The organism is Microbulbifer discodermiae, assembly GCF_040742695.1.
Taxonomy (GTDB): Bacteria; Pseudomonadota; Gammaproteobacteria; order Pseudomonadales; family Cellvibrionaceae; genus Microbulbifer.
In genome coordinates this window covers 1-57,671 of record NZ_JBFLAB010000006.1, presented here as the reverse complement: position 1 = coordinate 57,671, position 57,671 = coordinate 1, and the positions used below count along the sequence as shown (strand labels likewise).

44 protein-coding genes (1 of these 44 running past the window's edge) are annotated in these 57,671 nt (G+C 59.3%); 29 read left to right on the top strand and 15 right to left on the bottom strand.

Annotation, left to right across the window (positions count from 1 at the left end; genetic code table 11):
• The 6 genes from AB1S50_RS03655 to accA all read left to right on the top strand — a co-directional run.
• Positions 1-373 carry the 3' portion of an efflux RND transporter permease subunit gene (locus tag AB1S50_RS03655; protein ID WP_367149077.1) on the top strand. It extends 2,798 nt beyond the left edge of the window, so only the last 373 of its 3,171 coding nucleotides appear in the window; its start codon lies beyond the left edge, outside the window; its stop codon occupies positions 371-373.
• Positions 374-654: 281 nt separating this feature from the next.
• A complete protein-coding gene (locus AB1S50_RS03650; RefSeq protein ID WP_367149076.1) occupies positions 655-1,266 on the top strand; it encodes an NUDIX hydrolase in 612 nt (203 codons plus the stop codon).
• Positions 1,267-1,533: 267 nt separating this feature from the next.
• On the top strand, positions 1,534-3,330 hold the full coding sequence (locus AB1S50_RS03645) for an ABCB family ABC transporter ATP-binding protein/permease (RefSeq protein ID WP_367149075.1): 1,797 nt from the start codon (positions 1,534-1,536) through the stop codon (positions 3,328-3,330).
• A 73-nt stretch (positions 3,331-3,403) separates the two neighbouring features.
• On the top strand, positions 3,404-5,110 hold the full coding sequence (locus AB1S50_RS03640; protein WP_367149074.1) for a dipeptidyl-peptidase 3 family protein: 1,707 nt from the start codon (positions 3,404-3,406) through the stop codon (positions 5,108-5,110).
• 480 nt (positions 5,111-5,590) lie between these two features.
• Positions 5,591-9,118 carry a DNA polymerase III subunit alpha gene (gene dnaE, locus AB1S50_RS03635; protein WP_367149073.1) on the top strand — a complete coding sequence of 1,176 codons (3,528 nt, stop codon included), beginning with the start codon at positions 5,591-5,593 and terminating at the stop codon, positions 9,116-9,118.
• A 237-nt stretch (positions 9,119-9,355) separates the two neighbouring features.
• Positions 9,356-10,312: an acetyl-CoA carboxylase carboxyl transferase subunit alpha gene (accA, locus tag AB1S50_RS03630; RefSeq protein ID WP_367149071.1), complete on the top strand. Its 957-nt coding sequence runs from the start codon at positions 9,356-9,358 to the stop codon at positions 10,310-10,312.
• Between the two features lie 96 nt (positions 10,313-10,408).
• On the opposite strand, the gene AB1S50_RS03625 is transcribed toward accA, so the two are convergent.
• Positions 10,409-11,317 carry a DegV family protein gene (locus tag AB1S50_RS03625; protein ID WP_367149070.1) on the bottom strand — a complete coding sequence of 303 codons (909 nt, stop codon included), beginning with the start codon at positions 11,315-11,317 and terminating at the stop codon, positions 10,409-10,411.
• A 503-nt stretch (positions 11,318-11,820) separates the two neighbouring features.
• On the opposite strand from AB1S50_RS03625, the gene tilS reads away from it, so the two are divergent.
• The 13 genes from tilS to AB1S50_RS03560 all read left to right on the top strand — a co-directional run bounded on the left by tilS (position 11,821) and on the right by AB1S50_RS03560 (position 24,190).
• Entirely contained in the window at positions 11,821-13,122 is a 1,302-nt protein-coding gene (tilS, locus tag AB1S50_RS03620) for a tRNA lysidine(34) synthetase TilS (protein WP_367149069.1), read from the top strand.
• 122 nt (positions 13,123-13,244) lie between these two features.
• Positions 13,245-14,873, top strand: a complete 1,629-nt coding sequence (locus tag AB1S50_RS03615; RefSeq protein WP_367149068.1) for a CTP synthase — start codon at positions 13,245-13,247, stop codon at positions 14,871-14,873.
• Positions 14,874-15,111: 238 nt separating this feature from the next.
• Positions 15,112-15,972 carry a 3-deoxy-8-phosphooctulonate synthase gene (gene kdsA, locus AB1S50_RS03610; RefSeq protein WP_367149067.1) on the top strand — a complete coding sequence of 287 codons (861 nt, stop codon included), beginning with the start codon at positions 15,112-15,114 and terminating at the stop codon, positions 15,970-15,972.
• Positions 15,973-16,088: 116 nt separating this feature from the next.
• Positions 16,089-17,375, top strand: a complete 1,287-nt coding sequence (gene eno, locus AB1S50_RS03605; RefSeq protein ID WP_367149066.1) for a phosphopyruvate hydratase — start codon at positions 16,089-16,091, stop codon at positions 17,373-17,375.
• 65 nt (positions 17,376-17,440) lie between these two features.
• Positions 17,441-17,737 (top strand): septum formation initiator family protein, encoded by a 297-nt coding sequence (locus AB1S50_RS03600; protein WP_367149065.1) that lies wholly within the window; start codon positions 17,441-17,443, stop codon positions 17,735-17,737.
• Positions 17,727-18,449 (top strand): 2-C-methyl-D-erythritol 4-phosphate cytidylyltransferase, encoded by a 723-nt coding sequence (ispD, locus tag AB1S50_RS03595; protein ID WP_367149064.1) that lies wholly within the window; start codon positions 17,727-17,729, stop codon positions 18,447-18,449. The genes AB1S50_RS03600 and ispD overlap by 11 nt, the downstream gene beginning before the upstream one ends.
• Positions 18,446-18,949 carry a 2-C-methyl-D-erythritol 2,4-cyclodiphosphate synthase gene (gene ispF, locus AB1S50_RS03590; protein ID WP_367149063.1) on the top strand — a complete coding sequence of 168 codons (504 nt, stop codon included), beginning with the start codon at positions 18,446-18,448 and terminating at the stop codon, positions 18,947-18,949. The genes ispD and ispF overlap by 4 nt, the downstream gene beginning before the upstream one ends.
• A complete protein-coding gene (gene truD / locus AB1S50_RS03585) occupies positions 18,942-19,907 on the top strand; it encodes a tRNA pseudouridine(13) synthase TruD (RefSeq protein ID WP_367149062.1) in 966 nt (321 codons plus the stop codon). Before ispF ends, truD begins: the two co-directional genes overlap by 8 nt.
• Positions 19,908-20,014: 107 nt before the next feature.
• On the top strand, positions 20,015-20,656 hold the full coding sequence (locus tag AB1S50_RS03580; RefSeq protein WP_367149142.1) for a protein-L-isoaspartate(D-aspartate) O-methyltransferase: 642 nt from the start codon (positions 20,015-20,017) through the stop codon (positions 20,654-20,656).
• Positions 20,653-21,603: a DUF368 domain-containing protein gene (locus AB1S50_RS03575; RefSeq protein ID WP_367149061.1), complete on the top strand. Its 951-nt coding sequence runs from the start codon at positions 20,653-20,655 to the stop codon at positions 21,601-21,603. Before AB1S50_RS03580 ends, AB1S50_RS03575 begins: the two co-directional genes overlap by 4 nt.
• Positions 21,604-21,826: 223 nt before the next feature.
• Complete coding sequence (locus AB1S50_RS03570; RefSeq protein WP_367149060.1) at positions 21,827-22,600, top strand: peptidoglycan DD-metalloendopeptidase family protein; 774 nt, start codon at positions 21,827-21,829, stop codon at positions 22,598-22,600.
• Between the two features lie 179 nt (positions 22,601-22,779).
• Positions 22,780-23,820, top strand: a complete 1,041-nt coding sequence (rpoS, locus tag AB1S50_RS03565) for an RNA polymerase sigma factor RpoS (protein WP_367149058.1) — start codon at positions 22,780-22,782, stop codon at positions 23,818-23,820.
• Positions 23,821-23,899: 79 nt separating this feature from the next.
• Entirely contained in the window at positions 23,900-24,190 is a 291-nt protein-coding gene (locus tag AB1S50_RS03560) for a hypothetical protein (protein ID WP_367149057.1), read from the top strand.
• A 171-nt stretch (positions 24,191-24,361) separates the two neighbouring features.
• Here AB1S50_RS03560 and AB1S50_RS03555 read toward each other — a convergent pair whose 3' ends face one another.
• The 3 genes from AB1S50_RS03555 to AB1S50_RS03545 form a co-directional block, all read right to left on the bottom strand.
• Positions 24,362-24,688: a YdbL family protein gene (locus AB1S50_RS03555; protein ID WP_367149055.1), complete on the bottom strand. Its 327-nt coding sequence runs from the start codon at positions 24,686-24,688 to the stop codon at positions 24,362-24,364.
• 11 nt (positions 24,689-24,699) lie between these two features.
• Complete coding sequence (locus AB1S50_RS03550; RefSeq protein ID WP_367149053.1) at positions 24,700-24,894, bottom strand: YnbE family lipoprotein; 195 nt, start codon at positions 24,892-24,894, stop codon at positions 24,700-24,702.
• 176 nt (positions 24,895-25,070) lie between these two features.
• Entirely contained in the window at positions 25,071-28,178 is a 3,108-nt protein-coding gene (locus AB1S50_RS03545) for an intermembrane phospholipid transport protein YdbH family protein (RefSeq protein ID WP_367149052.1), read from the bottom strand.
• Between the two features lie 109 nt (positions 28,179-28,287).
• Between AB1S50_RS03545 and ggt the strand changes: the two genes are divergently transcribed.
• Together ggt and pepN are read left to right on the top strand one after the other, a co-directional pair.
• Positions 28,288-30,000, top strand: coding sequence for a gamma-glutamyltransferase (gene ggt, locus AB1S50_RS03540; RefSeq protein ID WP_367149050.1), 1,713 nt, complete (start codon positions 28,288-28,290; stop codon positions 29,998-30,000).
• Positions 30,001-30,269: 269 nt separating this feature from the next.
• The gene (gene pepN, locus AB1S50_RS03535; RefSeq protein ID WP_367149049.1) at positions 30,270-32,897 is read left to right on the top strand and encodes an aminopeptidase N; all 2,628 of its coding nucleotides are present in this window, start codon (positions 30,270-30,272) and stop codon (positions 32,895-32,897) included.
• Positions 32,898-32,976: 79 nt separating this feature from the next.
• On the opposite strand, the gene AB1S50_RS03530 is transcribed toward pepN, so the two are convergent.
• Positions 32,977-33,525 carry a histidine phosphatase family protein gene (locus AB1S50_RS03530; protein WP_367149048.1) on the bottom strand — a complete coding sequence of 183 codons (549 nt, stop codon included), beginning with the start codon at positions 33,523-33,525 and terminating at the stop codon, positions 32,977-32,979.
• A gap of 599 nt (positions 33,526-34,124) precedes the next feature.
• Between AB1S50_RS03530 and AB1S50_RS03525 the strand changes: the two genes are divergently transcribed.
• On the top strand, positions 34,125-35,378 hold the full coding sequence (locus tag AB1S50_RS03525; RefSeq protein ID WP_367149047.1) for an MFS transporter: 1,254 nt from the start codon (positions 34,125-34,127) through the stop codon (positions 35,376-35,378).
• Between the two features lie 92 nt (positions 35,379-35,470).
• Here AB1S50_RS03525 and AB1S50_RS03520 read toward each other — a convergent pair whose 3' ends face one another.
• A complete protein-coding gene (locus AB1S50_RS03520) occupies positions 35,471-37,492 on the bottom strand; it encodes an oxidoreductase (RefSeq protein WP_367149045.1) in 2,022 nt (673 codons plus the stop codon).
• A 200-nt stretch (positions 37,493-37,692) separates the two neighbouring features.
• On the opposite strand from AB1S50_RS03520, the gene AB1S50_RS03515 reads away from it, so the two are divergent.
• The 5 genes from AB1S50_RS03515 to AB1S50_RS03495 all read left to right on the top strand — a co-directional run bounded on the left by AB1S50_RS03515 (position 37,693) and on the right by AB1S50_RS03495 (position 41,855).
• Positions 37,693-37,845, top strand: a complete 153-nt coding sequence (locus AB1S50_RS03515; protein ID WP_367149044.1) for a hypothetical protein — start codon at positions 37,693-37,695, stop codon at positions 37,843-37,845.
• Between the two features lie 91 nt (positions 37,846-37,936).
• Positions 37,937-39,151: an acyl-CoA dehydrogenase family protein gene (locus AB1S50_RS03510; RefSeq protein ID WP_367149043.1), complete on the top strand. Its 1,215-nt coding sequence runs from the start codon at positions 37,937-37,939 to the stop codon at positions 39,149-39,151.
• Between the two features lie 10 nt (positions 39,152-39,161).
• The gene (locus AB1S50_RS03505; protein WP_367149042.1) at positions 39,162-40,220 is read left to right on the top strand and encodes a phosphotransferase family protein; all 1,059 of its coding nucleotides are present in this window, start codon (positions 39,162-39,164) and stop codon (positions 40,218-40,220) included.
• A 75-nt stretch (positions 40,221-40,295) separates the two neighbouring features.
• Complete coding sequence (locus tag AB1S50_RS03500; RefSeq protein WP_367149041.1) at positions 40,296-41,072, top strand: SDR family oxidoreductase; 777 nt, start codon at positions 40,296-40,298, stop codon at positions 41,070-41,072.
• Positions 41,073-41,855: an SDR family NAD(P)-dependent oxidoreductase gene (locus tag AB1S50_RS03495; protein WP_367149040.1), complete on the top strand. Its 783-nt coding sequence runs from the start codon at positions 41,073-41,075 to the stop codon at positions 41,853-41,855.
• 81 nt (positions 41,856-41,936) lie between these two features.
• On the opposite strand, the gene AB1S50_RS03490 is transcribed toward AB1S50_RS03495, so the two are convergent.
• Positions 41,937-42,443, bottom strand: coding sequence for a cytochrome b (locus tag AB1S50_RS03490; protein WP_367149038.1), 507 nt, complete (start codon positions 42,441-42,443; stop codon positions 41,937-41,939).
• A gap of 207 nt (positions 42,444-42,650) precedes the next feature.
• On the bottom strand, positions 42,651-43,010 hold the full coding sequence (locus AB1S50_RS03485) for a hypothetical protein (RefSeq protein ID WP_367149037.1): 360 nt from the start codon (positions 43,008-43,010) through the stop codon (positions 42,651-42,653).
• A gap of 179 nt (positions 43,011-43,189) precedes the next feature.
• Here AB1S50_RS03485 and AB1S50_RS03480 point away from each other — a divergent pair, with 179 nt between their 5' ends.
• Positions 43,190-44,170 carry an NADPH:quinone oxidoreductase family protein gene (locus tag AB1S50_RS03480; RefSeq protein ID WP_455363730.1) on the top strand — a complete coding sequence of 327 codons (981 nt, stop codon included), beginning with the start codon at positions 43,190-43,192 and terminating at the stop codon, positions 44,168-44,170.
• A 503-nt stretch (positions 44,171-44,673) separates the two neighbouring features.
• Here AB1S50_RS03480 and AB1S50_RS03475 read toward each other — a convergent pair.
• Positions 44,674-45,189, bottom strand: a complete 516-nt coding sequence (locus AB1S50_RS03475) for an RNA polymerase sigma factor (protein ID WP_367149036.1) — start codon at positions 45,187-45,189, stop codon at positions 44,674-44,676.
• A 252-nt stretch (positions 45,190-45,441) separates the two neighbouring features.
• Positions 45,442-46,533, bottom strand: coding sequence for a DNA polymerase IV (gene dinB, locus AB1S50_RS03470; RefSeq protein WP_367149035.1), 1,092 nt, complete (start codon positions 46,531-46,533; stop codon positions 45,442-45,444).
• A gap of 86 nt (positions 46,534-46,619) precedes the next feature.
• On the opposite strand from dinB, the gene AB1S50_RS03465 reads away from it, so the two are divergent.
• Positions 46,620-47,147, top strand: a complete 528-nt coding sequence (locus tag AB1S50_RS03465; protein WP_367149034.1) for a carboxymuconolactone decarboxylase family protein — start codon at positions 46,620-46,622, stop codon at positions 47,145-47,147.
• Between the two features lie 513 nt (positions 47,148-47,660).
• On the opposite strand, the gene AB1S50_RS03460 is transcribed toward AB1S50_RS03465, so the two are convergent.
• The 5 genes from AB1S50_RS03460 to mutS all read right to left on the bottom strand — a co-directional run bounded on the left by AB1S50_RS03460 (position 47,661) and on the right by mutS (position 56,981).
• Positions 47,661-49,121 carry a S41 family peptidase gene (locus AB1S50_RS03460; RefSeq protein WP_367149032.1) on the bottom strand — a complete coding sequence of 487 codons (1,461 nt, stop codon included), beginning with the start codon at positions 49,119-49,121 and terminating at the stop codon, positions 47,661-47,663.
• Positions 49,122-49,333: 212 nt separating this feature from the next.
• Complete coding sequence (locus AB1S50_RS03455; RefSeq protein WP_367149031.1) at positions 49,334-52,474, bottom strand: efflux RND transporter permease subunit; 3,141 nt, start codon at positions 52,472-52,474, stop codon at positions 49,334-49,336.
• A 15-nt stretch (positions 52,475-52,489) separates the two neighbouring features.
• Positions 52,490-53,665, bottom strand: a complete 1,176-nt coding sequence (locus AB1S50_RS03450; RefSeq protein WP_367149029.1) for an efflux RND transporter periplasmic adaptor subunit — start codon at positions 53,663-53,665, stop codon at positions 52,490-52,492.
• 289 nt (positions 53,666-53,954) lie between these two features.
• Complete coding sequence (gene fdxA / locus AB1S50_RS03445) at positions 53,955-54,278, bottom strand: ferredoxin FdxA (RefSeq protein ID WP_367149028.1); 324 nt, start codon at positions 54,276-54,278, stop codon at positions 53,955-53,957.
• Positions 54,279-54,401: 123 nt separating this feature from the next.
• Positions 54,402-56,981 (bottom strand): DNA mismatch repair protein MutS, encoded by a 2,580-nt coding sequence (gene mutS, locus AB1S50_RS03440; RefSeq protein WP_367149026.1) that lies wholly within the window; start codon positions 56,979-56,981, stop codon positions 54,402-54,404.
• Between the last annotated feature and the right edge of the window lie 690 nt (positions 56,982-57,671).

Here is a 57,671-nt window from a genome sequence, read left to right as displayed (position 1 = left end):
TGGGCTGGTATTGCTGATCGGCATGTCGGCCAAGAGTGCCATTCTGATTGTGGAATTCGCCTGTTTGGAACGCGACCAGGGCAAGTCGGTGGTAGAGTCTGCTGTGAGCGCCACGCAATTGCGCTTTCGCGCGGTATTGATGACCGCCCTGTCGTTTGTGTTGGGTGTCTTCCCGCTGGTGGTTGCCAGCGGTGCCGGCGCCGCCAGTCGGGTTTCCCTGGGGTTGGCAGTATTCGGCGGTATGATAGCCTCGGCAGTTTTGGCGACCTTATTGGTGCCGGTCTACTATGCCCTGGTGCAGTCGCTGCGGGAGAAAATCAAAGGCGGACACAGTCCCGCGGCGCTGTCGGATAGTGCCGCAGCGGAGATTTAATTCGGCGGCGACCGGCATCCGCGATAGTAACGGCCGGTGGATCCGGCTCGCAGTGGTTTTGGGTCCCACAAGGGCATCCGACATGCATCCAACCAATGCCCGGTGCTCATAATTATCAATCGGGAAACTAAATAAGTTGCCGGGTTGATCATTGCAAGCTGGCCGGCTTGGTGTGCGATTGTGCTAACGGGGGTTGGTCGCGCTTCTCTCGCTACAGCGTCATTTGCCTGCGGGCGCAATCCTGTGCATGATGTGGTCCAGGGCCATCACTTGGGGTTTCAATGCTGAAAGTCATAGAGCGCAAACTGGGGGAACTGAAGCCGGACCTATTAACGACAGTTCCCCGGGGCGATGACCTGCATGGCCATGCGGCGGTGTTGCTGGCCCTGACGGACAAGTCCGACCCTGAAGTCATTCTCACCCTGCGTTCACAACACCTGTCTACGCACTCCGGGGAGGTGGCTCTGCCCGGTGGCCGCTGGGAGCCGGGCGACGCCTCCCTGGAGGATACGGCTCTGCGGGAGGCGGAGGAAGAGATTGGCGTGCCGGCCGAGTCGGTCAGGGTACTGGGCCCCCTGTGGACCCGAACCACCCGCTGGCAGGTGCGTGTAACCCCATGGCTTGGCATTGTGTCGCCCGATGTGGAGCTGTCCCCCAATCCCGGAGAACTGGATGCTGTTTTCCGGGTGCCACTGTCTTTCTTCCTGGCGGACCCGCGCATTCGCACCGACCGCGTCACCATCGACCAGCGCGCCATCGATCTGCCCGCCTATCAGTTTCAGGAATATGAGATCTGGGGCTTCACCGCCGGCGTACTGTGTGAATTTCTTACCCGGATACTTGACGTCGCAATGGAGCACCGGGAAGACCTGCCTTTGCGGGCTCTGAATTAATCAGAGGTCCCCCTAGCAGGTTGTTGGAAAAGGCATCCTGCCTTTTCCAACACACGAAAAGCGAAAAATGTGATTTTCACTTTTCTCCCAAAATCAACGACTTAGGCGTCATCGATTTTGCCGGAACATCCATATTCCGGTAGCAGGCATCGAAATTCTTCGAATTTCAACAGGCCCTAGCATTGTCTGGTGTCAGCCACTATTAACCGGGCAACTTGTTGCGTTGTCGGGTTAATATAATACCCGCCACAACCAGTTGAGTTTTACATGCCGAGATCCAAATCCACGGTCGCCCTGGAGGATGTGCACTGGGGTGCGCTCAAAACCCTGTTTCCCTATCTGCTGGAATTCCGCCAGGCGGTTCTGCTGGCGCTCCTGTGCCTGATTGGCGCCAAGCTCGCCAGTGTGGGCCTTCCCTTCATCCTCAAGCACATTGTCGATAGCCTCGACGCGGCGGGCGGGGCCGCTGCCATAATAGCCCTGCCGCTGGGTCTGCTGCTGGCCTATGGTGCGGTGCGTTTTTGCAGTGTTCTGTTCGGGGAGCTGCGGGATACGATTTTCGGTCGGGTGACGGAGCGCGCCCAGCGCCGCATCGGTCTGGAGGTTTTTCGCCATCTGCATTCGCTGGACATGGACTTCCACCTGAATCGCCGCACCGGTGGCTTGTCGCGCGATATTGAGCGCGGCAATGCCGGCATCGGGTTTCTGATGCGCTTTATGGTGTTCAATATAGTGCCGACACTGGTGGAGATTGTCCTGGTGGCGGGGCTGCTGTGGTGGAACTACAGCGCAGTCCTGGCTTTGCTGGTGCTGGGTGCAGTACTGGTCTATATCGGCTTTTCAGTAATGGCGACAGAGTGGCGCACACGTTTTGTGCGCGAACTGAACGAAGCGGAATCCAAGAGCAGTGGCCATGCGGTGGACAGTCTGCTCAATTATGAAACCGTCAAGTATTTTGGCAATGAGCAGCACGAGGCGGACCACTACGACAGGGCACTGGCCGTGTGGGAGAGGGCGCGGCGCAAAAACCGCTTGTCGCTGTTCGCGCTGAACGCCGGTCAGGCGTCGATCATCGCCGGGGCCATGACCGGCGCCATGGTTCTGGCCGCTGTGAGCGTCACCCGTGGAAATATGACCATCGGTGATTTTGTGCTGATCAATGCCTTTATGATGCAGATTTTTATTCCCCTGAATTTTCTCGGTTTCGTCTACCGGGAGATGAAAGGCGCCCTGGCCAATATCGAGAAGATGTTTGGGCTGTTAACGGTGGAGCCGGCGGTAAAGGATAGCGACGACGAGCCGGAGCTGCTGGTGCCGTCCGGACGTGTGGAATTTGCGGGGGTGCATTTCTCCTATCGCCCGGAGCGGGAGATTCTCCAGGGGATCAGTTTTGCGGTGGAGGCGCGACAAAAGGTGGCTATTGTCGGCGCAAGCGGTGCCGGCAAATCGACCCTGTTCAAACTGCTGTTCCGTTTCTACGACCCCAAGGCGGGGCGCATCCTGGTGGATGGGAGGGATATTCGCGCCGTCAGCCAGGCCTCTCTGCGGCGCGCCATCGGCGTGGTGCCACAGGATGCGGTACTGTTCAACCAGTCGATTCTGGAAAATGTCCGCTACGGCCGCGTCGGTGCGACCGATGCGGAAGTCATGGAGGCCATACGCCATGCCCAGCTCTACGATTTTGTGCAGCAGCTTCCCGACGGGGTTCACACGCAGGTGGGTGAGCGGGGCCTCAAGCTGTCCGGTGGCGAAAAACAGCGGGTGGCCATTGCGCGAGCCCTACTGAAAAAGCCGCCTATCATGGTGTTCGACGAGGCCACCTCCTCCCTGGACAGTCACTCGGAGCGGGGCATCCTCACCGCCCTGCGGGAAGTGGCCAGCGAACAGACCACCCTGGTAATAGCGCACCGCCTTTCGACGGTGGTGGATGCGGATGTGATTGTGGTGCTGGATCAGGGCCGGATTGTGGAGCGGGGCAGCCACAGTGCACTGCTCGCCGGCGATGGCCACTACGCAGCCCTGTGGCGGCTGCAACAGCAGCAGCGGGATGCCAGTCTGGTGTGACAGCCAGCCTTGATAAATTGGCCGGGCCGGACTAATGTGGCGCCGGACTTAAAATAAGACAGGCAGATCGCTTATGAACACTGCAAAGTTAAGTGCCGTGCTGCTGGCCCTGGCCCTGGCCCTGGCGGCCGGCTGCTCCCCGCGCGACGCGCGGCAACAGACCGACACCAATTCCGAACCGGTCGCCAAAGAGGAGGCCGGGTCCACTGCCGCCGAGCCGGCGGCGCTGGAACCCAGCGACCGTTTTGAAATTTATGTGCCGGTGGAGTTGAACGCGGATCTCTCCGATTTGTCCGACGACCAGCGCCAGATGATCGGCTTGCTGATCGACGCCAGTCAGATTATGGACCGGCTGTTCTGGCTGCAGTCCTATGGCCCGGCAGAGGAGCTGCTGCCTGACATAGAGGACAATCGCAAGCGGGAATTTGCGCGTATCAACTACGGTCCCTGGGACCGGCTGAACAACAACGAGCCTTTTATCGAGGGATACGGCCGCAAGCCCTTGGGGGCCCGTTTCTACCCTGCGGATATGACCAAGGCGGAGTTCGAAGCCTGGAACCAACCGGGCAAGGAAGGCCTCTACTCCCTGGTGCGGCGCGATGAAGATGGGAATCTGGAGCTGGTTCCCTATCACGTCGCCTACCGGGAGGAGCTGCATCGCGCGGCGGATATTTTGCGCAAGGCGGCTGCACTGGCGCAGGACCGGGAATTCGGCGGCTATCTGAAACTGCGCGCCGACGCACTGGTGTCGGATGACTTCCGCCCCAGTGATATGGCGTGGATGGATATGAAGGACAATCGCATCGATGTGGTGATAGGCCCCATCGAAAACTATGAGGATCAGTTGTTCGCCTATCGCACCGCCTATGAATCCTATGTGCTGCTGAAGGACATGGAGTGGAGCGAGAAACTGGCGCGGTTTGCCGCTTTTCTGCCGGAGCTGCAGCGGGGCCTGCCGGTGGAGGACAGGTACAAGGCCGAAGAGCCCGGCACCGATTCAGACCTGAACGCCTACGATGTCCTCTATTACGCGGGGCACAGCAATGCCGGCTCAAAAACCATCGCCATCAATCTGCCCAACGACGAGGAGGTGCAGTTGGCGAAGGGCACCCGCCGCCTGCAACTGAAGAACGCCATGCGCGCCAAGTTCGACAAGATACTGGTGCCGATCAGTGAACAACTGATCGCCGAGGATCAGCGTCAGCACATCACCTTCCCGGCATTTTTCGCCAATACCATGTTCCATGAAGTGGCCCATGGTCTGGGAATTAAAAAGACCGTCACCGATGGCAGTAATGTGCGTCAAGCACTGAAGGAAACCTCCTCGGCACTGGAAGAGGGCAAGGCGGATATCTTGGGTCTCTACATGGTTACCCGCCTGCACGAAAAGGGTGAGATTGAAGATGGGGAGTTGATGGACAACTATGTCACCTTTCTCGCCAGTATCTTCCGCAGTGTGCGTTTCGGTGCCGCCAGTGCCCACGGCAAGGCCAATATGATGCGTTTCAACTTCTTCAAAGAGGAGGGGGCCTTTAGCCGCGACCCGGATTCAGGTCAGTATCGGGTCGACTTCGACAAGATGCAGGCGGCCATGACCAAGCTGTCCAACCTGATACTCACCATCCAGGGAGACGGGGACTATGCGCAGGCCAAGGCACTCCTGGAGGACAAGGGTGTCGTCGGTACCCAATTGCAGGCGGACCTGGACCGGCTGGCGGCAGCCAAGATCCCGGTGGATGTCACCTTTATTCAAGGCAAGCAGGTGCTGGGACTGCAGTAGGCCCCCTTCATCACCCCCGCACCCGTTCAATCCGGCGAGTCCGGAGCTGGCGGTCCGGGTTGCGGTCAGGGCCTTTGCCATTGGTGAAGCCCCCCTCGTTGGGGGCGCCACCAGCCATTAATCAGAGGTTTCGTAGCGGCGATTCCCCATAACCTCGCGGAAATCACCGGTGGCAGTCGGATATCCAAATGGATGCGGGGGCATCTATTGGCGTGCCGGTTGGATAAGTCCCCTGTCACCTATCCCTCCCCCTTTCCAAAAAGTCTCTGGTTGTCCCTGAGTCGGCTGGCCAGGGCGGCGGCTGATACGGATAATGGCAGGCCTGGGCCGGGGGATTCTCTGCGCCCCGTTGGGCAATCAAGCCCCTGGCCTCCGAACTGAATTCGGTTGGAGTCCCGCTGCCGGGCAGCGGCGCCCAATTGCTGCGGCCACCGCGGCCCCGGTACCCTTTGTAAAATCAAAATACTGCACAAGAAATTTATGACCCAGACTTTTGTCCATCTCAGAACCCACTCGGAATTTTCCCTGATCGACGGACTGGTGCGGATCAAGCCGCTGGTGGCGCGGGCGGCGGAGCTGGAAATGCCGGCACTGGCGCTTACGGACCAGACTAATTTCTACGGTCAGATCAAATTCTACCGGGCCTGTCTCGGGGCCGGCATCAAGCCCCTGACCGGCGCCGATTTCTGGCTCAGTGAGGGCGGTTCGGACAAGCCCACCCTGTTTACCCTGTTTGCGATGAATGGCGACGGCTATCGCAATATCACTGAGCTGATGTCGCGGGCCTGGATGGAGGGCCAGTACCACGGCAATGCCTATGTGCGTCGCGAGTGGTTGCCTGCCTACAGCCAGGGTGTGCTGATGCTGTCGGGCGCCAGATACGGGGATGTGGGGCACGCCCTGGTGGCGCACCGCACAGCCCAGGCGGAGGAGCTGGCAAGGGACTGGGCAGGGATTTTCCCCGGGCGCTATTACCTGGAACTGCAGCGTACCGGCCGCGCGGGGGATGAGGAGTACCTGCACGCTGCAGTGGACCTGGCCACCAAACTGGGGCTGCCGGTGGTGGCCACCAACGATGTGCGGTTTCTCGAACAGAGCGAGTTTGAGGCCCACGAGGTACGCGTCTGTATCCACGAGGGCCGCGCCCTGGATGATCCACGCCGCGAACGCCGCTATTCAGCGCAGCAGTATTTCCGCACCGCCGGCGAAATGTGGGAGCTGTTCAGCGATATTCCCGAAGCGTTGCAGAACACGGTCGAGATCGCCAGGCGCTGCTCGACACCGATTCAACTGGGCAAGTATTTCCTGCCCGAGTATCCGATCCCCGGGGGAATGACGGAAGACCAGTTTTTCCAGCAGGTCTCGCAGGAGGGTCTGGAGCGCCGTTTGGCGAAAATACTCGACAGGTCGGCGCCCGACTATGGGGAAAGGCGCGCGGAGTATGAGCAGCGGCTGCGCTTTGAACTGGACATCATCATCCAGATGGGATTTCCCGGCTACTTTCTGATCGTGATGGACTTTATCCGCTGGGCCAAGGAACACGATGTTCCGGTGGGGCCGGGGCGGGGCTCCGGTGCCGGCTCGCTGGTGGCCTATGCACTGGACATCACCGATCTCGATCCGCTGCAGTACGACCTGCTGTTCGAGCGCTTTCTGAATCCCGAGCGGGTCTCCATGCCGGATTTCGATATCGACTTCTGCATGGAAAAGCGCGACAGCGTGATCGGCTATGTGGCCGACAACTACGGTCGCCAGGCGGTGAGCCAGATCATTACCTTCGGCACCATGGCAGCCAAGGCCGTGGTGCGGGATGTGGCCAGGGTGCAGGGCAAGTCCTACGGCCTCGCCGACAAGCTGTCGAAAATGATTCCGCCGGACGTGGGCATGACACTGGCCAAGGCCCGCGAGCAGGAAGAGGTATTGCGGGATTTCCTGCACACCGACGAAGAGGCGCAGGAAATCTGGGAGATGGCTCTGCAGCTGGAGGGGGTGGCGCGCAATGTGGGCAAGCATGCCGGCGGCGTGGTGATAGCCCCGACGAAACTGACTGATTTTGCGCCCCTGTACTGCGATGAAACCGGCGGCGGCCTGGTGACCCAGTTTGACAAGAACGATGTGGAAGACGCGGGTCTGGTCAAGTTCGACTTCCTCGGTTTGCGCACCCTCACCATTATCGACTGGGCCAAGCGCATGGTGGACCAGAAGCGCGCCCGGGACGGGTTGCAGCCCCTGGATATCGCAGCGCTGCCGCTGGACGATGAAACCACTTTCAAAATGCTGAAGAAAGGGGAAACCACGGCGGTGTTCCAGTTGGAATCCCGCGGTATGAAGGACCTGATCAAGCGCCTGCAGCCGGACAACCTCGAGGATATGATCGCACTGGTGGCGCTGTTCCGGCCGGGTCCGCTGCAGTCCGGCATGGTGGATGATTTTATCAACCGCAAACACGGCCGCGCCCAGGTGGCCTATCCGGATGCCAAATACCAGCACGACAAGCTCAAGCCCATTCTGGAGCCCACCTACGGGGTCATCGTATACCAGGAACAGGTAATGCAGATTGCCCAGGAACTGGCGGGCTATACCCTCGGCGGGGCTGACCTGCTGCGCCGCGCCATGGGCAAGAAAAAGCCGGAAGAGATGGCCAAGCAGCGCTTTACCTTTGAAGAGGGGGCCAAGGAGCAGGGCGTCGATCCGCAATTGGCTATCAAGATCTTCGATCTGGTGGAGAAATTTGCCGGCTACGGCTTCAACAAGTCCCACTCCGCCGCCTACGCCCTGGTTTCCTATCAGACTGCGTGGCTGAAGGCCCATTACCCGGCGCAGTTCATGGCTGCCACCATGTCTTCCGACATGGACAAAACCGATAAGGTGGTGACCTTTATCGAGGAATGCCGCGCGATGCAGCTGGTGCTGGTGCCGCCGGACGTGAACCTGGGGGGCTATCAGTTTTCGGTGGATGAAGACAACCGGGTTATCTATGGTCTGGGGGCTATCAAGGGACTGGGAGAGGGGCCGGTCGAGAATATTATCGCCGCCCGCAAAGAGGCCGGTCCTTTCACCGATTTGTTCGATTTCTGCTCCCGTATCGATCCGCGCAGGGTGAACAAGCGGGCATTGGAGGCATTGGTGCGCTCTGGCGCCCTGGACAGTATCGGCCCGCGGGCAGACGGGCCGGATGGACTGAATTACGCCCGGGCGGTACTGTTCAACGCTCTGGATGAGGCGGTGAAGGCGGCGGAGCAGCAGGCCAAAAATGCCAGCGCCGGTATGATGGACCTGTTCGGTGAAGTGGTGCCCTCGGCTTCCAGTGGTGATGTGTATGCGGACTTTCGCCGCACCCGCAGCTGGAATATTCGCGAGCGCCTGGAGGGGGAGAAAGGCACCCTGGGCCTCTACCTCACCGGTCATCCCATCGATGAATACGAAGGCGAACTCAAGTATCTGGTGAAAGCGCGCATTGCCGATCTCAAGCCGGGCAAGGAGAGCCAGAAGGTGGCCGGCCTGGTGGTGGCCATGCGGGTGATGAAAACCAAGCGCGGTGAATCCATGGCGCTGGTTACGCTGGATGACCGTAGCGGGCGCCTGGAAGCGGCTGTGTTCAGCGAGTCGTTTGCCGAGCACCGCGAAAAGCTGGTGAAGGATTCCCTGTTGGTACTGGATGGCCAGGTGGCCCCGGACGACTACAGTGGCGGCCTGAAAATGACTGTGAACAGTGTGGCGACGCTCAATGAGCTGCGCCGGGAGCGCGTGTCCGGGCTGCGCCTGTGCCTGCAGGGCGCCACAGCGCAGTCCGGGCTGGCCAAGCGCCTGTCTGCCTGCCTGCAACCCTATACAGCGGGCCCCGCCAGCGCCTGCCCGGTGAACCTGGTGGTTGAACTAAACGACGCCCGTGGCAGCTTCCGCCTTCCGCAGCAATGGCTGGTGGAACCCAGCGACCAGCTTGTTCAGTCTCTGCGCGAACTGTTGGGGCGCGAGCGCGTTTTTCTGGACTATGGTAAATGCGACTAGCGGTGGCCGGGGAGATAACGGACGCGGCAGCCGGCATAATGGCAAGATTCCTCGACTGCCCGGTTTCATGGGGGTAAGCTATGCCGCCATTATGGCCGGGAGTCATCCCGCTGCTGCCAGGTATAGGGCGGGGTTGACAGGACAGGCGGCACCGGACGGTTCATCGGTGAGTCGTAAACAGATTGTGGTAGACCCGGCCGCGGACCGGGTCAATAGAAAGTTGAAGGCGCGGATTGCATGAATTTCAATTTCCTCGAGTTTGAACAGCCGATAGCCGAGCTGGAAAGCAAGATCAAGGAATTACAGCATGTCGGTGATGACAACGAGTTGAATATCGCCGACGAAGTGGCCCGCCTGCGGGAGAAGAGCCACAGTCTGACGGAATCCATTTACGCCGACCTGACCCCTTGGCAAATCGTTCAGGTGGCCCGCCACCCCCAGAGACCCTATGCCCAGGACTATATCCAGCGCATTTTCACCGATTGGGATGAACTGCACGGAGACCGCCATTTTGGCGACGACAAGGCGGTCATTTCCGGTATAGCGCGCCTCGACGGCAGGCCGGTGGCAGTAATCGGTGAAGAAAAGGGGCGCAGTGTCAACGACAAGGTGGTGCGCAACTTTGGTATGCCCAAACCCGAGGGCTACCGCAAGGCGCTGCGGATTATGGAGATGGCGGAGCGCTTTAAATTGCCGGTACTGACGCTGATCGATACCCCCGGCGCCTATCCCGGTATCGACAGTGAAGAGCGTGGTATCAGCGAGGCCATAGCGCAGAATCTGGCGGTCATGTCCCGTCTGCGCACGCCGATTATCTGCACGGTCATCGGCGAGGGCTCCTCGGGGGGCGCATTGGCCATAGGCGTGGGCGATCAGCTGAACATGCTGCAGTACTCAACCTACTTTGTGATTTCTCCGGAAGGGTGCGCCAACATTATCTGGAAAACAGTGGAAAAGGCACCGCTGGCCGCCGAGGCCATGGGGGTGACTTCCAGCGTGCTCGAAGAGCTGGGTATTGTGGATGAAACCATCGCCGAGCCATTGGGGGGTGCCCACCGGGATCCCGATGCCATGGCCGCGCGACTTCAGGAGCGGCTGGCGGTACAACTGGATCATCTGTGCGGCCTACCTATCGATGAGCTGTTGGAAAAGCGCTACCAGCGCCTGATGAGTTACGGCAACCTGGCTTCTTAGTGGGCGGTCGGACCCTTTCCGGGTAATTTTTGGCAATTGGCGCCAAAATGCGGCAGCTGTTGAGCCGCGGAAATTTATTCACCGGAGCCCGATAGTTCAGGGGTTTTCCGCAGCCAGGGCCAGAGAAACGGTGTTGGGCCCCAGGTTGATACCGCCGGAAAGGCTCATCACGGATCTGTAGATCTGGATTTTGCGCGCCTCGGCCACTTCCTGCAGCGCTTTGAAGCCGCGGACCCGATCCAGATCCTCCAGCTTGCCGGCGATGCTCACCACTATTGTGGGTACCAGTAGTTCACCGTCCAGGATCTTGTCGATAGCCAGTTGGAACAGGGTCTCGGTGCAGTTGCCGTAGCCGCGCACGGTGTTGGTAACGGTACTTCCCTCGTGGTGGATGGACAGGATCGGGTGCAGTTTGAACAGCTTGGCGGCCACGGCCTTAAACCAGCTGATACTCTTCTCGTTCTTGCTGCGCGCGCGCTGGCGCACATAGTAGACATCCTTGATTGCCGCATAGCCGTGTATTTTGCGGCGAAATTTTTCCGCTTGCGCCTTCACCTGCTCGCCGGTGCGGCCGCGCTGAATTTGCGCAAGTGTATAGAGTGCCAGTAGCCCCTGGCCGCTGAACAGAGTATGCGAATCGATGGTGTGTATTCGCACCGCGTCATTCGCCGGAGATTCCCCCAGCCTGTCTGCGGCTGTAACCGCATTGGTATAGGTGGGGCTGTTAATGCTATTGATGGTCTGTACCACTATGTCGCGATATCCCTTTTGCACCAGGGATTCCAGGACCGTCTCTATCTCTTCCACCGGCGCCGGTCCGGTAACAATCTGGTGGGCTCGATCCACCAGCGACAATGAATAGAAGTGGGACATTTGTGCTGGGTTGCGCTGGTCGCCAAAGGTGTCGTTGCCTACGCTTACAATGTGAGGCAGTACTGGAATGGAAAATTTGCGCAAAAAATCATCCGGTAGGTCACAGCCGGAATCAACAACCAACTGAATCATAAGACACTCTGCGGGATAGTGATTGACAAACTTTTTTATGCCAGCCAACTGTATCACCACTCGGCCATTGGTGATAGAAAAAATCGCTGTGGTACCGCACTTTGTTTGTTCCACCGCTGCACGAGTGATGGGGATCGGGTAATTGCTGGCAGTGGATTTTTGGCTAGAAGGATTTCACTGTGGCTGGCCCGTTCGCCCCTGCCCTGATAAGTGCAACAATTTTGTTTTGGGCCCAGTTTGGTTAGGTTTTTTTCCCGATTTTGCAGGCCGGTAATTCGAATTTATTTTTGATCAATAATGTTGGGCAGTTTGTACAATCAATTGTAAACAACAGGGTGGCAATCAGCCTGGATCCACCCGCCCGAATTGGCCAAACAGTTCATAGGTATTGACCTCAGCGTTGGCTTTTGGGGATTTCCTGTTCGATAGTGCAAAAACATGTGTGGATGCAAACAAATAATGAGGATGGTGGACGCCCTGAGGGCCAGTCTGGAGCGGTTTTTATGAGGGACCTAGAATCTATCGTTGAGGATTTTCTCGCGGACCATCCCTGTTCGGCTCACCGCTGGCTGGCATATTCCGGCGGTCTGGACTCCACTGTCCTTTTGCACCTGCTGAGCCGCCAGGGGCAGCCGCTGCAGGCGGTCCATGTGCACCACGGCCTGTCGGACAACGCCGATGCCTGGTCGACCCACTGCGCCGCCACGACCGGGGCCTGGGGAGTGCCATTGCGCGAAATCCGCGTGTGCGTGGACGCAGCGGATGGCGGTGTCGAGCAGGGTGCCCGCAATGCCCGCTACAACGCCTTTGCCCAGTTGCTGGAGTCCGGTGACCAGCTATTGATGGGGCATCATGCCGATGATCAGGCCGAGACTTTCCTTCTGCGGCTGATGCGCGGCGCCGGGGTCGAGGGTCTGTCGGCGATGCCGTATAGCCGTGCACTGGGTGCGGGACTGCTGCTGCGACCACTGTTGCAGGTGCCGCGGAGCCAACTGCTGAGCTATGCGCGCAGGCACCGCTTGCAGTGGATTGAGGATGAAAGCAATACAGAGCTGCGGTTTGAGCGCAATTATCTTCGCCATCGGGTACTGCCGGCACTGAATGCGCGCTGGCCGGCCACGCAGCGGATCTCCGTCGCGGCGTCACATCTGCGGGAGTCCGCGCAGTTGCTGAGGGAAGTGGCGGATGCGGACCTAGAGGTGTGCGGCCGCCGCGCTGAGCGTCTGGGGGAGAGTGTCGCGCTGGCGGAACTGGCTGCCCTGATTGCCGGCCGGCGCAATAACCTGATCAGGGGCTGGCTGCATCTGGCCGGCGCTGCCCCACTCACTGCGGACCAGTTGGCGGAGCTGTGGCGTCAGCTGGTGGAGGCCGCTGCGGACCGCTCGCCGGTGCTGGAACATGGGCCAGTTGTGTTTCGCCGCTACCGTCAGCGTCTGTATCTGACTCCGCAATTGCCGATAGCGGCCCCGGCCGGCACGCAACAGTTGTGGAATGGCCGGGATGCCCTGTTGTTGCCGGGCGGGGGGTGTCTGTCGCCTTCGCCGGGTTGGCCGCCGGGGGATTATATGGTCCGCTACCGCAGGGGAGGGGAGCGCGCCAAACCCCTGGGCCGCCAGCACTCGCAGGCGCTGAAAAAGCTGCTGCAGGAGCGGGGGCTGGAGCCGTGGCTTCGGGACCGGGTACCGCTGGTCTTTGCAGAAGAGAGGCTGCTGGCGGTGGGCGACTTGTTTCTGTGTCAGATCCCGTCCTGTGCCCAGCCGCCTTCCGCTCCTCCCAGATGGCGTTGGGAAGCGTTTTTCGATTGAGCGAAAAAGGCGTTTCTGTTACTCTGGTTTCCCATCCCGAGGCAGTGGCGGGCGCACAAGCGTCTGTCCGCGCCAGTCCCGAAACCCGAATTCGTCGGGCACCCAACTGACCAAGGTTTTGCATGACACGCTATATATTTGTCACTGGTGGCGTGGTTTCCTCATTGGGGAAAGGTATCGCCTCTGCCTCCCTGGCGGCCATTCTCGAGGCCCGCGGCCTCAAGGTGACCATCCTCAAGCTGGATCCCTACATCAATGTCGACCCGGGCACCATGAGCCCCTTCCAGCACGGTGAGGTTTTCGTCACCGAGGACGGTGCCGAGACCGACCTGGATCTGGGGCACTATGAGCGGTTTATCCGCACGCGCATGTCAAAGCGCAACAATTTCACCACCGGCCGGGTTTACGAGACGGTGCTGCGCAAAGAGCGCCGCGGCGATTACCTGGGCGGCACTGTGCAGGTGATTCCCCATATCACTGACGAGATCAAACGGCGGGTGATCGAGGGTGGCCGCGACATGGACGTGGCCATAGTCGAAATTGGCGGCACCGTGGGCGACATAGAATCGCAGCCGTTTCTGGAATCCGTGCGCCAGCTGAGGGTAGAACTGGGGGCTCACGGAGCCCTGCTGATCCACCTCAGTTATGTACCCTATATCGCCACCGCCGGTGAAACCAAAACCAAGCCCACCCAGCATTCGGTCAAAGAGCTGCGTTCTATCGGCCTGCAGCCGGACGTTCTGCTGTGTCGGTCCGAGCGCGAGATAGATGCGGACTCCCGCCGCAAGATAGCGCTGTTTACCAATGTGGAGGAGCGCGCTGTGGTGCCGCTGCCGGATGTCAAAACCATCTACGGCGTGCCCCGCCTGCTGCACGATTTCGGTCTTGACGATATCGTGGTTGAAAAGCTGCAACTGGAGTGCGCGGCTCCGGACCTGTCCGAGTGGGACTCGGTGGTGGATGGCAAACTGCATCCGCAGCGGGAGGTGAATATCGCCATGGTCGGTAAATACATGGAGTTGCTGGACGCTTACAAGTCGCTGATCGAAGCATTGACCCATGCGGGTATCAAGCATCGCTGCAAGGTGAATATCGAGTTTATCAACGCCGAAGACGTGGAAGCGAAGGGCGGCCTGGACCTTATCAAGGGGGCCGACGCCGTGCTGGTGCCCGGCGGCTTTGGCGAGCGCGGTCTCGAGGGCAAACTGGAGTCGGTGCGCTATGCGCGTGAAAACGGCGTTCCCTACCTGGGTATCTGTCTCGGCCTGCAGTCAGTGGTCATTGAGTATGCGCGCAATGTGTTGGGCCTTAGGGATGCCAACAGCACAGAGTTCGATGTGGAGACCTCCAATCCGGTTATCGGCCTGATTACTGAGTGGATCGACAGTGAGGGTAAAGTCGAAACCCGCGATGAGCAGTCGGATCTCGGCGGTACCATGCGTCTCGGCGGGCAGGAGTGTCGCCTGACCAGAGGCAGCAAGGCCCGGGAGATTTACGGTGCCGATGTAATAGTGGAGCGCCACCGCCACCGCTATGAAGTGAACAACAACTTTGTCGACCGGCTGCAACAGGCCGGCCTGCAAATCGGTGGCTGGTCCGCCGACGACACACTGGTGGAAATGGTGGAGCTGCCGGAGCACCCCTGGTTCGTCGCCTGCCAGTTTCACCCGGAATTCACCTCCACCCCGCGGGACGGGCATCCCCTGTTCGAGAGCTTTATTGCCGCCGCGATGGAGCACAACGGCAACTGACTACTATGCAGGTTGCGGAAAAGCCTTCCCCGGCTTTCCTCAACCCGGGGTCGCGGTATTTGTCCGCAATCCCTCCACGAGAAATCGAGCAGTTGCAGACTTGATTTGCGACCCGAACATCCGTGTTCGGGACAACGCCTGTTAGGTTGCCGGTGGGGCAAGCGGGTTGCAGTGCGACAATCCAACCGATGAAGGGTCATCCACTGGATGCCCGGGTAAATAACTGGGAATTAGGATTATGAAGACAGTACAGGTGGGAAGTCTGTCGGTGGCCAACCAGCGGCCCTTTACCCTGTTTGGGGGGATGAATGTGCTGGAGTCGCGCGACCTCGCCATGCGGGTGGCGGAGCACTGCGTTGAAGTGACAGGAAAACTGGGTATTCCCTACGTTTTCAAGGCGTCTTTCGACAAGGCAAACCGGTCGTCAATTCACTCCTACCGCGGACCTGGAATGGACCAGGGGTTGCGCATTTTTGAGGAAATCAAGGCGACCTTCGGGGTACCGCTGATTACCGATGTGCACGAGCCCTGCCAGGCTGCACCGGTGGCGGAAGTGGTTGACGTCATCCAGTTGCCGGCCTTTCTGGCACGCCAGACTGATCTTGTCGCGGCCATGGCCGCGACCGGGGCAGTGATCAACATCAAAAAACCCCAGTTTATGAGCCCGCCACAGGTAAAAAATATCGTGGAGAAATTTGCCGAAGGCGGCAATGAAAAAATTATTTTATGCGAGCGCGGCGCCTGCTTTGGCTACGACAATTTGGTGGTGGATATGCTCGGCTTTCGCACCATGATCGAGTCTACCGGAGGCGCCCCGCTGATTTTCGATGTGACCCACTCCCTGCAGATGCGCGACCCCTCCGGCGCCGCCTCGGGCGGCCGCCGGGCGCAGGTGACCGAGTTGGCGAGAGCCGGTCTGGCGATCGGCATTGCCGGTCTGTTCCTGGAGGCACACCCGGATCCCGACCGGGCGCTCTGCGATGGGCCCAGTGCCCTGCCGCTGGACAAGCTGGAGCCTTTCCTGGCGCAAATGAAAGCCGTGGATGATTTGGTCAAGGGCTTCCCGGAGTTGGATACCCTCGCTGCGGGCACCCAGTAGTTTTTGCCGGGGTCTGCCCGCTGTTGTACCGGCGCGGCACCCCGTATCTCCTGTGCCCGGCAGGCCGCCGGGTAAACAGAATTCTTTAGCCAACCGCCAATATGGAGCCCTTGTTGATGAGCAAGATTATTGCAGTAAAGGCCTACGAAGTACTGGATTCCCGCGGCAATCCCACAGTGGAAGCCGATGTGGTACTGGAGGATGGCTCCGTCGGTTCTGCCTGTGCGCCGTCCGGAGCCTCCACCGGTTCCCGCGAAGCGCTGGAACTGCGCGACGGAGATCGGGGCCGCTACCTGGGCAAGGGTGTGCTGACCGCAGTGGAAAATATCAATACCACCATTGCCGACCTGTTGCGGGGGATGGACGCCAGCGATCAGGGTGCGCTGGACAGGGCCATGATTGACGCCGATGGCACCGAGAACAAATCCAACCTGGGCGCCAACGCCATACTGGCGGTCTCACTGGCGGCGGCCAAGGCGGCGGCGGCCTCCAAAAAGGTTCCGCTCTACCGGCATATCGCCGAAATAAATGGCAGTGATGGCGAGTACACTATGCCGGTGCCGATGATGAATATTCTCAATGGCGGCGAGCACGCCGACAACAATGTGGATATTCAGGAGTTTATGATCCAGCCGGTAAAGGCCACCAGTTTCGCAGAAGCGCTGCGCCAGGGTGCGGAGATATTCCACTGCCTGAAAAAAGTGCTGTCCGGCAATGGCCTCAGCACCGCGGTAGGTGACGAGGGCGGCTTCGCCCCCAACCTGCCGTCCAACGAGGCGGCGCTGGAGGTAATCGCCGAGGCCGTGGAACTGGCGGGCTACCGGCTGGGCGAGGACATCACTCTGGCGCTGGACTGTGCCTCTTCGGAGTTCTATAACGATGGTGGTTATGACCTGGCGGGTGAGGGCAAGCAGTTCAACAGCGAAGGGTTTGCGGATTACCTGGCCACGCTGGCTTCCAACTACCCCATTTTGTCCATTGAAGACGGAATGGATGAAAGCGACTGGAAGGGCTGGAAGATCCTCACTGACAAGATTGGTGACAAGGTTCAGCTGGTTGGAGACGACCTGTTCGTCACCAACACCAAGATCCTGAAAGAAGGTATTGAAAAAGGCGTGGGCAATTCCATTTTGATCAAATTCAACCAGATCGGCTCCCTGTCCGAAACTCTGGATGCAATCAAAATGGCGAAGGACGCCGGTTACACCGCGGTTATTTCCCATCGCTCCGGTGAGACCGAGGACACTACCATCGCCGATCTGGCAGTGGCCACCGCTGCCGGCCAGATCAAGACCGGCTCCCTGTGCCGCTCCGACCGGGTCGCCAAGTACAATCGCCTGCTGCGCATCGAAGCAGAACTGAATGGCGCTGCGCCCTATCGCGGCCGCGCCGAATTTAAATAAGCCCCGGGCTGGCGGCGGCAACGGATATCCGGTTCCCGCCGCTTCCCCACTGAGGGATGGAAGCCATGAGATGGCTGTTGGTGACACTGATCGCACTGCTGTTAATGACCCAATACCGCCTCTGGATCGGTGACGGCAGTCTGGCCGAGGTCAGCCGCCTAAAGCGGGAGCTGGAGCAGCAACAGCACAAAAATGCCGCCCTTGCGCTTGCCAACCGGCAGCTGGCGCGAGAGGTGCGCAGCCTGAAGGAGGGCACCGACGGCGTCGAAGCCAAGGCCCGCTATGACCTGGGCCTGATCAAGGAAGGCGAGACGCTGTTTATTTTTCTGGATCCCGAGGAGGCTTCCGGCAGTGAGCAGTAGTTTCTGGGTCGTGGTGCCGGCCGCCGGGGTTGGCAAACGCATGGGTGCCGACAAGCCAAAGCAATACCTGCCGATACTGGGCCGGCCGCTCCTGGCGGTCACCCTGCGCAATATTCTGAGCTGGCCCGGCCTCGCCGGTGTGGTCGTCGCTGTATCGGCGGAGGATTCCTATTTCTCCCACCTGGGCGAAGCGCGACACCCACTGGTGCACAGGGTTACCGGCGGGGCCGAGCGGGTGGACTCGGTGCTCGCTGCGCTGGAGTTCCTGAGCCGGCACGAAGCCCCCGGGACCACTGTGTTGGTGCACGATGCCGCCAGGCCCTGTGTCGCACAGGGGGATGTCGCGGCACTCCTGGAGCCGGGGGTCTCCAGCATTGCCCTGCTGGCGCAACCCGTCTGTGACACGGTAAAACTGAGTGGTGCCGAGTCGCCGGGGGCCACTAGAGTCGCGCAAACTCTGGACCGGGACCTTATCTGGCTGGCCCAAACCCCGCAAAAAGCACCGCTGGGGTTGCTGCTTTCCTGTCTGCGCCAGGGCCTGGCGCAGGGGGCGGCGATTACCGACGAGGCCAGTGCGCTGGAATTGGGTGGGCATGCCCCGCAACTGATTGCCGGGCACAGGGACAATGTGAAAATCACACACCCCGCCGACATCCTGTGGGCGGAAACCATTTTGCGTTTGCGCCACGCAGCTACAGAGGACAAGCAGTGAACTTCCGCATCGGCCAGGGCTTCGATGTCCATGCCTTCCGCTCCCCCGCCGAAGGAGACTGCGGTGATCACCTGGTCATCGGTGGAGTGAGGATTCCCCATGAGCGGGGGCTCAAAGCGCACTCTGATGGCGACGTGCTTCTGCACGCGCTGGCCGACGCCATACTGGGCGCGCTGGCACTGGGGGATATCGGGCATCACTTCCCAGATTCGGACAGCCGCTATGCGGGCGCGGATAGCCGCGCATTGCTGCGACAGGTAATGGAGCTGGCCCAGCAGCGCGGCTATCGGCTGGTCAATGCGGATACCACAGTGATCGCTCAGGCACCCAAGATGGCACCGCACATCGACGTCATGCGCGGCAATATCGCCGCCGACTGTGCGGTGGCTGTCAGCGCGGTGAGCGTCAAGGCAACCACCACCGAAGGGCTCGGCTTCACCGGGCGCAAAGAGGGCATCGCCGCTCAGGCCGCAGTGCTGCTTGAGGGCACCCATGTCTGAGTGGGATCTGAACTGGCCCCGCGGCCTGGGAGGGCCGGCGATCCGGGCCGATTTTCGCACTTTGCCCGAAGATTTCGCCGTGGATGAATTGGTCACGCCGGACCGCGCCGACTCCGGGGAACATGTTTATCTGCAGCTGTGCAAGCGGTGCGCCAACACCCACTGGGCGGCGCAACAGATAGCCCGATTGGCGGGCGTGCGCAGTCAGGATATTGGTTTTTGTGGTCTCAAGGACCGGCATGCGGCAGCCACCCAGTGGTTTAGTGTCTACCTCCCCCGCAAGCCTGAGCCGGACTGGACGCAACTGCAGAGCGACCAGATCCGTGTGCTGCAAAAGTGGCGCGGGCCGCGCAAGTTGCGCCGTGGAGAACACCATGGCAACCGGTTTCGCATCCGGCTGCGCCGGGTAAGCGGCGATCGCGATGGCGCCAGGGAGTTGCTGGCCGCACTGTCGGCCGGTGTGCCCAATTACTTTGGCGAGCAGCGGTTTGGCCGCCGCGGCGCCAACCTGGATCTGGCCCGGAGCCTGGCGGAGGAGGGTATCCGCTGCTCCAGGCGAGAAAAGGCATTTGCCATGTCCGCCGCCCGCAGCTGGCTGTTCAACCAGGTGCTGGGGGAGCGGGTGCGCGCCGGGAACTGGCGGGCGCAGCTGGCGGGTGATCCGGACACCGGGCCCAGCGGTCCCCTCTGGGGGCGGGGGCGCAATCCGGCCACCGCCGAACAGGGGGAACTGGAAGCTGCCCTTCTGGCGCCCTGGCGGCAGTGGTGCGACTGGCTGGAGCACTGCGGACTGCGGCAGGAACGGCGGCGGTTGATATTGGAACCTGCAGATTTGGCGCACAGTTGGGAGGAAGACAGTCTCGAGCTGTCTTTCACCCTGCCCGTCGGGGCATTTGCCACAACGGTACTGGGCGAGCTGGCCGAACTGGTCAATTCATCCGCCGCCAACATAGAATAACCAAGCAATAATAAACGGTGTCAGCACCGTGGCGCCGGCGGCACTGGCCGGCAGATGTGGAAAGGGGCAAGTCATTGGTGGATCGCTTAAAACGTGAGGGCCTGGGTATGACCTCCCAGCGCACACGCAACCGTTTGATTCAGCGTTTGAGGGAAGAGGGGATATCCAGCGAGCAAGTGCTGGATGTCATGGCATCGACACCGCGCCATTTGTTTTTGGACGAGGCGCTGGCCGTCCGGGCCTATGAGGACACATCTCTGCCCATCGGTTACGGCCAGACGATTTCGCAACCCTATGTGGTCGCGCGAATGACAGAGTTGTTGCTCAGTCGGGCCAGGTCGCTGCAGCGGGTGCTGGAGATAGGTACCGGATCCGGCTACCAGACGGCGATCCTGGCGCGCCTGGTGGAGCACCTCTATTCGGTGGAGCGTATTGCGCCGCTGCTGGAGCAGGCCCGACGGCGCCTGCGGGAGCTGAACATTCACAATGTGGAAGCCGCTCTCAGCCAGGGCGGTTTCGGCTGGCCGGAGAAGGGACCCTTTGATGCCATCCTTTCCGCTGCCGCGCCGTCCGCTATTCCCGCGGAACTCAAACAGCAGTTGTCGCCGGACGGTGTGCTGGTCATGCCGGTGGGCGCGGAGCGGCAGCATCTGGTGGTGGTCTCCCGCCGCGGGGACAGTGACCAGTTCGATGTGGAAAAACTGGAGCCGGTGCGCTTTGTGCCTTTGTTGAGTGGAGTAGTGCGGTGAAAGTGGCGGAATTTTGCAGCAATCGCTACTGGGGTATCGCTCTGCGCGGTATGGCCATGGGTGCGGCGGATGTGGTACCGGGTGTTTCGGGGGGAACCATTGCCTTTATCACCGGCATCTACCGCGAACTGCTGGAATCCCTCAGCCGCATCGGCCCGCACTGTGTCACTGTCCTGCGCCGCCAGGGGCCGCTGGTAGCCTGGCAATATATCAACGGCAGTTTCCTGCTCGCGCTTTTCGCCGGTGTGCTTGTCAGTATTTTTAGTTTGGCGCGCTTGATCGGCCACTGGCTGGCAACCTATCCCATTTTGGTCTGGGCTTTTTTCTTCGGTCTGGTGCTGGCTTCCACAGTGCCCATTGTACGGCGCATTCCGCGCTGGTCGGTATCGGTGTTTGTCTGTTTGCTGCTGGGGTTGTTTGTCGCGATCGCCATTAGCGAGTTGCGTCCCGGACAAATTCCGGCGACGCCGCTGACGTTGTTTCTGTCCGGGGCACTGGCGATTTGCGCCATGATTCTGCCGGGAATCTCCGGCTCCTTTATCCTCCTGTTGATCGGAATATACCCCCGGGTGCTGGCGGCGGTGCACCAGCTACAATTGCTGAATTTAGTGTATTTTGCCGCGGGTGCGGTGACAGGGCTGTTGCTGTTCAGCCGACTGCTGAGCTGGCTGATGCGCCGTTTTATGGCCCGGACCCTGGCGTTTCTGGCCGGCATCCTGATGGGCAGCCTCAAAATCATCTGGCCGTGGAAGCTGGTCGACGGGACCGGGGTGGCGATGGGAGAAAAGTTGGCGCCCATGTTGTCGAATACATCGCCTTGGAATTTTGTCGCTCAGACAGGAGAGAATGCTTATTTGGGACTGGCGATAATAGCTTTTCTGGCGGCTGTCCTGCTGGTGCTGTCGGTGGACCATTGGGGTAGACGCGCCGGGGGCAAATCGGGCTGAGTCACGGGTGGTGCCAAGCGCAGCAATAGGGCCCTTTCCAGGTCGGAAAATGACGGTTTTATGCCGCTTGCAGGACCGAATTGGCGGCTTTTTTTAGACAACTTTTCGCGCAAATATTTGCCTTTGATGTAAAAAGAGAATAATAAAATGTCGTCGAATTTAATGGGATAAGCTGGCGTGTGGGTGGATGAACTGCCAAACGACTAACCGCTGGAATGCAGGCGTGTTTAGAATTTTAATCACTGCGCTCACACTGTTTGCGCTTGTGGGCTGTAGTGGTTATCTGGCCCCCACCAGTTCACTGGAGCAGCCTTCCAGCGACAGGATAAACACCCACCTGGTCAGCAAGGGGGAGACGCTCTATTCCATCGCCTGGCGTTATGGCAAGGATTACAGAGATCTTGCAGCCATCAATGGCATAGCGCCCCCCTATTTGATCCGGCCCGGACAGCGGTTGCAGCTGGAGGGGCGGAAATACGCTTCGGTCCCATCGCCAACTCCCACAAAGAAGTCTAAGACGTCAGCGAAGAAAGCCGGACCGGCAGCTGTTCCAAAGCGAAAAAATACAAAATTATTAACATCGAAAAAGAAACGCCCGGCCGCGCCCGGCAGGGTGGCGGCGAAAATCCGCTGGCACTGGCCGGCCCGGGGGCAGCTTATCAACGGATTTCGCGCAGGCGACCCCTTGCGCAAGGGAGTTGATATCGCCGGAGAAAAAGGGGACTCTGTCGTGGCCGCGGCCAATGGTACCGTGATTTACGCGGGCAGTGCGCTGAGAGGCTACGGAAAACTTCTGATCGTTAAGCACAGTGGGGAATACCTCAGTGCTTACGCCCACAACGACAAGTTGCTTGTCGGCGAGGGCAGTGCAGTCAAAGCGGGGCAAAGGATAGCGGAGTTGGGGTCAAGTGGTACCGATCGCAACAAACTCCACTTTGAAATACGCCGCAACGGTCAGCCGGTTGATCCCCTTGCCTATCTGCCCCGACCCGGATAATGCCAGCCTGGCTGCGGCAAATAAAAATGGATTTTTGCTGAGTACCACTTTACGTAGTCGCCGGAAGCGCCACACCCGCAAGGTTGGCCGAGGCCACTAGCTGTCGCACGGACAGAGCTGGATAGGCATCTGTCGCACTGCGGTGGGGCTGGACCGGCAAAGTACAAGGAGTCGGGGAAATGGAAGCACAACGACAAGACGGGCCTATGGCCGGAAAATCGGATCTTTCAGCAGAATTAAGTGTGGAGCAACAGCGGCGGGCAAATCGAACGGAGGATAATGACAAGGGCCGCAATCGCAAAACAACAGTGAAGAAAAACTCCGAAGCATCCCTCTTTAAAGCAAGAGCGCGGGTCGCCGAGTCAGACCGGCACCTGCAGAAAAACCTCGACGCCACTCAATTGTATTTAAATGAAATTGGCTTTTCTCCGCTATTGACAGCCGAGGAGGAAGTCTACTATGCACGCAAGGCATTGCGCGGTGATGGGGCGGCAAGAAAGCGGATGATCGAAAGCAATTTGCGCCTGGTGGTAAAAATTGCCCGTCGCTATGTCAGTCGCGGCCTTGCCCTACTGGATCTGATTGAAGAGGGTAACCTCGGCTTGATCCGGGCGGTGGAAAAATTTGACCCCGAGCGCGGATTTCGCTTTTCCACCTACGCCACCTGGTGGATTCGCCAGACCATCGAGCGGGCGATCATGAACCAGACCCGCACCATACGCCTGCCCATTCATGTGGTTAAGGAGCTGAATGTTTACCTGCGGGCCTCCCGTGAATTGGCGCAAAAGCTGGACCACGAACCCTCCGCCGATGAAATCGCCAGTCTGCTGGAAAAGCCGGTGGAGGATGTCGAGCGTATGCTGGGTCTGAATGAACGGGTAACCTCTGTCGATACCCCTATTGGCCCCTCGTCCGAAAAGACCCTGGTGGATACCATTCCCGACCAGCAGGAGTCGGATCCCGCAGAACTGCTCCAGGACAGTGATCTGTTCGAAAGTATCAATCGCTGGCTGGGTGAATTGCCGGACAAGCAGTGCGAAGTGGTCTCCCGCCGTTTCGGCCTGCGGGGGTATGAAGCCAGTACCCTGGAAGAGGTTGGTCGCGAGATAGGCCTCACCCGGGAACGCGTGCGCCAGATTCAGGTGGACGCACTCAAGCGGTTGCGGGAAGTTATGGAGAAGCAGGGGCTGGACAGCCAATCTCTGTTTGCCAACTTGTAGCGGGCCACCGGAAGTCTGATTGCGTTGACCTGGGTTGCTGTGTCAATCGCTGAGGATTTTTGAATCAAGGTGACCGGATATGAAAAATATAATTTCCCGTAACAGTATTTTTGCCTGGCTGGCACTCGCGACAGGTATTTTGTTGCTAATACCTTTTGTCGCAATGCAGCTAAGCAGCCAGGTGCAATGGAGTTTCGGGGACTTTGGCGCTATGGGAGCCCTGCTGTTTGGGACCTGTAGCCTGTACGTTTTGATTGCCAGAAGGATAAAACCCCAGCAGCGGGTTTTCGTTGGTGTGGTTTTGGCGCTGGCCTTTTTCTACATATGGTCTGAATTGGCAGTTGGTGTTTTTTTGAATCTGGCAGATTGAAGAACGATTGACCCGTCGAGCCTGGCAGTTGGGTCAATCGGGCGGAGGCTGGCGCCGGCTACCACAAGCCGGCGCCAGTTGTTGTGAAAGTAACGGCGCTCCCAGGCAGTATCCCGTTATTTAAAGCCGACGGCAGTCGGGAGTAGCACTGTTCCCCCGCCGGGCTACTTGTTATTTTCTGACCCAGCGCCCCAGCGTGTCCTGGTAGTATTCTCCGGGTTTGACCCGCGCCTCCAGTTTTTCCGCCGCCCGCGCCGCCACCTGGGCAATGTCGATGTTGTTACGCTTGGCAATGGCCGCATACTCGCGCTTGCGCTTGGTGTTCACCTCACTGACCAGTTGCTTCAGCTCCTGGGAACTCTGGTCGACGATGGCGATGTAGCCGCTGTTGGCCTCTCCCACCAGTCCCTGGGAGCGGGCCTCGTTGAGGGTGATGGCCAGCGCGGGGAGCGCCAAAAACAGGCCCAGGGCCAACACAGCAGTTTTGGTTAGATTCATCTTACACCTCCTTAGAAGATGCCTTCTTTATCTTCAAACACGTCGTCCAGGTCCCTGTCCACCTTTACGCGGATTTCATGTTCGATCTTCACATTCAGGTTAACCGTAATCGGCTCGCTTGGAGCCTGCACAGCCACTGTGGGCGTGCAGGCGGATAGGGCCAGTACTGACACGAATAGTAGTGAGAGCCTAGGGTAAGTGGTCATTTATTGTCTCTCCGGATTTCCTCGCCCTGTCACTATTGGCACAGGCCGGCCACTGCGGCCGTCTGCGAATCAGCTCCCGGAAAAGTTCGTGAGCGGATGTAACCAGGCTAGTCTACAAGTGCTAGCTTAACGCAATCTGAACAGGGGGGAGTAGTCCCGGTTTTTAATCCGGCAATCTATTGAGTTGCCGATTGCAAGCGCTTTTCCAGAGTTTCACTGAGATCCCGGCCCGCTTGCAGTGACTGTAACATTGCCGGGATATTGTTCTCCAGGTTGAGATTGATGATCAGATCCCTGTCGGCGGCCAGGGATTTACTGCGGCCCACCAGTTTCAACTGCATTTGCATATCGCCACTGGGAGGATACTCCACGGTTCCGCTCAGCTGGCGGTAACTGTAGTCCTCCAGCGCTCCCGCCAGCAGCTTGAGCTGGGGGTTGTCGGCCAGCATGGCGGGGGAGAAAGCGCCGTAATATCGCAGCCGCCCGCCGGGAGCACGAGCGGTAATCTCTCCACGCTCTACAGTCACACCTGCGCCAGCGGTGATCAGGGGTATCTTGAGGTCAACAGTGCCGGTTGCGGCGAGGTTCGAGGTCTCCAGCTGTTGTTCCAGCGCCTGCAGCGACAGTCCGCTGACCAGAATTTCACTGTGGCGTGCCTCGCCATCCAGATTCCAGCGCAGTTCCTGTGACTCCAGGGACCCCTGCAAGAGGTTGCCCCGCAGCTCTCGCAGTACCAGGTCTCGCTCCGGAACCAGGGCCAGGCTGAAACTGATCCGCTCCACCGGCAGGCCCGGGTCGAGGGTTTCGATGGCAACCGGGGTGGCCGGGATCAGCCAGTGCCCCTTACGATGGACCGCTTTGGCCCGGGTGGAGACGCCCAGTACAAAAATATCCCCGTATGTGGCGGCAATCCCATCCGCTTCGAGGGTCAGGCTGGAACCTTCCGCCTGGGGCCAGCGCAACCGGCCACCGCCGGAGAGGATTCCGGCAACCACTTCTACCGGCAGGCCGGCGATGCGGTCACTGAGCGGTTTGTCGCGGCTGAACGCCACTGGGCCAAAATCGAAGTCGGCCTGCCCGGCATTCGTGGCAAGGTTGAGGGACAGGTCACCGGATACCGGAAGATCGCCGATTTCGGCGCTCAGCCTGCTGGTCACCTGCTGATTTTCCAGCGCAACCCTGCCGCTCAACCGGGTCTGGGCGGAAACGCCATCGCGCAGATCCAGTTGCAGAGTGCTTTCGCTGAGATTGCCGCTGAAGCTGAGCTGGTCTTCACTCTGGCTGAACCGGAGATCTTCGCTAACCACCGTGCCAGTGACGCTATCGTCGGCAAAACGCATGGCAGTAAATTCAACGACTACCCGGGGAGCCCGGCAGGAGATTGATTCCGGGGAGGCATTGCAGTTCAGTTTGGAGCTGGACACCTGGAGGGAGTCTGCAGCTGCCTGGCCCAAGCTGGCCCCGCCGGCCTTGATAGCCGTATCGAGCAGCGTCACTTCGGCTTTTTCCGCGCTGCCGGACAGGCGCAGCCGAGTGACTATATCGGCGCGGCCAACTGAGGCTTCCAGTTCCTGCAGCGACAGCTGCGGTATATGAATCGAGGAGTCGGCGCTGCAGAGGAATTTTTCGCCTTGTCTCTTTGCGTTGCCATTGCCGGGTGCCGGCAATGGGGGCTCGACCTCGCAGGCAATCCCGGTGAATTTGGCCCGGATATCCGGATCACCCGAACGTTCCCGGGCGGAGACGGCGATCTCTGTTCCGGCCACATGGACAGCGCCGGGCCACCGGTTCGCGGTCAGGGTCAGGCCTGCGGGTATTTCAATTTTTATCCGGCCGCTGTCCCAGCCCAGGACACTCAGGGGGGAGGCGCCTGCCGGGAGGGCACTGATTTCCATCGACAACCCGGTTGCCTCTGGCAGCTGAAGTTTGACATTGCGCAGAAATGCCGGGGCGGCTGACGGTATTGTATACGCTCCCGGGACTTGCGCCTGCAGAATAAAGTCGACCGGCCCGCGCAGGTTTTTCAGCTCCAGGGCTCCGTCCACCAGGTGCCGCTTTTGTGCCTGCAGGACTGTTTCCAGCTGTTCTGTGTGCAGTTGGCCCTCGGCCCGCAGTGAGCCCTGTTGCCGCGCCACCGTTCCGGCCAGATGCGCTGTCAGCAGCGGGCCTTCGCCTTTGCCGGACGCCAAACTGAGATCGCCTGTGCCCCTCAGGCTCGTCAGTTGAAGGGGCGACAGTGTTCCAAACTCGGCTGCCAGGGGGGCGTCGGAATTCAACTGCAGTGCCAGTGGAACCCCGGCCAGCGTTTGTGGGAGATCAACGGCGACGGAATGCGCCTCAAGAGTGATAGAAAAATCCCTGTAACGGTCCAGCGCCCGCAAATTATCGGGGATGACGCCCTCTATGGACATCGCCAGTTCGCCGTCTGCACTGCGCAAATAGCGCCGCCAATTGAGGATTTCCGGCAGGCGGCTGGTGGCAGCCAGATCGATGGATACGGTGCCTTGCACGCGCCAGGCCATGTTATCGCCGGGTCCGGCTTCGCTATTGAAAGCAAAAAAGGTCTGCCTCTCCGGGGTGTCCTGGGACGCGATGGCGATACGGCTGTCCAGTTGCAGCCGATTCGGTGCGAAGCCCAGGCGCAGGCTTGCCTCCAATGCGGGGATATCCCCAGAGGACTGGGTGGACAATTCAATGCGGGTGCTCCGGGTTTTGTCATCCCGGCGGAGTTGCACCCGGCCTAACAGCGGCTCCGGATGATCCCATGAGATCCGCTCCACCAGGATTTCCAGCGGCATACGCTGCTGCAGATTTTTCGTCAGGTGCCGCAGGGAAATTGGCGGGGTGACCGCTTTCTGCGTCCGCGCGTCGGGGTCGGCGGCAGCCAGTGGTGCCGGTGCCGGTTTGGGTTGCGCAGAATTTATCGGGCCGGATTCTACGCCGCTTGTGGGGGCGGGGGTTGCGGGGGTGGCTATATCCAGTTGGGCCAGGGAAATCCTGGATTTATTTTGTGCACTGCCGAGCATCAGCCCCCAGGGGCTGGCAATGTGCAATTCCTTCGCCGTCAGGGTTGCGGCGCTGCCCGAATCCAGTTCAAGCCGCAGATATTGGAGCGAGACGCTGCGCCAGTGCAGCTTGAGCCCACGCAACTCCTGCACACTTACCCGGCCCAGTGCAGCGTTCAGCAGGGTTGCCGCAATTCGATCCCGCAGCTGCCACGCCAGTACCGAGGCGAGCACGATCGCCAGGATGATAGCCGTTGCCGTTAGGCGCAACTTGTGCACTGGGAACCTCGCTGATCTGACTTGCTATCCGGGGGGAAATATGCAGACTGGTGCCGTTATCCGGTTGCAGTGTAACCGGCCGGGAAAAATAAAGAGAGGGCCGTATTCTATGAGGCGTTTTTTACATAGCATCGCTGTCGTTGTCTGCCTGGGTTTGACGCTCCTCGGAACAGGGTTTGCCGCGGCCTATGACCGCGTCAACGGCGAGGGTTTTGCCAGCCGTTCACCGGTACTGGCCACCCACGGCATGGCGGCCACAAGCCAGCCCTTAGCCACCCAGATAGCGCTGGATATTCTCAAGCGGGGTGGCAGCGCCGTGGATGCGGCGATTGCCGCCAATGCGGCCCAGGGACTGATGGAGCCCACCGGCAACGGTATCGGCGGCGACCTGTTCGCCATCGTCTGGAGCGCCGATGAGGGCAAACTTTACGGGCTGAATGCCAGCGGCCGCTCTCCGAAGTCCCTGCCGTTCGAGTATTTCGCCAGCAATGGTCTGCACAAGATTCCCTCCCACGGCCCTCTGCCGGTCTCGGTGCCCGGCGCTGTGGACGGCTGGTTTGAGCTGCACCAGAAGTTTGGCCGCCTGCCGATGGCGGACCTCCTGGCGCCGGCCATCGACTACGCCGAGCAGGGGTTTCCCGTGACCCAACTGGTGGCTTACTACTGGAACCGGTCGGTGCCTCTCCTGCAGAAGTTTCCCGGTTTTAAGGAGACATTCATGCCCGGCGGCAAGGCGCCCCAGGAAGGGGAGGTGTTTCGCAATCCCCGCCTGGCCAAGACATACCGCCGCATAGCTGAGGGTGGCCGGGACGCTTTCTACAAGGGGGATATCGCCCGGGAAATTGCCGCCTACATGAAGGAGAATGGTGGTTTCCTGTCCTACGAGGACCTGGCTGCGCACAAGTCGGATTGGGTTGAGCCGGTCTCCACCAATTACCGCGGCTACGACCTGTGGGAACTGCCACCCAATGGGCAGGGTATTGCCGCCCTGCAGATTCTCAATATTCTGGAGGGCTACGACCTGGCCGCCATGGGCAGGACCAGCCCCGAGTATGTCCATCTGTTCGCGGAGGCCAAGAAGCTGGCGTTCGAGGACAGGGCCAGATACTACGCCGATCCCGCATTTAACAAGCTGCCCGTCAAGCAGTTGATCTCCAAGGAATACGCCGCTGAGCGCCGCAAGCTCATCGACCCTGACAGGGCTGCCAAACGCTACGATGCGGGCGAAGTCGCCCTGCGCCATGGGGATACCATCTACCTGACCACCGCCGACAAGGACGGCAATATGGTGTCCCTGATCCAAAGCAATTACCGCGGCATGGGGTCCGGTATGACCCCCGGGGAGCTGGGTTTTATCCTGCAGGATCGCGGTGAGATGTTCAGCCTCAAGCCCGGGCACTTCAACCAGTACCAGCCGGGCAAGCGCCCCTTTCACACCATCATCCCGGCCTTTGTCACCAAGGACGGCAAACCGGTGATGAGTTTTGGGGTCATGGGCGGTGCCACCCAACCGCAGATGCACGCGCAGATCATGATTAACATGATTGACTTTGGCCTCAATGTGCAAGAGGCCGGTGACGCGCCGCGTATACTTCACACCGGCTCCAGCCAGCCCACGGACGAGGTGATGGAAGATGGCGGATACCTGAGTCTGGAGGACGGATTTCCCATGGAAACCCGCCGCAAGCTGGTGCAGATGGGGCACAAGGTTCGGTTCGAAAGCGGGCCCTATGGCGGCTATCAGGGCATCATGCGGGATGCGGCGGGCGTCTACTGGGGAGCCTCGGAGAGCCGCAAGGACGGTCACGCGGCAGGTTACTGACAAGTTACAGGATAAAGGCCGCCCGCGGCCTTCCTGTCCCCGGGCTTGCAGCTGCCACGCGCAAACCCTGTGCGACCAATTAAACACTGGCAGGTGGGAATTACGGCATGGGCGTCCCTGCTCCGCGCAGTTGCCCCTTGAAACTGCTTTTCCCATAGCCCACCCGGAAGTATCGCCGCTTGGCAGCGGCGGTGTTTGCCGTATAGTGGGCGCCATCACCACCGCCCCCTGGGCGGGACACTGTTTTAACGCCTCTGTCGAATCCCCTTATGAATGACATCCGGCCCCATACCGTATATCGCAAAGACTATCGCCTTCCCGATTACCTGGTTGATAGCACTGTCCTGTGTTTCGAACTGGAACCAAATTCCACCCTGGTGAAGTCCAGCCTGGAGATACGCCGCAATCCGGCACTTGCGGAGGGGCTGCCGCCCCTGCGGCTGGACGGTGTGGATCTGCAGCTGCTGTATATCGCCGTCGACGGTGAACCTCTACCGCCGTCCCGTTACCGGGAGCTGCAGCAGGGGCTGTCAGTCCAGGTTGACAAGCCGGAGTTCCTGCTGGAAATCCACAACCGCATCAATCCCGGGGACAACACCTCGCTGGAGGGGCTCTATCTGTCCAACGGCATGTACTGTACTCAGTGCGAGGCCGAGGGGTTTCGCAAAATCACCTACTATCCCGATCGTCCCGATGTGATGTCCCGGTTCACCACCAGTATAGTGGCGCCGCCGCAGTACCCGGTGCTCTTGTCCAACGGCAATGAGATCGACCGCGGCCGCATGGATGACGGGCGGCAATTTGTCACCTGGGAGGACCCCTTTGCCAAGCCGGCCTATCTGTTTGCGCTGGTGGCGGGTGACCTGGAGTGTGTCGAGGACAGTTTTAGCACTGCCAGCGGGCGCCGGGTGAAACTGCAGATATTTACCGAGGCGAAGAATATCGGCAAGTGTGCCCACGCCATGTCGTCGCTGAAAAAAGCCATGCGCTGGGACGAGGAAGTCTATGGCCGGGAATATGACCTCGATATTTTCATGATCGTGGCTGTCGACCATTTCAATATGGGGGCCATGGAAAACAAAGGGCTCAACATCTTTAATTCCGCCTGTGTGTTAAGCAGCCCCGCAACCGCGACCGACGGCGCTTTTCAGCGCATAGAATCCATAGTGGCGCACGAATACTTCCACAATTGGTCGGGCAACCGGGTGACCTGCCGCGACTGGTTTCAACTCAGCCTCAAAGAGGGTTTTACCGTTTTCCGGGATGCGGAGTTTTCCGCCGACATGAATTCCCGCAAGGTGAAACGGATTGAAGATGCCACCCGTTTGCGGACGGCGCAGTTTGCCGAGGACGCTGGGCCCATGGCGCACCCGGTGCGGCCGGATTCCTATATGGAGATTTCCAACTTTTACACCCTGACCGTCTATGAGAAGGGTGCGGAAGTGGTACGTATGATTCACACCCTGTTGGGGCCCGAGGGTTTTCGGCGCGGCACAGACCTTTATTTCACTCGTCACGACGGCTGTGCCGTGACCTGTGAAGACTTTGTGCGCTCGATGGAGGATGCCAACGGTGTCGATCTCACCCAGTTCCGGCGCTGGTACAGCCAGGCCGGCACGCCGGTGGTGCATGTCTCCGAAACCTATGACGCAGAAGCGGGCGAGTACAGACTCACCTTTCGCCAGAGTTGTCCGCCGACACCTGGACAGAGTGAAAAGCTGCCGCTGCATATTCCAATAGCGATGGGACTGCTGGCCAGTGATGGTACTGAATTGGCCCTGGACGCTGCGGGCAACAGCAGCAGGGTACTTGAAATCACGGAGCCGGAGCAGAGTTTTACCTTTAGTGCACCGGCAGCTAAACCGTTGCCGTCACTTCTGCGCGGTTTTTCCGCACCGGTAAAACTGAGCTTTGAGTACACTGATGAGCAACTGCAGTTTCTGATGCAGTTTGACCGCGACGCCTTTAACCAGTGGGACGCGGGTCAGCGCCTGGCGTTTAATGCGATCGAGCGGTTGCAGGCGAATTATCGTTCCGGCGCCGCGCTGGAACCGCCGGCGGCGCTGATCGGCGCCTGCCGAGGCCTTCTGCAGAGAGACTCTACCGATCCGGCCCTGCTGGCGGAAATGCTGTCACTGCCGAGTGCGCAGGCGCTGGCGGAGCACGCAGATCCCATCGATGCCGAGGCGATCGTCGCCGCGCGGGATTTTTGCCGGCGTTCGCTGGGCAAGTCCCTGGAGGGGGAATTGCTGGAATGCTACCGACGATTGAACACCCTCAAGCCCTACCGTCCGAAGGCGGAGGATATTGCCGAGCGCAGCCTGAAAAATACCTGCCTGGGCTATCTGGCTGCGTCCGGTAGTGCCGAGGGAATCCGGCTCGCCCGCGCCCAGTACCTGGGTGCGGAAAATATGACGGACAGTTCGGCGGCATTGCGGGTATTGGTCAACCATGCCGATAGGGAAGTGGCCCGACAGGCTCTGGATGACTTCTACCAGCGCTGGCAGGAGGACACCCAGGTGGTGGAGTTGTGGTTGTCTTTGCAGTCCAGCAGTGCCAGCTACGGTTCACTGGACCTGATTAGGGAGCTGATGCAACACCCAGCGTTTGAACTGACCAACCCCAACAAGGTGCGCGCCGTGATCGGTGGTTTTGCCAACGGCAACTTCACCCAGTTCCACAGTATTGACGGCTCTGGTTATCAGTTCCTGGCGGAGCAGGTCGTCGCGCTCGACAGCTTGAACCCCCAGATTGCCGCCCGGCTGGTGTTGCCGTTGACGCACTGGAAAAAATATTTGTCCCAGGTGGGGGAAAATATGCGAGCTGCACTTGCCTCGGTGATGGCCGGTGGCCAGCTGTCGGCGGATTTGTATGAAGTGGTGAGCAAGAGTCTGTAGCGCCGGTTGACTGGCGGTAGGGCCCAAACACCGCTGTCGGTGACAACAGGCTGTTGCAAAAACCTTTTTCAGCAGTCTGCTACAGAATTTGGCTTGTCCGCGCCTCGCCACACTGTACCAGTGTGAGCGAACCTTCCTGCAGCTGTAATTCCGTCACCGACGTGTAGTCCGGCCGGAACTGCAGAATTTTGGAATCCCTGCGGATCGCCGCCACGACGGAATTGATCACCATAAAATGACACACCACCGCGGCGTCCGCCTGCAGTCGAACCAGGTAATCCATTATTTCCCGGCGCCAGCCTAACTGGTGGTCCTCCAGCTGATCCCATTGCCGCTGGAGCAGTTCCCGGATCCAGCGGCCGCGCTGCGCCAGGGGCAGTTCCCGGGGGGAGGGGATCTCGGTGACCCTGGGCTCGATAGTCATGGGTTGGTGCCATGCCCGGGACAGGGGCATGGCGGTTTGCTGGGCGCGGGCCTTGGGGCTGCTGACCAGGGCGAGTGGCCGCTTTTGGGCCAGTCGTTGCACCAGGGTGTCGGCCTGCTGCTCGCCCAATGGGGTGAGCCGGGGATCCTCGACCCCGGGGGCCTTGGCCGCCTCGCCGTGACGAATCAGCAGTATTCTGGGCATAGGGTCTGCGCCTAACGGTTACTGAAAAAGCCTTCACTGGCCTTTTTTATAGCGTGGGTTTGTGGGCATGTCCGCAAACCCTTGAAAAACCAGCGATTACACGTAATAACACAGGTTTTTAACGGCGTTAATCCAATGGATGGGGGATCTCTATTGGATTGCCGGGTTAATAGTTGTGCCTTGTGGACATGCTCCGGGCCTCAGTATAGTCGCCGACAGTCTGAGTGTCCTGAACCTGTTTCCACATAAATTTTCCCGCGGGATTTATTTTGCTTGCAAACCAAAGGTATTGGGATACTATTGGTATTGTTCAATCGTTATGTTCGGGCTTCACTATGTTCAGCCAAGCGTATTCACCGGTAATTTCCACTGCACCTCAGGCGGTCTCCGCTCTGCGCGTGTGCCTGTGGCCGGTAGGGTGCCTGGAGGAAGTGGTGGCAACTCGATCACCCAAGTGCCCGCTAGGCAAAATCCTGGCTTTGGCCCAATTGAACACCTGAGAACGCATACAGCTGGAAGGTGTTTCACCTTCCGCCGCCAAAAACCCGGAAGGTGATCCCTCCGGGTTTTTTTTGCCTTATTGAAAGGGAGGCTTGCTGATGGGCAGGCAGTGGTGGCAAAGGCTGTACGGTTTCCCGCCTTTGGTGTGGATCATTTTACTGGGCAGTTTCCTGTGCCGGGGAACCTATTTTATGGTGTGGCCCTTTCTGGCCATTCTCCTGCACGACAAGTTTCAGCTGGGTCCGGCGGTTATCGGCATTATTCTCACCGCTTCCGCCGGCGGTGCGTCCCTGCTGGGTTTTTTTGTCGGCACCTTGTCCGACCGCTATGGCCGCCGCCTAATTTTGCTGGCGGGCACGGCACTTAATATTTTCGCATTCGCGGTACTGGCCGTAGCGCAGTCTCTGCCATTGTTTGTACTGGCAATGACCCTTTGCTCAATCGGGCGCGCGGTCTGGGAACCACCGGCGGGCGCCTTGATCGGGGATCTGGTCAGGGATCAGCACAGCCGCGAATTGGCACTGCAGTTGCGTTACTTTTTTATTAACGTCGGTGTTGCTCTGGGTCCCATAGTGGGCATCTGGGCGGGGCTCAGCGCCCAGCAGTCCACCTTCGGGCTGACCGCGTTCAGCTACCTGCTGCTGTGGGTGGCTTTCCTGTGGGGATTTGCCTATACCAGAAGCGGCCGCCAGGCGCAGCGGCGGCGCGATGATGCAGTGACTATCCGCAGCACATTAAGGGTACTGCGGCGCGACCACATGTTTTTGCTGGTGGTGATTGCAAACGTTCTGACCCTGTTTATTTATGCGCACATGGATTCCAGCCTGGTCCAGTACCTGACCCAGGCCCAGGCGCCAGAGTTGGTCAGTCTGGTTTCCAGTATGATACTGGTGAATGCATTGACAGTTATCACCTTGCAGTTTCCGCTGATGCAACTGCTGGGCGGAATCAAACTGAATGACCGCATCGCCCTGGGTTTGGGGGTGCTGGCTGCAGGGCAGGCCTGGTACGCCGCCAACCCTGTGGACTGGTTTGTCGGCTGGTTAGGGGCCACTTTTGTCGTCAGCCTGGCCGAGGCAGTGCTGTTCCCTATTATGAGTGTGCAGATCGACCGGCTGGCACCGGATCACCTGCGAGGGAGTTATTTTGGCGCTTCGTCCTTTTACGCCTTTGGATGGTCTTTGGCACCGCTGTTTGGCGGGCTGGTGCTCACCTGGTGGAGCGGGCCGGTGCTGTACTGGATGATGTTCCTTTTGTGTGGCCTGGTTTTATTACTTTACCGGTTGGCACAGCGGGCATCGCGTCCCCAGTGGGATAGGGTTACTGAGGATGAGGTGCTGTCGGCGGGTTGAACCCCAGGGAGGGCCTTTACAATATCCTGATAGGGGAAAGATAATCCCGGTGGGGTCGCCGGGATTATTGTTTGCCCAAATGGGCCTTGGGGTCAGAGAGCGGCAGCCAGTCTCGCGCCCTGGTCAATGGCGCGCTTGGCGTCCAGTTCTACAGCCTCATCTGCACCGCCGATCAGGTGAACCCGCGCCTCACTGTCCTGCAGTGCCTTGTAGAGTGAGCGGGCGGACTCCTGTCCCGCGCATATAATGATGTTGTCCACCTCCAGCGTCTGCCGTTCATCCCCCAGGCGGATATGCAGGCCCCGGTCGTCGATGCGCTCATATTCCGCGCCGGCAACCATCTGTACCTGGCGGTGTTTCAGGCTGCCGCGGTGAATCCAGCCGGTGGTTTTGCCCAGGCCGGCCCCCACCTTGGAAGTTTTGCGTTGGAGAAGCGTCACCCGCCGCTGGGGTGTTATCGTAGTTGGTTCTTTCAGGCCCGCGCGCTGCCCCAGTTCACTATCCACGCCCCACTCGGCGAAGAATACGTCTCTGTCGCTGGCAATCGATGCATCTATCTCGTGTGTGAGGTACTCGGCCAGGTCGAAACCTATGCCTCCGGCCCCGATGATGGCCACTTTAGCGCCCACCGTTTTTCCGTATTTGAGCACATCCAGGTAACTCATTACTTTCTCATGCTGGATGCCGGGAATCGACGGCGTGCGAGGCTCGATACCGGTGGCAACCACCACTTCGTCAAACCCATCCAAGTCGGTGGCCTTCACGCGGGTGTTCAGTTTGACCGTCACGCCAGTGAGTTCCAGTTTGCGTGCAAAGTAGCGCAGTGTCTCCGCAAACTCCTCCTTGCCGGGAATCCGCTTGGCGATATTGAACTGCCCGCCGATGCTGTCGTCGGCTTCGAACAGGGTGACCGCATGGCCCCGTTCAGCGGCAATGGTTGCGGCTGCAAGCCCGGCGGGGCCGGCGCCAACCACGGCCACTGCCTTGGGTTTGTCCGTTGGCAGATAGCGCAGTTCCGTCTCGTGACAGGCGCGCGGGTTGACGAGGCAGGAAGTGAGCTTCAGCTCGAAGGTGTGGTCCAGGCAGGCCTGGTTACAGGCGATACAGGTATTGATTTCGTCAGCGCGATTCTCCGCGGCCTTGTTGACAAATTCTGCGTCGGCGAGAAAGGGGCGGGCCATGGAAATCATGTCGGCGTGGCCCGCAGCCAGCACCTCTTCGCCCACCTGCGGCATATTAATGCGATTGCTGGCTACCACTGGTAGGGACAGGTGCTGTTTTACCCTGGCGGTGGTTCCGGTGAAGGCCGCGCGGGGCACACTGGTGGCAATGGTGGGGACACGGGCTTCGTGCCAGCCGATACCGGTACTGATAATGGTGGCGCCTGCTTCCTCAATAGCCTTGCCCAGCGCGACTACCTCTTCGAAGCTGCTGCCTTCTTCCACCAGGTCCAGCATGGACAGGCGATAGATAAGTATGAAATCTTTACCGAGCGCCGCGCGAACCCGGCGGACGATTTCAACCGGCAGGCGGATACGATTGGCGAAGCTGCCACCCCACTGGTCGTCGCGCTTGTTGGTACGTGTGACGACAAATTGATTGATGAAGTAACCCTCTGACCCCATGATCTCGACACCATCGTAGCCTGCCTCCCGCGCCAGGGTCGCGCAGCGCACATAATCCGCAATCTGCGCCTCCACCTCCTCTGAGGTAATTTCCCGGGGCGTAAACGGATTGATGGGGGCCTGGATGGCCGATGGTGCTATCAGAGCCTGGTTGTAGGCATAGCGGCCGGCGTGCAGTATCTGCATACAGATTTTGCCACCCTCGGTATGTACCCTATCGGTGATCGGGCGGTGTTGCTGCACCTCGTCCTGGGTAGTCATCTTGGCCGAGCCCAGAAACACGCCGCCCTCCTCGTTGGGGGCTATGCCGCCGGTCACTATGAGGCCGACGCCACCTTTGGCGCGCTCGCCATAAAAAGCTGCAAGCCGGGAGAAGCCGTCCTGGTGCTCCTCCAGATTGGTGTGCATGGAGCCCATCAATACCCGGTTTTTCAAACGGGTAAAGCCCAGGTCCAATGGCGCCAGTAGGTGGGGGTAGGGGTTGGACATGATGCCTCACTTTCTCAGCTTGCCGGAGTCGCTTGTCGACGATTCGCTTATATGCAACTCTTTGCATATGATTGGGTAGCAGAATAACAAGCGATTGCCATTGCAGCAGTGACCAATTCGGCCGAAATCTCTGGCCGTATACGCTGTCTGGGGCGCTGGGCCCTTGTGCCGGTGGCGATTTTGCCGCTTTTGGTTGCCGGATGAATAATCCCGATTTCCCTGCCAAAGAACTTTTGGGGGTGATGGCCCTGGGCCCACAACCCGGGGCGATGGGGGTGGAATTCTCCTCCAATCACACAATTCGCTTTGACGAAGCGGCCAGCGGCGTTATTAACTTGGCAACTGAAAAGTAAGTTGCCGGGTTAATAGTGTGAACAGGTTCCAGGACAATCCCGGGCGCAGCGCTGGCCTATCACCCTCAGCCACCAGCAGGAGATAAAAGGCATGCAATTTGAATACACAGACAAGGTAAAAGGATTGCTCGATCGCCTGCGCGAATTTATGCGCGAGTACGTCTACCCGGCCGAATCGACATTTGTGGATCAGCTCGCCGAGGACCGCTGGGGTGAGCCTCCCATCCTGACCCAGTTGAAGGCCCGGGCCCGCGAGGCGGAACTGTGGAATCTTTTTTTGCCGGACCCCCGCTTTGGCGCCGGGCTGACCAACCTGGAATATGCGCCGTTGGCGGAGGAGATGGGGCGTGTGCTCTTCTCAGCGGAAATTTTCAATTGCAGCGCGCCGGATACGGGCAATATGGAAGTGCTGGCCCGGTACGGCAGTCCGGCACAACAGGAGCGATGGTTGGTGCCGCTGTTGAACGGCGAGATCCGCTCGGCTTTCGCCATGACGGAACCGCAGGTGGCTTCGTCGGATGCCACCAATATCGAGACATCCATAGTGCGGGATGGTGACGACTATGTGATAAACGGGCACAAATTCTATATCAGCGGTGCGCTGAATCGGCGCTGTAAGGTCCTAATAGTGATGGGCAAAACCGATCCGGACAATACCAATCGCCTTTTGCAGCAGTCCCAGATACTGGTTCCCGTTGATACCACAGGTGTCAAAATAGTGCGGCCGATGCAGGTATTTGGCTATGACGACGCACCGGAGGGGCATGCGGAAATCATTTTCGACCAGGTGCGCGTGCCGGTGGAAAATCTGATACTCGGTGAGGGCCGCGGTTTTGAGATAGCGCAGGGACGCCTGGGTCCGGGGCGCATACACCACTGTATGAGACTCGTCGGCCTGGCCCAGCGGTCTCTGGAAATGATGGCCAGTCGCGCCCAGAGGCGACAGGTATTCGGGCGCCCCATGAGCAGCCAGGGGTCGGTGCGGGAGGATATTGCCAGATCCGCCTGTGACATAGAGCAGGCGCGACTGCTGACGTTAAAGGCGGCAGAGCGGATGGACCGGCTGGGCAATAAGGCGGCCAAGGAACTGATTGCCATGATCAAGATAGTCGCACCGAAAATGGCTTGCGATGTTATCGATCGGGCGATTCAGATTCATGGCGCAGCGGGGCTCGGCCAGGATCTGGTGCTGGCCCATGGCTACGCCTATGCGCGCACCATCCGCCTGGCAGATGGGCCGGATCAGGTGCACATGATGCAACTGGGCCGCAACCTGGCGGCCCACTATGACAGCGTCGGTGAATAGAGAGGCTGCCATGTCGGAAACAGTGACAAGCGGGGATACCAGAGCGGTGGAGCAGCTGCCACTGGAAACTCTGGAGAAATATCTAAAGGGCAGGATTCCCAATTTTAACGGCCCCCTGCGGGCGAGCAAATTTCCCGGTGGCCAGTCCAACCCCACCTTTAAGCTGCAGGCGGCTTCCGGCACCTATGTGCTGCGCCGACAGCCGCCGGGGGAACTGCTGCGGTCCGCCCATGCGGTGGACCGGGAGTTCCGGGTGATGTCCGCCCTCGCCAGCACCGAGGTGCCGGTACCGGCGGTGTTGCATCTGTGCGAGGACCGGGACCTGATCGGCTCGCAGTTTTATGTGATGGAGTACTGTGAGGGGCGCATTTTCTGGGATGCCGCATTGCCCCAGGTGGATAAGACCCAGCGCGGCGCCATCTACGATGACATGAATCGCATGCTCGCCGGTTTGCACAGTGTCGATATAGAGGCGGCAGGTCTCGCTGATTACGGTAAACCAGGTAATTATTTTCGGCGCCAGTTAGACCGCTGGAGCAGGCAGTACCGGGCATCTGAAATAGAACCGATAGCGGCGATGGATACCCTGATATCCCAACTGGGGTCAACGCTGCCGGAAGACGACGGCCGGATTGCCCTGGTTCACGGGGACTACCGCCTCGACAATGTTATTTTTGACCCGGTGAAGCCCAGAGCCATAGCGCTGCTCGACTGGGAACTTTCCACCCTCGGCCATCCATTTGCGGACTTGGCCTATCAGTGTATGCAGATGCGGATGCCCGCCGACGGCGACAAGATGGCAGGGTTGATGGGCATGGACCGCCAGGCGCTGGGTATTCCCACTGAGGAGGAGTATGTGGCGCGCTACTGTGCACGCATGGGTATCGACCGTATAGACTGCTGGGCCTTCTGTCTGGCATTCAGTTTCTTTCGCCTGGCGGCCATCATTCAAGGTGTCGCCAAGCGGGCGCAAACGGGAAATGCATCCAATAAAAATGCCGTGCGTATGGGTGCACTGGTGGACCCGGTAGCCCGTTTCGCGCTGGATATTCTGCAACAGGAAGGCTGATAGTCGGTCCCGCTGATACCAACCCGGCAACTAAACAGGTTACCGGATTAATAATACCGATCGGAGATTTCTGCAATGACCACCAATTTGTTTGCACTCGATGGAAAAATTGCCCTGGTGACCGGGGCCAGTCGCGGTATTGGCGAGGGAATTGCCCGGTTGCTAGCGGAACAGGGGGCCTTTGTGCTGGTTTCCAGCAGAAAAGCAGAGGGCTGCCAGGCCGTGGTGGACGCCATTATCGATACCGGCGGCAGGGCCGCCGCGCTACCCTGTCATATCGGCAGTATGGAGGATATTGCCCGTGCCTTCGGCCATATCCGCGATCAGTACGGCCGCCTGGATATCCTGGTCAACAATGCGGCCACCAACCCCTATTTTGGCCATATACTGGATACGCCTGACGATGCCTTGCAGAAAACCCTGGACGTCAATATTCGCGGTTATTTTTATATGTCCGTGGAAGCCGGCAAGCTGATGCGCGAGCAGGGCGGTGGCTGTATCGTCAATACGGCCTCTGTAAATGCACTGCAACCGGGTATGGGCATGGGTATCTACTCCATGACCAAGGCCGCGGTGGTCAATATGACCAAGGCATTTGCCAAGGAATGTGCTCCCTTCAATATTCGCGTCAACGCCCTGTTGCCGGGGCTGACCAAAACAAATTTTGCCGGCGCGCTCTTCTCCAACGAAGAAATTTACAAAACCGCTGTCGCCCATATCCCATTGCGAAGACATGCGGAGCCGGGAGAAATGGCGGGTGCGGTATTGTATCTGGTTTCGGATGCCGCCAGTTACACCACCGGGGAGTGCCTGGTTGTGGACGGCGGCCTGACAACCTGCGGAGGACTTTGAATGTATAGCGATCCACTGCTCGACTTCGCAGGCAAGACTGCCCTGATCACCGGCGCCGCCAGTGGACTGGGTCAACAGCTGGCGCGGGATCTGGCTGCCCGGGGCGCTCGTCTGGTACTCGGAGATATCAATAACGGGGGGCTGGCGGCACTGGCGGATGAGCTGGACGATACCGGCGCCCAGTGTAAAACACAGGTCTGTGACGTCTCCTCCGCAGCGGACTGCCAGGCGCTGGTGGAGCTGGCCAGGACAGGGTTCGGAAACCTGGATATAGCGGTCAACAACGCCGGCATCGCCCCGCCAATGATGGCGCTGGAGGATACAGACGAAGCGGAACTGGACCGCCAGTACAACGTCAATCTCAAAGGCGTAATGTTTGGTATGCGCTACCAGTTGCCGGTAATGAAAGCACAGCAGTCGGGAGTGGTTCTCAATGTGTCCTCCATGGCGGGCATAGGCGCAGCACCCAATATCGCCTCCTATGCGGCGGCCAAGCACGCGGTGGTCGGCCTTACCCGCACGGCGGCAATAGAGTGCGCCAGTCAGGGCGTGCGGGTCAATGCCATCTGCCCCTTTTTTACTCTCACCCCCATGGTTGCCGAAATCCAGGCGCCGGGCGCCAGCCGGGAGGAATTTCGGGCGTTGCTGGCGTCCGGAAGTCCCATGAAACGGCTGGCGCAAACCGAAGAGGTGGTTGCGGCCATGCTGATGCTGCTGTCGCCGAAACTGAGCTATGTAACAGGGCTGGCACTGCCGGTCGATGGGGGCCGCTCCGCCTATTGATAGCTGAACCGTTTACACAGCCGCTTTATCGCCGCGTCAACCTGCGGGTCTGGCGCTTCATATTCTGTGCATTTACAGGTTCTAAAGCATTTTTCTCAAAATCCGCATGCCGGTTAATTCGTGCTTGATCACTGCAGCTATATGCATAAGCACCATCACACTCAGGACCATACAGCTGTAGATATGCACCTGATTAATCAGCCAGGTCACTTCTCTATCCTTAATCAGGTAGGGCAGGGAGAAGAGGTTAAAGACATTGATGTTTCTGTCCATCATCAAGACCCCTGACAGCAGTACCACTGTTGTGATGATGTAGAGCATTCGGTGCATCTGGCTCGCCAGCCACTGATTCCAGCGAGCCAGGTTATCATTTTTAGGTTTAGTATAATGAAACGCATGAAAACAGCGGAATAAAAATAATGGAATAAACAGGGTTGTTATAGAGACGTTAAAAAAGGAAACCAAATTCTTGCTGACAAGGCTGTCGGAGAGGAATGCCACGTAAAACCCACTGGCATTGGCCCAGATAATCACAGCTGCAGAAGACCAATGCAAGAAGCGCGCGCCAGGTGAATATAGATTATTCATTTTATTATCCTATGGCGGTCTATTTATTAAAATAATTTAAATTAAGATAATAAAATAAAATAGCTTAACCTTAAATGTTCCTTTCTTTAACCCGTGGAAAACGCTGTCATATTTCTAATCGCCCCGGCAGGAAAATGAATTTTCCGGTTAATAAAAAAATAACAGTGATACCTTCGTCGGCCATAAGTGGACCTGGGTTCATAAAATTCAACCATTGGCATATAAATACAGGTAAACTCCAGCAGGCTGCTGGAATTCAAAGAATTTCGACGCCTGGTACCGGAATATGGATGTTCCGGCAAAATCGACGACGCCTAAGTCGTTGATTTTGGGAGAAAAGTGAAAATCACATTTTTCGCTTTTCGTGTTTTGAATCAGGCGGGGTGCCTTTTTCAACAACCTGCCAGTTGGAATAATGGCAGCAAAACAACTTTTAATATTCTGCCCTGTTTCCCTGGGCTTGACGGGGGCAGAGGCTTGAATGGAATAACCAGCCAGGTTCTGGCTGACAGCGATAAAGTCTGAACGATCTGGTGCCCTTACTATTAAGTAAGGGGCCTCTGTCAAAGGCGCCTTCGCCGCGAGCAACCTAATTCGAGGGAGCTGCAACACTGTCGGGCAGTGGTATTGAGACTATAAATTCACTGTGGAAAAACCTGTCTACTGGCCTGACCGCATAGGGAAACCGTGCTGAATCCCATTGCCAAATTGTCCAGTCCCCACGGGTGTAGAGGAAAACAGGGGAAATGATGCGAGCACTGGTATGTAGCCAGTTCGGTACGGCCGAATCACTGGCCATTGAAGACTGGGATTTGCCGCTACTGCAGCCGCATCAGGTACGCGTCGATGTGCGTGCGGCGGGTATGAATTTTCCCGATGCGCTGATTATCGCCGGGAAATATCAGGTTAAGCCTTCACTGCCATTTGTTCCCGGTGGCGAATGCGCCGGGGTTATTAGTGCAGTGGGTGAGGAGGTTGATAATTTTCAAGTTGGCGACCGGGTGATCGCCATGCCCGGGATGGCCGCATTCGCAGAACAGGTGCAGGTGGATCGGCAGCAGCTGGTACCGATGCCGGAAAGGATGAGCTTTACCCAGGCGGCCGGTTTCTGCATCACCTACGCCACCTCCTATTATGCGCTCAAGCAGCGGGCGGATATCAGGCCCGATGAAACTCTGGCGGTGATGGGCGCCGCCGGTGGAGTGGGGGCTACCGCCATCCAGTTGGGCAAAGCCCTGGGCGCCCGTGTTATCGCCTGCGCCTCTTCCGCCGAAAAGCTGGAGTTCTGTCGCAGGATTGGCGCCGACGAATTGGTGAACTACCGCACGGAAGATTTAAAGGAGCGTATCAGGGAGCTGACCGGCGGGCGTGGTGCCGATGTGATTATGGATCCCGTGGGCGGCGACTACACGGAGCAGGCGTATCGCTCCATCGCCTGGAGTGGCCGTTACCTGGTGATTGGATTCGCCTCCGGGGACATTCCGCGTCTGCCGATGAATCTGCCGTTACTGAAAGCAGGTGACATCATGGGGGTCTTCTGGGGTAGCTGGGCACAGCGGGATCCGGACAGGAATCTGGAAAATTTCGCCGACCTACTGCAGATGGTAGAGGAGGGAAAACTCGATCCTCTGGTGACCGAGGTTTACCCGTTTGAGGACTACGCGCGGGCCTTTGCCACCATCACGGAGCGCCGCGCCCGGGGCAAGGTCATATTGTCGTTTGAATAATAAGGTGCGACTGGGTAATGGCGGGTTTGTGGCAGAACCCGGCAGGCTGTGGAAAAACAATTGCCAACAGCCTGCGAAGCTACCGCCGGGCCGGAAGGATGCGGCAGTGCAACCTCGCTTTTTGTTCCAGATCGCGGGGTAGGGCGTTTTCGCTGGACCCCCGCTGCTGTCGCCGCCATTGGTTACAGAGTTCAATATAGTTCCCCGCCTGTACTTCGCTGCGCAACGCAAACCATCTGTGGTCGACTGCTTCGGTGCCAGTCCAGGGCCGTGCACTATTGATGCCAGGGGGGGAGCGGGTGTCAGGGCGCCCAGGTATTGCGCCGGGTGGATCAGCATCGCCACTACGGCCATAGCGGCGATGCTGTTGCCCGCCGCAGTGCTCCAGGAATTGCGCTGCCTGACAGGCTTGTATCGGCGGGCCATGCGAAAAATCTGGTCGTCCAGGCAGGTTGGCGAACGGGTACTGCCCACTGCTGCTCTGTACTGCTTCTCCCACTCTCTCATACGGCGACCTCACGCACAGGCCAGGGCCGCCCTTTGGCGCCGAACAGAAATTCTTCCATCATTGCTTTTGCAGACCGATAGTGTTCAGTGCATTCACTGAGCGATATTTTCTCGATGTCAGCCGCGGTGGCCAACGATAAACCGCATTCGTTATGCAGCAGGAATAAATTTTTTTCCAGCCTGGGCAGGTGCTGTATGGCTTCGAGCAACCTGTTACCGCCGGCCGGCGGCTCCACGTGTTCGACTTTTTCCTGTCCCAGCATTTTGTTGACGCGAATATAAAGCCAATTGCGGAACAGGCGACCACAGAGTTCCGGCGGCCGCTCCAGCAGGTCCTGCCAAAGCCGCTGTGCAAGCGGGTGTGTCGCAACCGAATTGATTTGTACACAGTACCGGTAGAGCGCATCCTTGTGGCGCAGATACAGCTGGCGGAAAGCTTTGAAGTTCCGTGTCCTATGGTAGTGACCGAGGAGATCCTCGTCGCTGAGCTGTGGAAATTTACTGGGTGACAACAGCTCGCACCTCCCTGCGCAGTATGTCCTTTTCATAATCCCGAAACAGGGGAGGGTTTGCTCCGGCCTCCGCCTGGCGGCGGCACATCCCCGTGCTGCATTAACCGGGCAACTTATTGAATTGCCGGGTGAATGGCATCCAGCACCATTGCCGGTTGGTTAATTATAGATGTGCCGCTTGGTCCCTGCGGATCAGAGGTACAGCCCTACGCCAGATTTGCTGACCGGTGGTTGCCATCTGGTGTGGAGAATTCACGGGTAATGGCTTGCTTGGTGCTCCTTCCGCTCCAGTGGCAGGGAAAGCTGCTGCGGCCCGGATTCGGCGCGCAGGTCTTTTAGTTTGACCGCCAGACCCAACAGTCGGATCGCTTCAGGGCGCCTTTCCCAGCATTGCTCCATCAGGCGGAGGAATTCCGACAGGCGGCAGGAGTGGCTGGCGCGCTCCTGGGTGACGGTGGAAAAATCATTGTATTTCACTTTTATCCCGGTGCCGCTGATCTGGTAGTGATCGTCCAGATTCTCGAGTCGCTCCATCAGGCGCCCATAGAGCTCTGGCAGCTGTTGCTGCCAGTCGGCGAGGGTCGGCAGGTCTTCGCTGAAAGTGTGTTCGACACTGACGCTTTTGCGCGAGCCGTCACTTTCGACAGGGCGGTTGTCGATGCCCCGGCACAGTTCGTACAGACGTCCGCCAAACTTGCCGTAGGATTTGGCCAGCTCCAATTGCGACAGTTGGCGCAGGTCGGCGCAGGTGTGAATACCGTCGCGACGCATTTTGTCCGCGGTGACCTTCCCTACACCATGGATTTTGGCTACCGGCAGGCGGAGAATAAAGGTGTCGACGGCATCCGGCTCTATAACAGTGAGACTGTCGGGTTTGCGCCAGTCGCTGGCAATTTTGGCCAAAAACTTGTTTGGCGCCACCCCGGCCGACACGGTGATGCCCTGGGTATCCTTGACCTTTTGCCGGATCTCCCGGGCGATCAGTGTGGCACTGCCCTGGCAGTGGCCGCTCTCGGATACGTCCACATAGGCTTCATCCAGGGACAAAGGCTCCACCAGTTCACTGTACTCGAGGAAAATTTCACGGATATTTGTCCCCACCTGCCGATACTTTTTCATATTACCGGGTACTACAATCAGGTCGGGACACAGCCTTTTTGCCTGGGCCGTCGGCATGGCGGAGTGTACGCCGTAACTGCGGGCTTCGTAGTTGCAGGTAGAGACCACACCGCGCCGGTCACTGCTGCCGCCCACGGCCAGCGGTCGTCCCCGCAAAGAGGGATCGTCGCGCATTTCCACGGAGGCGTAGAAGCAGTCACAGTCGAAGTGGATGATCTTGCGCATGCTGGGATTATATCCAGTATTTGCAATTTTCGGAAACTGCGCCGGTAGCCGGGGAAGCCGGGGCACATGAGCACAGGGCCAACACTATGGACCGGATAACACTGGTTGAGAGTTCTGCGGATAAGCGGGTTGCAGCGATATTTCAGGAAATTCTCGACGAAAAGGGGTGTATTCCGAATATCTATCGGGCTTACGCCCACGATCCCCGCCTGCTCGAAACCAATTGGTCCAGGTTCAAGGCCCTGATGATCGGCGGCTGCCTGTCGGTGGTACTGAAGGAGTGTATAGCGCTGGTGGTGGCGACGGACAATCAGTGTGATTACTTTATCCGCCGCCACACCGCGGTTTTGCAGGAGCTGGGAGTGGATCCACAGGAGGTGCTGCGTATCCGAACCCATCCCGATGAACCCCATCTGTCTCCCAAGGACCATGCACTGCTGGAGCTGGCACGCTATGCCAATCTGACGCCCTATGATCACGGCGAGCGATGGCTGGACGCAGCCCAGGCCCAGGGGGCCAGCGACGAGGAGATTGTCGAAGCCCTGGGGATGATGGAGTGGTATGCGGGAGCCAGCAAGCTCGCCGCCATCCTCAATCTGCCTTCCGACTACTAGCAGGTTGTTGACAAAGCACTCCCCGGCTTTCCTCAACCCGGGTTTGCGGCGCATGTCCGACAAATCAAGCAGTTATATGATTGATTTGCGGCCCGAACATTCCTGATTGGGGCAGCAGGCTGCTGAAAAACACTTTTCCAACAGTCTGCCAGGGAACGCCTGATTTATTCAGAGGTTCCCCAGGGCCAGGCCACTAAAATAAGTTGCCGGATTCATGGGATACAGGGATGTGCCTCAGCCGAGTCGCGGCCGGCGACAATCCAATTGATGAAGAATCATCTATTGAATGGTCGGGCTGATAGTATGAACAGGGCCTGGCTTTCAGCCGATTAGCTCCAGCAACAGTATATTGAGAAACGGATAGCTGCTATTTGAAATGCCGCAGCTGAGAACAATCCGCAGACTGAAGCATAGATGTATGTTGCTCCAACGCTCAACACTCACCTTCCACGGGTTTCGACTCCTCTACCTGGGGTAGCTGGTCAATTTTGGGCGTGCGCGGGCGGGGTACGATCATTTCGCGGACCCGTCGGGTGCCTGGTCTCTGTCCTGAACTCGGGCAGAGTGTGCTGTGAGTGCCAAATCCTTGATGAACTCGATTGTCGCGTCCCTACCGCTGCGCAGTTGCTCGGCACTGGGTGCGAATACATGATCAGGCACCACACCACGCCATTTCCTGTCGCCGCTGGGGCGCAGCAGGGCACGTGTCGGTGCGAAAGCCCGCAGCTGCGTGTGCGGAAGATTAAAGAAATAGATCTGGCCAGTCTGGTTGGCGAAACCGGCGGTTTCCTCACCGACCAGGGTGCCTACGCCGCAGTCCTGAACAGCGGTCGCCATCACGATGCCAGCGGAATAGGTATAGGGGCCTATGAGTAGATAGACTTTGCCCGGGAAGCGCCTGGATTCAGATTCAGGATAAACGGTTACACTGCCGCCGGCGGGCACGAGGTCGCCAGGCTTTCCTTTCGAGAAGAGACCACTCGCGCTCTTGTCGTTCAACTTTTCCATTACCTCCGACACCAGACCGCACTCCTTCGGAGCCAGCCGCGCCAGCAGGGTTTCGACATTGTCTGTAGAACCGCCGGGATTGCGACGAATGTCCACCACGATCGCCCGGGTCTCCTCCTCCTGTGCGGTATCGACCGCCTGCGTGATCGCCCGCTTGAAGTCACCCTTGTCGCCGCCGAAATAGGATACGTCGAGATAACCGACCTTGTGGCCCAGCGAACGATAGGCCAGGTTGACACCGCCGCTTTCCTCGATCTCCTTCACCTTGCGGTTGAACGCCTCGTGGGACATGCCGGCGATCTGAGCCGATCGGACCATACCGTCGATCTCGTAGCCGACGCGGAAGTCGGTGTGGAAATCGTAGAAGTGCCACAGTAGCGTCGAGAAGTGCGACGCGGCGATCTGCTCGCGCAGCACTTGGCTCTCGCCACGGGTATAGCGCGCCATTGTTGCGAGTATCTCGGGCACGGGTATGCCATTGACGTCCAACAGGCGGACGCCAGCTGGGAGTGCACCCGTCGACGAGTAGTCGTTCTTCACAAACAGGCCCGCCGCAGTCGCGGACACGGTCATTGGGAACACCTGGCCGCCATTTTCGGTGAAGCGGTCGAATTCCGGATAGGGATAGAAAACACCCGCGTGGCCGTCGCGGAATTTCTCCGTCGCGACGCCAATCAGCCGGTGAAACTCACGCCGGTTCATCGGCCGGTCGATGCCCGCGAGCAGCGATGTTAGCAGCGCGAGGCGTTCCTGCTCTGGCAGGCGCGCGTTGAGATCAGGATGCAACTCATGGAGTCTGGCGAATAGGTATTCGACATCCTCGCGGAGCTGGTCTTCGGGAAACACCCGATCCATCACGGACTCGTCCTCAAGTTCCAAATAGACTTGCTGGTGCTCCCCCCGGCAAGCGGTCACCAGTAGTATGACTGCGAGACCAATCCCGCGGGAGACAATGCGAAAATTCATATGCGATCTCGGATTGTGGGTGCCGGAGATGCCGCGGGGCGGCTGTTACCGCTCCGTGGACACTGTAGAGGTTCGATTATTCATACCGCAGCGGCCTCAGCGGGGCCGCCTTCGAGGTCGAGTGGGACACTGAGCTATAGAGGCCAAACACTGTGATGGCCGGGCCCGGGCGGCGGCGCTCGTCCCAGGCCCCAAGCCATTCCGAAGCAACCCTACTCGCTTCTGACCACCGCCTCATCCATATCCCTGTTCAGCAGCGATGCCAGCCGGCGCCGCTGGCGCGCGGCAAATGCGCTGATATCCTGCCCGATCGCATAGAGTGACGGCACCAGCAGCAGGGTGACGAAGAAGGCCACGAACACACCGGAGGCCAGCGCCACCACGATCGGCTGCAGGAAGGCCGCCTGGATACTCCGCTCCAGCATCATCGGCAACAGGCCGACAATGGTGGTGACGGTGGTCAGGAGGATGGGCCGGAAGCGCGCGACACCCGCCTCCACAATGGCTTTAAGGGGTTTCATGCCCCCGTCGCGCAAGCGGTTGCAGTGGTCCATCAACACTAGGTTGTCGTTCACCACCACCCCGGCAGCGGCAGCGATACCGAAGTAGCTGAAAATGGCCATGGTCATGCCGGTCACCGCATGGCCAAAGATGGCGCCCACAAACGCGAAGGGAATCGCGATCAGGATCAGGATCGGCTGGGAATAGCTGCGGAAGGCGATGGCCAGCAGACTGTACATGGCAAAGAAGGCGGTGGTGTAGAGTTTTAGAACCTCCTGAATAAAGCGTTTTTCCCCCTCGGCCTGACCCACGGCACCGCGAATAATGCCCGGGTAGCGCTTTTCCCAGTCGGGAAAGAAATTTTCATCCAGATCCTTCATGATGTCGCCGCGCACATCGTCCTTCAGGTCCGCCATCACCCGCGCCGCGCGATTGCCGTTCCAGCGCTGGATGCGCTTGATACCTGGCGCATATTCGAGGTCGGCCACTGCCAGCAGGGGCACCTCGCGGCCGTCGGCGGTACGCACGCGAAAGTCCTTGAGACTCTCGATGGAGCGGCGCGAAGCCAGGGGGTAGCGTACCATCACCTTGACGTCCTGACCGGCGCGCGGCAGGCGCTGCACTTCTTCACCGAAGTAGGCCTGGCGCACCTGGCGATTCACTTCCGCCAGGGTGAGCCCGAGTTTGGTCGCACCGGGTTTCAGGTCGATGCGGATTTCCTCGGAGGCGCCCTCGAGATTGTTGCGTACGTCGTACAGGCTTTCGTAACTGCGCAGTTGGGTTTCCAGATCCGCGGTGGCGGCACGCAGCACGTCCAGGTCCGGGTGGCGGATGGACAGCTCGAAGCCGGGACCGTTGTCGTTGAGCGAATAGCGCACCGAGACCTCTTTGGCATCGGGAATCTCGCCGATCAGCTCCCGCAGTCGCAGGGCGGCGTCCTTGGCGGACATATCGCGCACTTCCGGTGGAGCCAGCTGCACTATGGCGATCACACTGTCGCGCCGGGAGCGGGTATACCAGTTCTCGATGAGGACGCCCTGGCCGTCGGTGCGCTGGTTTACCTCTTCCTCCAGGCGCTTTTCCGCGTCCTGCAATTGCGCCAGTATCTCCAGTGCGCGGCTATAGGGCGCACCCTCGGGCATCACCACATTGACGATCACCTCGTCGGATTCGATGTCGGGCATAAAGCTTTTCTTTACCCAGCCGCTGCCAAACATGCCCATGCCGATCATCAGGGTGGCGATAAAAATACTCAGGGTCAGGTAGCGACGGTTGACTGCCCACTGGCCGATGCGGCGGTAGTGATTTTGGGCGAACAGGACTATGCCGTCGGCAATGCGTTTTTGTACCCGTCCAAACCTGCCCAGTTTGGTGCGCGGTTTGAGGTTGCGCAAATGCGCCGGCAGGATAAACAGGCATTCGACCAGGGAAAACACCAGTGCGAGGATTACCACCCAGGTGATATGGCGGGTGAACTCACTGGTGGAGCCGGGCAGAAAGATCCACGGCAAAAAGGCGAGGATGGTGGTCACCACCGCGAAGACGACCGGCTTGGCCACCAGCTGGGTGCCCAATGTCGCGGCGCGCAGGCTGCCGCCCGGCCCCTGGTGCTCCGGGAGGTGGGACTGGGTATGGATACTTTCCCCCACCACTATGGCGTCGTCGACCACGATACCCAGCACCAGCAGGAAGGCGAATGTGGACAGCATATTGAGGGATACACCCACGCTGGGCAGCAATACAAAGGCGCCGGCGTAGGCAGTGGCGATACCTATCGCCACCCAGAAGGCCACCTTGGGGCGCAGGCTGAACACCAGCACCAGCATAACCAACAGCAGCCCCTGAAAAGCGGAGGTCCCTATGGTCTCCATGCGACCTTTGAAGTCCTCGGCGTTATCGGTCCACAGGGTGAGTTGGGCTCCGGCCGGCAGTGTTTCGCGCCGCTCCTCGATCCACTGGCGGATGGAGTCGGAAGCGGCGACGATATTCATGGTCTCGGTGGTCATCACCTGCAACAGCACCGCCGGCTCGCCGTTCAGGGTGGCGAGGATTTCATTGTCCTCGAAGCCGTCCACCACTCTGGCGATATCGCCGATGCGAATGGTGCCCCCATCTGCGGTCTGCCGCACGATGATACTGGCAAACTCCCGCTCCGTATCTGCCTGGTTGCGGACTTTGAGCTGGTAGCTGCCCACCTCGGTGCGCACCGTGCCGGCGGACTGGTTGAGGGAGTCGGCGCGGATAGCGTCTGCAACTTCCTGAAAGGTCATGCCGTAGCGGCGCAACGCCTGTTCGCTGACCTCGATGGAGACTTCCTCCATACGGGTGCCGAACAGTTCCACCACCGAAATAGCCGGCAGGGCCACCGCCTCGCGCCGCAACTGCTCCGCCAGGCGCTTCAGCTCCCGCTCGCTCAAGTCGCCGTGTACCGCCACGCGGATATATTCGTCGCGGTTTACCCACTGGCGTACCTGCGGCGGCTCTATGCTGCGGGGGAAGGAGGAGATACTGTCGACACGGATTTTGACCTCGTTCATAAAACGGGGGAAATCGACGTCGGTATCCGCCAGTATATAGACGCCTCCATAACCTTCCGCCGAGGTGGAGCGCACCCACTCGATATTGTCCAGGTCGCTGACCGCCTCCTCGATCCGGGCGACAATCTGCTCTTCCACTTCCTGCGGCGCCGCCCCCGGCCAGGAGACCTCGATTTCCAGGCCCGGGAAACGCACCTGCGGGTCCATTTCCCGCTCCATGATGCCAAAGCCCATGAAGCCGGTGACGAAAATCCCCAACATCATCAGGTTGGCGGCCACGCTGTTGCGCGCCCACCATTCGATTAACTTATTCATGCGCGCTTTCCGTTGTTATTTTTGAGCCAGTTGGGTGACGGGCTGCACCTGCATTCCATCCACGGCATTGGCAATAGTGGAGGTCACCACCTTTTCCCCGTCGGCCACCCCGGAGGCCACCACCACACGGTTTTCCGAGGTGGACATCACCTCCACGGTGCGGATGTCCAGGCGGTTGTCCCCGTCGATGACGTAGACCTTATCGGCGTTGCGCAGGGCTTCCCGCGGCAATACCAGCGCCTGGTGCGGTTGCATACCTTCCGCCTTCGCGGTCACAAACAGCCCCGCAGCCAGGGGCACCCCGTCGCTGGCGCCTTTGCCATAGGGGTCCCGCACTTCCGCTATGGCATAAATCAGGCGTGTCTGCTGGTCGATGGCCGCCTGGGTGCGCACTATGCGCCCCTGCCACTGGTGCAGTGTTCCGCCAAATTGCGCCGACAGCTGCACCGCCGGTCCCGGGTGTGCGCCGGTGGCGACAAAACCCATGGGCAGGCCCAGTTCCACCAGTTGCGAGTCGGTCAGCGGCAGGCGCACCTCCACACGGTCGGTGGCAAACACCCGCCCCAGGGGCGTGCCGGCACTCACATACTGGCCCTCGCCGACGATGCGGCTGATCACACGGCCGCGAAACGGCAATTTGATCTGGGTGCGCCGGAGATTGGTCTTGGCGTCGCTGAGCTCCGCTTTCGCGGACCGCAGCATGGCTTCCGCCTCCGCCACCTGCGGCTCATTGACCTGAAGGGGCGTCGGCTCCCGGTTGGGATCGGCCGCCAGCCACTGCTGGCGTTTGATACTGGCCTGGGCCCTGGCCTGCAGCAAAAGGACCTCGGCCTGTGCCACACTCGCTTCGGCGCGGGCTACGGCCAATCGGTAATCGGCGTCATCCAGCTCTACCAGTGCCTCCCCTGCGTTGAACCCCGCGCCTTCGGCGAAGTTGTCCGAAATAGAGGAAATGCGTCCGGAAACCTGAGGTGTGAGATCTATCTCGGTGTGCGGACGTACTTCCCCCTGTGTGGTGACCGTCAGTCTTACAGATTCCTCCCGGGCCTCCGCATACAGCAGCGACACCAGGCGCTGTTCCTCCTCTTTCTTCTCCGGTTCCGGTTTCGCGGAGAACATTAATTGCACAGCCCCAAAGCCCAGAGCCAGCACCGCGACCGGTGCTGCAGCCTTTAAATATTTGTTTTTCATTGCGTCCTTCTTGCCTGAATTGCCAGATTCGCCGACGGCGGTCATCATCGTCGCCCGATTCCCTCAAGAGTACAAAATCTCAAGGGTTCCCCGGGCCCTGGATGCCAGCGATTCTATTGACGGGATGGCAGGGGGATTTGGATGCAGTGTGCCGCAAAATTTATCCGCCAGTGGACACAATGCGGCGGACGGAGTGACTTGTTCCCCGATAGTCTGACCCGGAGCAAGGGGGCATAAAAAAGCCGCCCCGGCGGGCGGCTTTCGGCACTGTAACTACCGGCCCCGGGGCTCAGCGCTCCAGCTGCTCCAGCTTGCCTTTTTTCCCGTCCCATTCGTCGGCATCGGGCAGTGGGTCTTTCTTTTCCGTGATATTGGGCCAGATCTCCGCAAGCTCGGCGTTCAGCTCGATGAATTCCTGCTGGTCATCCGGCACTTCATCCTCGGAGAAAATAGCGTTGGCGGGGCACTCCGGCTCGCACAGGGCGCAGTCGATACATTCGTCCGGGTGAATGACCAGAAAGTTGGGGCCCTCATAGAAGCAGTCCACCGGGCACACTTCCACACAGTCGGTGTATTTGCATTTGATGCAGTTTTCCCCAATTACGAATGTCATGTCTGTCCCTCAAAGCTGCGTTCTGGTCACCGCCGGCAGGGTGTTGGCGGTGCGGTACGGCTGCGGATTTTAGCAATTACTGGCGCCAATTGTAGAGGCTTTTCAGCCCAAACGGCTGACTGCTTATAACAAGTTTCGCAGAGCGTATAACTGCTGCAGAGCCTGTCGTGGGGTCAGCTCATCCGGGTCCAGGCCCGCCAGTGCTTCCACCGCCGGGTGGGGCGGCGCTGCAAAAAGATCCACCTGCCGGGGTGTGTCCGTCGCGGGTGGATTCGACTGCGTTGTCAGCGCCGGGTCGGCGGTGGCCTGGCCCGCCATTGTCGAGGTCTGGGAGTCGTCGGCCTCCAGGGCCTGCAGCCGCTGTTGCGCCTCTGCCAGGACCGGCTCCGGGACCCCCGCCAGCCTGGCCACCTGCAGGCCGTAGCTCTTGGACGCGGGCCCCTCCTCAATCTTGTGCAGAAAGACAATGTCATCGCCGTGCTCAGTGGCGTTCAGGTGGATATTGGCGGCGGCCTGACACTGTTCCGGCAGCGCCGTCAGCTCGAAGTAATGGGTTGCGAACAAGGTGAAGGCCCGCACACTACCGGCTAGGTAGTGGGCGCAGGCCCAGGCCAGCGAGAGGCCGTCGTAGGTGCTGGTGCCGCGGCCGATCTCGTCCATCAGCACCAGGCTGTTGGTACTCGCATTGCGCAATATATGGGCCGTTTCGGTCATTTCCACCATAAAAGTCGAGCGGCCGCCGGCCAGGTCGTCGGCGCTGCCGATGCGGGTAAAGATCCGGTCCAGCAGGCCGATGCGGGCGGATTCCGCCGGCACATAGCTGCCGCAGTGGGCCAGCAGTGCAATCAGCGCCGTCTGGCGCATATAGGTGGATTTACCCCCCATATTGGGGCCCGTAATCACCAGCATGCGGCGCTTGTCGTGCAGGCGGACATCGTTAGCCACGAAAGGCTCATCGAGCACCTGTTCCACCACCGGGTGGCGGCCCCCCACGATATCCAGCCCCGGGTCCGCGCTCAACTGCGGGCGGCACAGGCGCAGGTCGTCCGCGCGCTCTGCCAGGCAGGCGAGCACATCCAGTTGGGCGACCCCTGCCGCGGCGGCCTGCAGTTCCGGCAGGGATTCGTTCAGCTGGTCGATCAGGTCTTCATACAGGGCTTTTTCCCGCGCCAGGGCGCGGCTCTTGGCGGACAAAGCCTTGTCTTCGAACTCCTTTAGTTCCGGGGTAATAAAACGCTCCGCGTTTTTAAGCGTCTGTCGGCGGATATATTCCGCCGGCGCCTTGTCGCTCTGCCCGCGGCTGATTTCAATAAAATAGCCGTGTACCCGGTTGTAACCCACCTTTAGGGTGGGGATGCCGGTGCGCTCCTTTTCCCGCTGTTCCAGCTGCAGCAGATAGTCGCCCGCGTTTTCGCTGATAGCGCGCAGCTCATCCAACTCACTGTCGTGACCAGTGGCAATAACGCCGCCGTCGCGAATCACCACGGGCGGGTTTTCCACCAGGGCGGTCTGCAGCAGGCTCACCGTCTGCGGCCATTCACCAATCTGGCCGCCCAGCGTCTCCAACAGCGGCGAGCGGTTTTCCGCCAGTTGCTGCTGGATGGCCGGAAACTGCGCCAGGGAAGCGCCCAGCCGAACCAGGTCCCGGGGCCGTGCGGAGCGCAGCGCCAGGCGGCCGAGGATACGCTCCATGTCGCCAACCGGTTTCAGCGACTCCCGCAACGGCTCGAATGCGTAGCCGTCGATTAGTGTGGCGATGGCGTCCTGCCGCTGGTCCAGTGTCGAGGGTTGGCGCAGTGGATTGTTCAGCCAGCGTCGCAACATACGGCTGCCCATGGAAGTCTGACAGCTGTCGAATACCGACAGCAGTGTATTCTGATCCCCTCCGCTCAGGTTCTGGTCGATTTCCAGATTGCGGCGGCTGGCGCCGTCCAGGGCCACAGTCTCATCGTCGGTTTCGGTAGTGAGGCTGCGAATATGGGGCAGGTCGGTGCGCTGGGTGTCCCGTGCATAGTGCAGCAGACAGCCCGCGGCCATGATGGCGCCGTGCAGGTGGCTGCAGCCGAAAGCTTCAAGGTTCAGGGTGCCGAACTGCTGGTTCAGCAGGCGCAGGGCGGTCTCCAGCTCGAACTCCCAGGGGGCCCGGCGGCGCAGGCCGGTGCGGCGCGAAACCTCCGCGGGCAGATTCAGATCCTCCGGTACCAGCAGTTCCGCCGGTTCGTGTCGCTGTACCTGTGCCGCCAGCGCCGCCGTGGAATCGAGTTCCTGGACCACGAAACGGCCCGTAGCCAGATCCAGCAGCGCCAGGCCGAACCGGTCGCCGTGGTTGGCGATGGCGCCCAGCAGATTGTCGCGGCGGTCGTTGAGCAGGGCTTCGTCGGTGACGGTGCCTGGGGTCACGATACGCACCACCTGTCGCTCCACCGGCCCCTTGCTGGTGGCCGGGTCGCCAATCTGCTCGCAGATTGCCACCGACACCCCCGCCTTGATCAGTCGCGCGAGATAGCCGTCCGCCGCGTGATAGGGAATGCCCGCCATGGGAATCGGTTGTCCGCCGGATTTGCCCCGCGAGGTGAGGGTGACATCCAGCAGTTCCGCCGCCTTCTTGGCGTCGTCGTAGAAAAGTTCGTAAAAGTCGCCCATGCGGTAAAACACCAGCTCCGCCGGGTGCTGGGCCTTAATGCGCAGATATTGCTGCATCATCGGCGTATGTTGCGAAGTCTTTGATTTTATTGCATTTTTTTCCAATTTAATGCCTATTTTGTAATGGGTGTTCAAGACTCGGGGCGGCTACATTATCAGTTTACCGGAGGCGAATGTAGCATTCCTGCATAGATGGACTGGTGTGTCCTGCTAGGGCCTGTTCACACTAACTGAGATAGCACTGCTGCTTCAGGTTTTGTGGCCTGCAAGGCAGGAACCTCGCTCCTCTTGCCTCGATTGGCACCTTTTCTGTCACAACAGGGCCAACTCCGTTAATGTGAACAGGCCCTGGTCTCTGAGCATCAATGCCGGCACGTTTAGCATCCGTTAATGATTTCTCCTTAATGTCGTGGATAGTGGTGTGTTCCACTCCAGCTTTCAGTCTGGCTCGGTTAAAAGCGTCTCGGATGGCTCGATAGCTGTATGGGGTGCGCTTGTCATGGGTGTGGAATAGATAGAGGCACATGACTTTGGGAAGTTGTTTAGCCTCTCCAAAAAGCCCAGGAGGCTCGTTTTTTTGGCCCGAGGCATGTAAAGCGGGATTTCACCTAGGGCCTGTTAACACTAATTTTGATAAAATCTGCGTTTATGGAAATCACAAAATCGCAATTCAAAATTATCGAACACCTGCTGCCTTTACAGCGAGGTAACGTCAAAATACCGAATATACAGGTCATAAACGCTGTTTTG

Excerpts from the sequence above, each read along its gene's own strand:
- AB1S50_RS03450 (WP_367149029.1), bottom strand. The coding sequence starts at position 53,665 with ATGAAAAACAAATATTTAAAGGCTGCAGCACCGGTCGCGGTGCTGGCT.
- AB1S50_RS03615 (WP_367149068.1), top strand. The coding sequence starts at position 13,245 with ATGACACGCTATATATTTGTCACTGGTGGCGTGGTTTCCTCATTGGGG.
- accA (WP_367149071.1), top strand. The coding sequence starts at position 9,356 with ATGAATTTCAATTTCCTCGAGTTTGAACAGCCGATAGCCGAGCTGGAA.
- AB1S50_RS03500 (WP_367149041.1), top strand. The coding sequence starts at position 40,296 with ATGACCACCAATTTGTTTGCACTCGATGGAAAAATTGCCCTGGTGACC.
- AB1S50_RS03640 (WP_367149074.1), top strand. The coding sequence starts at position 3,404 with ATGAACACTGCAAAGTTAAGTGCCGTGCTGCTGGCCCTGGCCCTGGCC.
- AB1S50_RS03520 (WP_367149045.1), bottom strand. The coding sequence starts at position 37,492 with ATGTCCAACCCCTACCCCCACCTACTGGCGCCATTGGACCTGGGCTTT.
- kdsA (WP_367149067.1), top strand. The coding sequence starts at position 15,112 with ATGAAGACAGTACAGGTGGGAAGTCTGTCGGTGGCCAACCAGCGGCCC.
- AB1S50_RS03465 (WP_367149034.1), top strand. The coding sequence starts at position 46,620 with ATGGACCGGATAACACTGGTTGAGAGTTCTGCGGATAAGCGGGTTGCA.
- AB1S50_RS03495 (WP_367149040.1), top strand. The coding sequence starts at position 41,073 with ATGTATAGCGATCCACTGCTCGACTTCGCAGGCAAGACTGCCCTGATC.
- AB1S50_RS03645 (WP_367149075.1), top strand. The coding sequence starts at position 1,534 with ATGCCGAGATCCAAATCCACGGTCGCCCTGGAGGATGTGCACTGGGGT.
- AB1S50_RS03505 (WP_367149042.1), top strand. The coding sequence starts at position 39,162 with ATGTCGGAAACAGTGACAAGCGGGGATACCAGAGCGGTGGAGCAGCTG.
- AB1S50_RS03650 (WP_367149076.1), top strand. The coding sequence starts at position 655 with ATGCTGAAAGTCATAGAGCGCAAACTGGGGGAACTGAAGCCGGACCTA.
- AB1S50_RS03530 (WP_367149048.1), bottom strand. The coding sequence starts at position 33,525 with ATGCCCAGAATACTGCTGATTCGTCACGGCGAGGCGGCCAAGGCCCCC.
- pepN (WP_367149049.1), top strand. The coding sequence starts at position 30,270 with ATGAATGACATCCGGCCCCATACCGTATATCGCAAAGACTATCGCCTT.
- AB1S50_RS03510 (WP_367149043.1), top strand. The coding sequence starts at position 37,937 with ATGCAATTTGAATACACAGACAAGGTAAAAGGATTGCTCGATCGCCTG.
- AB1S50_RS03550 (WP_367149053.1), bottom strand. The coding sequence starts at position 24,894 with ATGACCACTTACCCTAGGCTCTCACTACTATTCGTGTCAGTACTGGCC.
- AB1S50_RS03490 (WP_367149038.1), bottom strand. The coding sequence starts at position 42,443 with ATGAATAATCTATATTCACCTGGCGCGCGCTTCTTGCATTGGTCTTCT.
- ggt (WP_367149050.1), top strand. The coding sequence starts at position 28,288 with ATGAGGCGTTTTTTACATAGCATCGCTGTCGTTGTCTGCCTGGGTTTG.
- dnaE (WP_367149073.1), top strand. The coding sequence starts at position 5,591 with ATGACCCAGACTTTTGTCCATCTCAGAACCCACTCGGAATTTTCCCTG.
- AB1S50_RS03625 (WP_367149070.1), bottom strand. The coding sequence starts at position 11,317 with ATGATTCAGTTGGTTGTTGATTCCGGCTGTGACCTACCGGATGATTTT.
- AB1S50_RS03580 (WP_367149142.1), top strand. The coding sequence starts at position 20,015 with ATGACCTCCCAGCGCACACGCAACCGTTTGATTCAGCGTTTGAGGGAA.
- AB1S50_RS03480 (WP_455363730.1), top strand. The coding sequence starts at position 43,190 with ATGATGCGAGCACTGGTATGTAGCCAGTTCGGTACGGCCGAATCACTG.
- eno (WP_367149066.1), top strand. The coding sequence starts at position 16,089 with ATGAGCAAGATTATTGCAGTAAAGGCCTACGAAGTACTGGATTCCCGC.
- AB1S50_RS03525 (WP_367149047.1), top strand. The coding sequence starts at position 34,125 with ATGGGCAGGCAGTGGTGGCAAAGGCTGTACGGTTTCCCGCCTTTGGTG.
- truD (WP_367149062.1), top strand. The coding sequence starts at position 18,942 with ATGTCTGAGTGGGATCTGAACTGGCCCCGCGGCCTGGGAGGGCCGGCG.
- AB1S50_RS03560 (WP_367149057.1), top strand. The coding sequence starts at position 23,900 with ATGAAAAATATAATTTCCCGTAACAGTATTTTTGCCTGGCTGGCACTC.
- dinB (WP_367149035.1), bottom strand. The coding sequence starts at position 46,533 with ATGCGCAAGATCATCCACTTCGACTGTGACTGCTTCTACGCCTCCGTG.
- tilS (WP_367149069.1), top strand. The coding sequence starts at position 11,821 with ATGAGGGACCTAGAATCTATCGTTGAGGATTTTCTCGCGGACCATCCC.
- AB1S50_RS03555 (WP_367149055.1), bottom strand. The coding sequence starts at position 24,688 with ATGAATCTAACCAAAACTGCTGTGTTGGCCCTGGGCCTGTTTTTGGCG.
- AB1S50_RS03515 (WP_367149044.1), top strand. The coding sequence starts at position 37,693 with ATGAATAATCCCGATTTCCCTGCCAAAGAACTTTTGGGGGTGATGGCC.
- AB1S50_RS03460 (WP_367149032.1), bottom strand. The coding sequence starts at position 49,121 with ATGAATTTTCGCATTGTCTCCCGCGGGATTGGTCTCGCAGTCATACTA.
- rpoS (WP_367149058.1), top strand. The coding sequence starts at position 22,780 with ATGGAAGCACAACGACAAGACGGGCCTATGGCCGGAAAATCGGATCTT.
- fdxA (WP_367149028.1), bottom strand. The coding sequence starts at position 54,278 with ATGACATTCGTAATTGGGGAAAACTGCATCAAATGCAAATACACCGAC.
- AB1S50_RS03600 (WP_367149065.1), top strand. The coding sequence starts at position 17,441 with ATGAGATGGCTGTTGGTGACACTGATCGCACTGCTGTTAATGACCCAA.
- AB1S50_RS03455 (WP_367149031.1), bottom strand. The coding sequence starts at position 52,474 with ATGAATAAGTTAATCGAATGGTGGGCGCGCAACAGCGTGGCCGCCAAC.
- mutS (WP_367149026.1), bottom strand. The coding sequence starts at position 56,981 with ATGATGCAGCAATATCTGCGCATTAAGGCCCAGCACCCGGCGGAGCTG.